Here is a 57,671-nt window from a genome sequence, read left to right as displayed (position 1 = left end):
CCCCCAGAATTATGACAAGCTTCAATCGCTTGCATTAGTGGAGCTGATGCATCGGCACCGCTAATGGCACCATAATCAAGAATATTAAAATCTTGGTTTTTAAACTGCGGTTCGTTGAGGCGCGCTAGCCAGCTGGAGCAATAGTCCCAAGCTTGCTGCTCAGCCGATAATGGCTGAAGGCTAACAGGAGTCGTCGTGCAAGCCTGAACACCCAGCCCTGCAGCAGTGACAATAAAAGTTCGACGCTTAATATGAGAAGCCACACGCATTCCTATCTAATTACTTCACGGGCAACCACATTACCAAATTGGACTTACCAATACAAAAATATAATGCTAATTTGGTGACCGAGTCGCGCAGAGGTCTATACCGCCCATGAATTCATAAGAACGTATAGTGGTTATAAACCAGCATAGTGGTTACAACTAGCATAGATGAGAAATGAAAGGCTAGAAGCCGACGCAGAACGCGCCAGCCTAGGAATATGACAATTGAGTACTAGCGAACCATTGCGAAGCGTTCACGCTCCCGGCTAACGCTTTTTTTGGCTTCTTCAATCGCTTGCGCTTCAGTGGACTCAAGTAGTTGGTCCGCGACACGAGACAAATGCTCTCGCATGGCAGCGCGCGCAGCATCTGGATCTCTAGCAACCAAGGCATCTAATATAACGCGATGCTCTTCTATCCGAGGCCTTGAACCGGCTTGCCGGACCTTATCCAAAATAGAAGCGGACACGTTCGATTGATTTCGCATTGCCCAAAGATGCTTACACACCGATATCATGGCTTCGTTGTGGGTCCCCTTGGCAATAATGTGATGAAATATTTCATCTGCGTTTTCAGAGACTTCTTCCTGCGTATTCTCAAGTTCCATAGAATGCAGCGCCACTTTTAGATCTTCGAGCTCTTCATCGGTAATAGCTTTCGCAGCAACGGCGGCAATTTCGCTCTCGAAAACCAATCTCGCCTCCAGGATCTCGAAAGCGCCTACATCTAATACGGCGCCTGCTAAGGCTTCTGAGCTGCCTGAAGATGTTACATAAACACCCGAGCCACTCTTCACCTCAACACAGCCTACAAGCTCTAATGCAATGATAGCCTCTCGAATAGTCGGGCGACTGACATTAAAACGCTCAGCCAGTTTACGCTCAGCTGGCAGCCTTGTGCCTATAGGGTAGTCGCCTTGAGAAATTCGCTCAGCCAATTCATGAGCCACTTTTTGGTACAGCCGGCCAGAAGCAACATCCTCCAAAACCGACTGCACGGCGCCCCCACCAGAAAGGCCGTTATCACCATCTTTACTTATGTAATTCATTACTTGCTACACCCTTAACTTTATATTTCGCAGTAATGCTATTTAAACAACAGCATTCCCGTGAGGCGCTCGATTTTCAGTCCATTTTACCGACTTTGTCTTTAGGAGCTAGCCGTAAAACACTCAGTAAACACTCATTCATCACATATAGCCACAACCAGAGTAAAAGGACAAGCCAATAGAATTTATCAATATTACCAAAAGTGAAATTGCGGCCTTACCAATAAGATGGTAGATTAAACTCCTTTAGCGAGCAATTTTAAAAAATTAACGGACAAGCCACCGAAGGGCATGAGTAAACAGATGACCCAGTTTAAACAAAATGAGCAACGCGCACTGCTGCAACTTCACAGCAATGACAACGCTGCCGTAGCCCTCCGGTCAATTATGGCGGGCACCGCTGTAGAGCTGAACGACCAAACCATCACCATTAAAAGTGATGTTGAGATCATGCATAAGGTGGCGACTACAACCATCGAAATTGGTCAGCCTGTTATTAAGTACGGCCAACCTATTGGTATTTCAACGGCTTTAATTCAGACCGGCGACCTCATTCATGACCACAATTGCAGTATGAGCGACCACGCCAAAGACTACGCATTTTGCAGCAATGTGAAAATGCCCGAAATAATAAAAGAGGACGAGCAAGAACGCTTTATGGGCTACCAGCGCAGCAATGGGGGCATTGGCACTCGTAATTTTATCGGCATAATCACAACCGTTAATTGCTCTGCAACAGTCGCTACACAAATTGCCGCAACGTTCAACTACCCTGGCGCTTTAGACAATTACCCGAATGTTGATGGTGTTGTAGCGCTGACTCATGAAGGTGGCTGTGGAATGAAATCGAGCGGTGAAGGCTACGAACTTTTAGAGCGTGTGCTTACTGGTTATTCGAAACACCCAAATTTCGGTGGCATTATCATTATCGGGCTTGGCTGCGAAGCCATGCAAATTCAACGCTTAGTGGATGAGAATGGATTACACCAAAGCGCACGCTGCCAAACACTCAATATTCAAGATGCCGGCGGCACCCGTCGCAGTATTGAAACTGGCACCGATATCGTAAAGTCCCTGCTGGCAGAGGCGAATACCGATACCCGAACCCCAGTACCAGCACACCATTTAACGGTAGCTTTGCAGTGCGGCGGTTCCGATGCATTTTCTGGCGTAACGGCTAATCCAGCGCTGGGCGCCGCTGCCGATTTACTAGTAGCCCAGGGCGCCACCGTAATTTATTCAGAAACCCCCGAAATTTATGGCGCAGAGCACCTGTTAACACAACGCGCTGTTTCGCCTGCCGTAGCTAATGATGTTCTGGATAGAATTAAATGGTGGGAAGACTACACACAAAGTAACGGCTTTGAGCTAAACAACAACCCCTCCCCGGGAAACAAATTAGGCGGCCTAACCACTATCGCCGAAAAGTCTCTGGGGGCACAATCTAAAAGCGGTACAACGGCACTGCAAGCCGTGTATTTATATGGCGAACCTGCCGTAGCCAAAGGCTTGGTTTTTATGGATAGCCCTGGCTTTGATCCAGTCTCTGTCACAGGCCAAGTTGCATCAGGCGCCAATATAATTTGCTTCACCACTGGGCGTGGCTCGGCCTTTGGGTTTAAGCCTGTACCGTGCATCAAACTCGGAAGCAATAATGCGCTGTATGAACAAATGGGTGAGGATATCGACATCAATTGCGGCGAGATTATTAGCGGCCAACAAAGCGTAGCCGAATGCGGACTTCATATCTTTAATGAAATACTTGCCGTAGCTTCAGGCAAGGCACCTAAAAGCGAAAATCTAGGCTACGGCATTAACGAATTTAACCCGTGGCGTATTGGCGCTACCGTGTAAACACAATTCATAGTGCGCAATAAAAGATGCCCTATAGCAGGGCTTTCTTTTATTGACCACTCCTAGCAAAAGATTATTCTCTAAACTATTACCTAAAGCATGCCCTAAACTAGACCTTAAACTAAGCCCCTAAGCGATTAACAAAATCTGAAATGCTTGCCTGACCAGTACCCTTTGCATTACTTATTTGATCGGCAAGTTCAGTCACTAAACTTAGCTGCTGCCCCATTTGTTCTGCCAATAAATTCGCCTTTTCAAGCTCTTGCAAAAAATGACCCACATGCACTAGATTCTTGCTGGGTTCTGCAGGGCCTTGCTCGCCCTCGGGCCTATAAGCGGTATCCGCTCCGTATGTACTTTGCACTTGGGTAAAGCTTGTTTGCGTTAGCTTTAGAGAAAAGCTTTGAATCTCTTCACTATTGAATCCCATATTTAAAGCCTGATCAAAAGCCTGCTCAACATTACCGCCAAAAAAGCTTTCACTTACAGCATTCACTTGATTCAATAAATCATTAATAGCTTTTAGCTCGTCACTGTCTAGCTCGCCTTCCACGGTAAATTCAAATTGATTTTTCTGTGCTATTTGACCCGATGCGTCCTTATCGTCCACTTGAAGCTGAGCTGCCTTGAGGGAATCCACTAGAATTTGAATTTTATCCCCATCAGCCGTTTCTAGCTCAAACGTGAAAGTATTTTGACTCGCGCTAAAGGCATTAAATGACTCGAGTTGCGCTCCACCGGTACTCAACACCTGCGTTTCGGGTTGTTCCGGGCGGGCTCCCTGTTCTGATAGCTGCGTATCGAGTTCTTTTTGTGCTTGGACTATGGCGCTGGGGTCTAAGCCGAGCTGCTCGGCACTCTCGGCCAAGCCTGCAAGCACTTGACTTTTTGTATCAAGGACATCGGCCCGAATATCACCCGAAAACTCTGATAATGCAGACAGTTGCTCAAATGCCTCATTGAAACCGCTCAAAAAACCGCTTAAGCCAGCCTCTAAACGAGACTGCAATTCCTCTTGATTGGCACCATCAGCGACATCCACAGCAAGCTGGCCATTAATAGCATTGAGTATATTGTTGGCGAAAGGATTGTTTGCGGGCTTTTCAGTTTGAGTAGGTGATATCGCATTTGTTTCGCTAACGCGAGAAGCCTCAATTGAAGCTTGGCTAAGCGATACACGAATAGAGGAATGCTGGACATCCGTTGATTGCGCAGGCTTCGCTGCAGCCGCATCATCATCCTTGCTCTTTGGGGAGTTAGAAACATTAACGCCAAGTTGGCGAGAAACTAAGGATTGATGATTTGGTGTGATATTCATGACGGCCTCCTAAAGCAGGTTATGCCTAGTTAACGGCCGTCATTCAATAAATTTTAATAATTAGTGGCTATACACCAAAGGATTTACAGACCAAATAATACTTTATGTCAATAAAAACCACGCTAGCCATGCGACAACGCCAATCACGGTGCCCGCACCCAGTAATAGTTTAACTGTATCGCCGATCGAAGAATCATCATGAGAGCTAGAGCGGGCGTTGCTCAGCCTAGGTCGCACAGGGGGAGACTTGCGATTGGCGCCCGATTTTTTTTGTCGCTCAATATGCTGAGGAGTTACGGCTTGCCGGATCTGGGTTTCATCCAGCGCAGCCCTCAGTGTTGTTACATCTTCAACATTGCTTGCAGCCTCTACGCGAAAACGCAACGTATCGAAGCTCACCTCATCGCCATGATGCAATGATATCCGCTCTATTCTAGCGCCATTGATAAAAGTACCATTTGAAGAGCCTAAATCTTCTACGGTCAAGCCTCCAGCGTCTGACACAATAAACTTGGCATGCTTGCGAGATAAGTGCGAAGCGGGAATACAAATATCGCACTCTTTTGAACGACCCAATAACATAGCCCCAAACAGATCAAAGCCTTCGCTATTGGCTAGCGTGGTATTGAGAGGCCGTAGGTGCCAAAGCGCTTCACTCTGCCCTTCGGGCGTACTTTTTAAATTCAAAGCTACGCGCAGGTTCGTCTTATCTGAAAAGCCCTTTTTGGGACCTTCTTTTTTGGGATCAGCAATTGCTAGCTCTGCGTCCCCCATAAGAATTGAGTCTCCGGGTTTCAAAATTTGGCTTGCGGCCACAGTATGACCGTTAACCTGAATGACAGCGCTGCTGTCAATGCGAACCAAAGAGACCGCCTCGCCTTCAACAATAATATCGGCATGATGAGGAACAACCCCCGCCTGGGCAAGCACACAATCGCAATCATGTTGGGCACCAAAGCTATATTTCGGTGCGACCAGCCACATGGCTGGCTTTGCTGAATTCGTAAAACGCAACTGAAGCATAATCTTATTATTTCCTAACCCAGTCTTTTTGCTGTGTAGTCGACTTTATACCAAACACCTGTAAATACCACCAGCAAGATCACATTCTTTTATTTTTCGACTGACAAGTCCACTTTTTTGGTTTAGGCTCCGTCTAATAAGATAACAACTGGACTTAAGCGCTTCTCTGTCGCAACCTCAACGCATGCCGCTACCCTATTACAATGCCAAAACCGATGTTGGTTTAGTCCGAAATAATAATGAGGACGCCCTACTTGCAAGCCCTTCGCTTAAACTTTGGGCTGTGGCAGATGGTATGGGAGGTCACGCTTCCGGTGAAGTTGCCAGTGCCGTCGCCAATAATACGATCGAAGAGTCCATAGAAGCTGGCGCAAGCTTAAGTGAGGCCATTCAGCGCGCCCACAAAGCTGTGCTAGATGAGGCCACTGAACAACCTCAGTACCGCGGCATGGGCTCCACCATCGTTGCAGTACAATCCAGCGGAACACAATATCAAGTTGCCTGGGTTGGCGATAGTCGCGCTTACCTATGGACACACAGCCAACTTGGTCGTCAACTGGAACAGCTCACGACTGACCATTCTTACGTCCAGATGCTTTATCAGGCTGGCGCGATTACAGCAAAAGAACTAAATACTCACCCCGAACGCAACGTAATCACGCAATGCTTAGGCTCACTAGAGCTCGCCAGTGTTAATGTTGAAACCGTTGACAGGGAATGGCGCAAGGGTGACTGGCTCCTTCTGTGCAGCGATGGCTTGACAGACGCCGTCGGAGATCAAGCCATTTGCGACATTTTAAGTGCACACACTGAAATCCCATCTGCCGTTGAATCTTTAGTGCAAGCCGCGCTAGATAATGGCGGACGTGATAATGTCTCCGTTCTTATTGTTAGTCGCCCCCCTACAGGCTTTAACCGAATTCTCCGCGCACTTGGCGTATAAAATACGCCCCCGCTCTATCCTTTACACTCATTAAGACTGCAAGTTGACCTCAGCACAATCAAGCCTTCACTAAAATAGTGCAACCTAATGACGCTACGATTTTAATTTCTGCACCCAAAAAATAAAAAAAGATTCCAATTTGGGGCAAAATATTTTCCACGAAAGCTCATAAAAATAGATATTAGCCCGCAAACACACCTTAGAACCCAAAAAGCGCCCTCAAATAATACGCCAGATGCTATTTTTTGTTTTAAGTAGTGGAGATAAGGCGGGAAACTCTATTTTTGGCACATTTAATGCTTTGTCAGATGTAGCGATGAACGGCTTGTTACTGCCGGCAATACATCACTCTACATCAATACAAACACAGGCATTTTATGAGCTCATCAAACTTAAATCTTCTTGACGTTAGCAAGGCGAATGTTCGCCTACTACACCTCTCGTGGTTTGCATTTTTCCTAACGTTTATGGTGTGGTTTAGCCACGCTCCATTAAAGCCTCTGATTATGGAAGCTTTTAATTTAACCGGCGCGCAATGGAAAGCTCTTTTAATTTTGAATGTTGCACTCACGATTCCAGCACGAATTGTTGTCGGCATATTAGTGGACAAATTCGGCCCTCGAATTGTCTACAGCATACTTTTATTCAGCTCTGGCATTATGTGTATCGCATTTGCTTGCGCCCAAACTTATGAGCAACTGGCATTAACGCGCTTCCTGCTAGGCTTTGTAGGTGCTGGCTTTGTTATTGGCATCCGCCTTGTCGGAGAATGGTTTCCAGCTCGCCAAGTCGGTTTGGCTGAAGGCGTTTATGGAGGCTGGGGAAACTTTGGCTCTGCTGCGGCAGCATTTACGCTACCAACAATTGCCATTGCCGTTTATGGCGGTGAAGACGGCTGGAGATACGCCATAGGTTCAACTGGTGTTGTCGCTATGATTTACTCGTTTGTTTTTTACTGGCGCGCACGAAATACCCCCAAAGGCTCAACCTACTTTAAACCAAAAAAATCAGGCGGATTAGAAGTCAGCAACCGAAAAGACTTTTACTTTTACTTGGCTATGAACATCCCCATGTACGTCATCCTTGCGGTATTAGCCTGGAAGCTATCTCCATCAGGGGTTGGGTTATTAGCACAAAATACTACATACATACTTTATGCCGTATTGGTTGCGCTATTTGTTTTTCAGTTTTCACAGATATATAAAGTTAACAAAGAAATGCTTCAAACCGGCAAAGTAGCACCGCACCAACGCTATAAATTTAAGCAGGTCGCCATTCTAGATTTGGCTTACTTTGTGACTTTCGGTTCCGAACTGGCTGTTGTTTCGATGCTGCCTGCATTCTTCATGGAAACCTTTGAAGGCATGTCCATTGCTGTTGCTGCTGCACTTGGCGCTGCATTTGCTTTTATGAACTTAATTGCTCGCCCTGGCGGCGGCTATTTAAGCGATAAATTTGGACGCCGTAAATCAATGAGCATTTTCATTATTGGTTTAGCGGTTGGGTATTTTGTTCTTTCTCAAGTAACCGGTTCATGGCCCATTCCCCTAGTTATAATTGCAGTAATGTGCTGCTCCTTTTTTGTACAGGCTGGTGAAGGCGCTGTTTTTGCTATCGTACCGCTTGTAAAACGCCGCATGACGGGTCAAATAGCAGGTATGGCCGGCGCTTACGGAAATGTCGGCGCAGTTACATTTTTAACGATTTACAGCTTTGTCGATGCATCTACGTTCTTCATGATTATAGGCGCCTGTGCCCTGATTATTTTTGGTGTAGTCCAATTCCTAGAAGAGCCAGACGGCCATATGGCTGAAGTTCATGAGGACGGCACTGTAGAGAAAATTGAACTGACCTAATACTCTGCCGGGTTTCATCAAATTTAGTAGTGTAATAAAAACGGCGTTACTTCCACAGTGCGCCGTTTTCTTTATCCGGATGCAGACCTTTGCGATTACAGTAAAAAACTAGCAAAATAGCAACACCTCACAACTCCTGGTAAACAATGTACCTGCTTTCTGCCGCCGTTCCGATTCTTTCGGTCTTTACGCTGTTAGTCTTATTACGACTCCCAGCAACCAAAGCAATGCCAATTAGTTTAGCGCTAACGTTCATGGGTTGCTTCTGGGTATGGGATATTCCACTGCTACAACTATCTGCCGCTATCACTGAAGGCTTGGTCATTGCCTTCAGCATACTCTGGATAGTCTTTGGTGCCATTGCACTATTAAACGTACTGAAGAAAACAGGCGCTATTGAAATTATTCAGCAGGGCTTCACGCAATTAAGTCCCGATCGACGCGTTCAAGCTATTGTTATTGCATGGCTGTTTGGCGCTTTCCTAGAGGGTGCATCTGGATTTGGCTCGCCTGCAGCTATAGCGGCCCCTCTATTATGCTCATTAGGCTTTCCACCCATAGCCGCTGTAGTGTCAGCACTAATTGGCGATTCTGCGCCAGTGACTTTTGGGGCAGTAGGAACCCCAATACTTATAGGCTTAACAGAAGGCGCCCCAACCCTATCTAGCGAAACTATTCGCGTAATATCAAACCGAGCAGCGCTACTTGATATTGCCATTGCCTCGTTTATCCCCCTTGCAATATCGGCAATACTTACTCGATACTGGGGTGAAAATAAATCGTGGTTTGAAGGCTTAAGTATTTGGCCATTTGCCCTATTTTGCGGGGCTACATTTACAGTCACCGCTTGGGCTGTCTGCAAACTACTAGGCCCCGAATTCCCCTCGATTATTGGAGGATTAACAGGATTATGCGTCGCGATATTAGCGATCAAAAATAATTGGCTAATGCCAAAAATAATATGGCGCTTTGAGAATGATGCCGCTGTAGTGCCGACAAAAAACCTATCACGTACTCACTTAGGATTAGCCTGGCTGCCCTATATTGGCGTAGCATGCTTATTAATAATTACTCGGCTAGATGCCCTACCGATCAAAAGCTTACTAAAGGATGTCAGGTTCAATACAGGTCCACTCTTTGGCTCAAATATACAAGCGAGTTTTGAACCGCTTTACTCACCAGCCATGATATTTGTTGCCGTTGCGATAACGACGCAATTAATATCAAGCCTCACTGGACACCCATCAAAAAATCAGCAAAAAAATGTCGAGATTCAAACACCCTGGGCAAGTGCACTTAAAACGCTTCTCCCTACCGTTATCGCGCTATCTGCTTCGGTACCCATGGTGCGCATGTTTATTCACTCCGATGTTAATGGCATAAACTTAGATGCAATGCCCCTTGTACTTGCTGAGCAGGCAGCCATGCAATTTAGTAACGCCTGGCCTATTTTCGCCCCTTTTGTCGGTGCATTAGGTTCTTTTGTTGCTGGGTCGGCAACATTTTCCAACATGATGTTTTCTAACTTACAACTCGCCGTTGCAGAACAGCTCAACCTTTCGGCCACCACCTTGTTAGCGCTGCAGCTACTTGGGGCGAACGCCGGGAATATGATATGCGTGTCCAATGTTGTTGCCGCAGCGTCAGTGGTGAAAATTTCGGGCTCAGAAGGCCAAATAATACGTTACACACTGCTCCCAATGTTACTTTACGTGCTTGCTAGTGGCGCTATTGGCCTATTACTCGTTTAGCCCCCTTTAAATATTACAAGAAGAACACTATGGACCACTTACAATCATCTCTTCGCATCAACTTTGCACAACAATCACAATCCGGTTTAAAACCTGAAAATCAAGATACTATTGGCGCTCGTATACCTGAAGGTAACGTGCTTGCGAGCAAGGGTATTGCCATAGCCATTGCGGACGGCGTCAGCTCATCACAAGCCGCCAGGCAAGCCAGCCAAAGCGCAATCACTGGATTTTTAAGCGACTATTACGCAACACCCGACACCTGGCGAACTGAACAAAGCGCCACACGAGTTATCCATTCATTGAATCGGTACCTTTGGGGCTTAGGGTTAAATAGCCCAAGGCAAGAAGGCTTACTCACCACCTTTTCAGCCGTGATCCTTAAAGGAGACAAAGCTTTTTGCTTTCATGTTGGTGACAGTCGAATTTATCGAATAAGAAATACACAGCTGCAGCAATTAACTCGAGACCATGCACAGCGTATTGATAAAAAAACAACTTATTTAAGTCGGGCACTTGGGGCTGATTCAGTCTTAGAAATAGATATTCAAAAAGTTGAAGTCGAAGTTGGTGATACTTTTATTCTCACCACCGATGGCATCCACGACAGCATTTCACACAAACAATTAGAGGGCCTACTCAACGCTTACAGCGACGACCTAGATAGCGCCTGTCAACGGCTATCACAACAGGCACTTGATAACGACAGCCAAGATAACTTAAGCATACAAATATGCCGAGTCGAAAGCGTGGGCGCTGCTTCACAAAGTGATGCCGTCGCAGTATTGTCCCAACTTCCGTTCCCCCCCCTTCTAAATATAGGAAACACGATAGACGGCCTAACCGTTAAAGAAATTTTACAAGAGTCCGAGAGGAGTCAAGTTTATCGCGTTGAAACAGAGGACGGACGCGGCGCGATAATGAAAACGCCATCTATTAATTATAATGATGACATTGCCTACATAGAGCGCTTTGTGATGGAGAGCTGGATAGGCACTCGCGTACAAGACTCACATGTTGTACGTATTATTGAGCCCCCACAAGAACGCTCATGCCTCTATTATTTAACGGAACATTTAGAGGGGCCAACACTTTCACAATTAATAAAAGAACGTGCGCCAATTAACATCCCAGATGCCGTTGAACTGGCAGAGGAAATTTGTAAAGGCGTTCGAGCTTTTCACCGCAAAGACACGCTTCACCAGGACATTAAACCCGACAACATTATTGTTACAGCGAAAGGCCCCGTGATTATCGATTTTGGCTCGAGTTGGGTTGCCGGTGTGAGTGAGATGAGCACCTCCTTCGAGCGCGACTTTATTTTAGGCACTCTCGACTACTCTGCGCCGGAGTATCGTTATGGGGGAAGAGCCAGTAATCGCTCAGATCAATTTAGCGTAGCAGTGCTACTTTACGAGATGCTGACAGGAAAAAGGCCTTACGGAGAGGCTTATGGAAAGGCAATGAACCTAAAATCATTCCAGAAGTTAAAGTACCGATCCGCAACCGCGTTCAACCCTCTGGTTCCTTTTTGGCTAGATAAAGCAATGGCAAAAGCCCTGCAAATACATCCAGAGCAACGCTACTCCTCCTTTTCTGAATTCATACAAGACTTAAAGCGCCCTAACCCCATTTGGCAAAACCCTGAAACCCAACCTTTATTACAGCGTAATCCATTACGCTTTTGGCAAACGCTTGCAGCCCTAGGCTGGCTTACTGCATTTATATTGCTACTAAATACGATTAATTAATTTTCGGACTCATCAGGCTGCTGTGCTTTGGCTGCGTCTTGCTCGGCTTTTTGTCGTGCAGCGACGCGCTTACGAACCTCTTTAGGATCAGAAATTAATCCTCGGTATATTTCTACGCGCTCACCCGCATGTAATTCATAACTTTCCGGCGGAGACAATCCCTTAACCCCTAAAGTCTGACCAAAAATCCCCATTGAAGCTTCCATTAAGTTGAGTTCAGGGAAAAAAGCAGCAATGCCTGATTGTTCTGCGGCCTGTAAAGCCGTCGTTCCGGGCTTGACTAAAAGTTCGATAAGTTTTTGTTTGTGTGGTAAAGCGTAAGCCACTTCAACTGAAATTGGTTCTATATCTGACACTGTATTACCCATAGATTGTTTTCGCACGCCCGCAGATAACACCAACCTGCTCACCCGCTAGGTCCTCCATCCACTGGCCCGCCGTAATATTGAGCAGCATACTGGAAAAGGAAAAAGTTAATTCAAAGCTCACTTCGCTACCGCCACCAGGCAGCGCGGAAAACAGCCAAACACCATCAAATTGCTTAAAAGGGCCCGTAACTAGTTTAAGCTCCATCTTCAGCGGGCGCTGAAGAGTATTTCTTGTGCAGAAACTATGCTCAAAACCACCCTTTGACAAGGTCAGCTCTGCCTCGACTAAGTCAGATTGTGAAGATTGTATTTTTGCCCCCACACAATACGGTAAAAATTGTGGGTACGATTCGATATCATTGACCAAATCAAACATTTGTTCGCAGCTATATGTCACGATTGCCGTACGGCGAATATTACGAGCCAACTCTACACTCCAACACTAAAAAAAGTTTCGTACAATTTAAATGTCATAACCAATGCGACCAGTAAAGGTGAAACATAACGCAAGGTAAAAAATAACAGTGCGCGCATATTCGCGGACACCGTATTAAGCTCCGCATCAAATACCCGCCTAGGCAAAACCCACGCAACAAAAAACGCAATAAGCACCCCGCCCAAGGGTAGTAAAATTTGCGCCGTCAAAAAATCAAAAAAATCAAATGGTGTGAAATTCAATAGCCATATAGGTTTAAAATCAGCCAGCAAATTAAATGAGAAAACCGATAGGATACCGATTGCCCAAGCAATAGCCGTCACAAACGCACTCGCAGTAACACGGCGCCACTGCTTGCTTTCAATAAGCCAAGCAACACCGGGCTCAATTAACGATACGGAAGAACTCCACGCTGCAACGGAAACCAAAGCAAAAAATAATGTGCCGAACAAGCCGCCTAAAGCCATATTACCAAAAGCAACAGGCAGGCTCACGAACAAGAGCCCCGGCCCCGAACTGGGCTCAATGCCAGGGCTTGCAAAAACAATAGGGAAAATTGCTAAACCAGCGATCAAGGCAATAACGGTATCGAGTACGCCTACTGTAAGTACAGTGCGGCCCAGGCAGGCATTACCTGGCATGTAAGCGCCATAAGCCATAATCGCGCCCATACCAAGGCTCAGCGTAAAAAAAGCATGCCCCAAAGCGATCAAAACACTATCGACAGATATTGCCGAAAAATTAAAGCCGAAAAGGAAACGTAGGCTCGCTAAAAACTCACCTGCAACAATTCCATACCCCAAAAGGATAACAAGGCTAACCAGTAAAAATGGCATCATTACCCGTGCAACAGAGCCCAAACCTTTACTAACACCAGCGGCAACGATGGCAAATGTCATAAAACTAAACACGCTGTGCCAAGTCAGTAAGGTCTTGGGGCTAGCCAACAACTCGCTAAATGCACTGCCTGCCTGCGCACCGGTAATCCCGGAATAATCGCCAAGCGCTGTCGTTAAAAAATAATGTAATGCCCAGCCTGCAACCACGCTGTAAAAGGACATAATCAAAATACCGGCCAAAACCCCCATACCGCCAATATACCGCCAAGAAGTAGAAGCACCACTTTCAACTGCAACTCTCTCTACAGCATTAATTGGGTTGCGGCGCCCTCTTTTACCGAGCAGCACCTCGGCAATCATAATAGGGATTCCGATGAGCACAATGCATAGCAAATAGATGATAACAAAAGCCCCGCCACCATTCTCACCAGTGATATAAGGGAATTTCCAAATATTGCCAAGCCCAACAGCAGATCCTGTCGCGGCAAGGATAAAGGTCCAACGGTTTGACCACAAACCTTGTACGCTTTTAGTCTTCACTATCGTCCTCCAAAAAGTATTTTTTTAGATTGAGGGGTTTGTCGTGATACCCATTGATTAACGATAAGCCACTTTGGGCTCAGGATAACCCTTTTCGACAAAGTGCTTTTGCAGGTGAACTAAATCCCAATTATCGTTCAATGGACCCAGCAATACACGATAAACACCCCGATCTGGAACGGGCTCTAAGTTAATAGGGTAAGTTGTTAACCCTGCTGCAGACTGGCGAAACCGCTGCGCTCTTTCAAGGTCGCCAAAGGCACCAAGCTGCAAAAAAGTCCCTTTCGGGATTTCATAGCCCCCTGAGTTTCTGGGCTTGGGGGCAACGCCGACAGCATCATCAGCTGAAGAAGGCGGCGGGTCAGAGAAACCTTCATAGAAGCTATCGCTCTCTGGCTTTATTACACGCAATTTAACCCTACCGGTTCCATTATTAGCAAACCCTAGTTTACGCGCTGCAGTATAGGTTAAATCAATAATGCGGTCGCCATGGAAAGGCCCGCGATCATTAATACGAACAATCGCTTTTTTCCCATTATCCGTATTGGTTAACTCGACAAAAGTGGGGATTGGTAATGTTTTATGCGCGGCCGTCATTCCATACATATCGTAAATTTCACCGTTTGACGTTTTCTTGCCGTGAAATTTCTTGCCGTACCAAGAAGCATAGCCTTCTTGCTCAAATCCTACAGACGATTTAACCAATCGGTATGTTTTTCCATTCACTGTATACGGTGATTTATTGCCCGCTTTAGTTCTAGGCTCATTTACCGGGACAGCATCGGGGATGTGGTCCACGGCCAGCGTCGTTGAAGGCCCGCTGTCTTTAATTTCAATATCAACGGGGGCGTCATAGCTCACAGTATAACTTTGGCAGGCAAATACGAAAACTGCGACAACAATAACGGCAGAGCATTTAAATAATTTAAGCAACAATGTATTTCACCTTAACGACTTTCCGCGCTAGCTTTTTTATAGCCCGCAGCGATTTCCTGACTTAACTGATATACGGCCAACGCATACAACTGACTTCGATTGTAACGCGTAATAACGTAAAAATTATTGTACCCAAGCCAATATTCATCCCCTTTCTGGGCAACATATTTCAACGCTACGGCAGGCTTCGCAGATACCTTTTTACGCGAAACAGGTGAAAAACCAAGTTTGCTTAACTCAGCTGCAGATGTCTTAGGTCTCGATTTATTATTGATCATTTTATCTGGGAAATTGGCTGCCCGCGAAGCACGCTCCGCAATAGGCGCGCCAGTCTGCCAGCCATGTGCTTTAAAATAATTAGCAACACTTGCGATGGCATCCTTTTTGTTCGTCCAGATATCCGCAAAGCCATCACCATCATAATCAATAGCGAAGCTACGGTAACTACTAGGAATAAACTGCCCAAAGCCCATCGCGCCCGCATAAGAACCCTTAAAGATAAGCGGATCTTGATTTTGCTCTCGCGTTAAAAGGAAAAACTCCTCCAGTTGCTTAGTAAAAAACACTCCACGTCTTGGATAATCGAAACCCAAGGTAGCCAGAGCATCTACAACTCGGTAATTACCCATATAAGTACCGTAGCGGGTTTCAACACCAATAATTGACACAATAATTTCAGCAGGCACACCGTACTCTTTTTCTACGCCGGATAAAATTTCAGCATGATCCTGCCAAAATTTAACGCCTCCTTCTATGCGAGTAGGCGTTAGGAATATTGCTTTGTATTCGTGCCAAGGTTTAGTTTTTTCGGCGGGTCTAGCGATGGACTCAAGGATAGCCGGTTTTTTTTCGGCTTGGGCCAAAACCTCTTCTATATAGGCCTTATCGAACTTATGCTCTTTCACCATACGCTCGACAAAGGCTTTAGCTTCTGGCCGATCACTGTAATCAGAAGCCATCACGGCAATAGGCATTACAGTTAAGGCCCAAAATAAAATAATTTTTCCCATTTGCACTCCTAAGCTTGTGCAGAATTAAGCTGAGTCTATCAATGGATAAATCAATACCCATTGATTATTACGTTTGTGTTTTCTTTGGCTCTGTCGAAATAGCCATGAGTAAACCGAAGCCTGCCATAAGTGTCACTAACGACGTGCCCCCCAAGCTTACGAGTGGTAGCGGCACGCCCACGACAGGTAAAATCCCAGAGACCATGCCAACATTCACAAAAACATAAACAAAAAAAGTGAGGGTAATACTGCCTGCCAATAAGCGCCCAAAATGGGTTTGAGCCTTCCAGGCAATTACCAACCCTCGCATAACTATTACACCATAAAGGCTTAACAGGAGCAGAACGCCCTTAAGCCCAAATTCTTCGGCTAGCACAGCAATAATGAAGTCGGTATGACTTTCGGGCAGAAAGTCGAGCTGAGATTGAGTACCTTTCATCCAACCTTTTCCGGAAACACCACCTGAGCCAATCGCCGTTTTAGACTGAATAATATTCCAACCCGAGCCCAACCGATCCGCCTCAGGGTCAAGCAAGGTCAGCACTCTCTGCTTTTGATAATCGTGCATCACAAAGTGCCACATCGGCAAGCTTGCTGCACCGAGCAACAAAATGCTGCCCATAATATAACGCCACTTCAAACCGGCTAAAAATAAAGCCAGCAGACCAGACGCTACAACGAGAATTGAGGTACCAAGATCCGGTTGTTTCAAAATCAATAATGCAGGTAACGCAACCAAGATTAAACAACCCACAATATGCTTAAATTTAGGAGGCATAGACCGCCGCCCTAAATACGCTGCAATACAAAGAGGCATAGCTAATTTAAGAATTTCAGAAGGTTGGAATCGAATAAATCCCAGGCTTAGCCAGCGCTGTGCACCTTTTGCTCCGACCCCCATGAGAAGCACTAACACTAACAATATAATGCCTACAATATAAAGCCACTTCCCGCCTCGTTCTAACAAACCCACAGGAACTTGCGCAATACCAATCATCCCCACATACGCAATCGAAAAGAAAATCACTTGCCGCCGAATCATGAAATCGCTTGTACCGCTAGCGCTATACAAAATAGTTAAACCGGCAGCCGTAAGAACCATGAGTAACAATAAAAGCCACGGATCTATATGAATGATCCGCCAGAAAGCCTCACCTTTTTTAAAGGCCGCTGTTGAACCCGGCATATGTCGAACAAAATCTCTGCCCCCATGCATATTCATGGTGTAATTTCCGTAGCGATAATCTCACTCATCTCTTGGGCTTTACGAGCCGTTTCAATTTTAAACCAGCTATCAAAAACTGTACGCGCAATCGGTGCAGCAGCACTAGAACCGTGCTCACCGTTTTCAATTACCACAGCCAAAGCAATTTCTGGAGCATGCGCTGGCGCAAAGGATACAAACAGCGCGTGATCCCAATTGCGCTGGGCAATTTTATCACGGTCATATTCTTCATCTTGAGCAATACCAATCACTTGCGCGGTACCTGTTTTACCGGCTATGCGGTAGGTTAATCCTTTATTAATTCCCTTTGCAGTGCCACGACGACCATGTACAACAGACTCCATAGCGCTATTAACGTAGTCCCAGTTTTCCGCCTTAGCCTGAACGGCATCAGCAGGCTTTACCTTTATTAAATCATCACCGAGCTGGCTTACTAAATGCGGCTCGTAGCGCACGCCCCTATTTGCAAATGTTGCTGTCATTACCGCCAATTGAAGTGGTGTCGTCAGAACATCCCCTTGCCCAATACTGACATTAAGGCTGTCCCCGGGATACCAAGGCAAACGACGATAGCGCTTCTTCCATTCTCTTGAAGGCCATAAACCACTGCGCTCATTCGGGACATCGATGCCTGTTTTTACCCCCAAACCAAAATGAGCGCCTATCGGGTGCATTCGATCAATACCTAAGCGCACAGCAAGCTCGTAAAAAAAAGTATCGCAAGATTCTGTAATCGCTTGATTTAAATCCACATTGGTACCATGGCCCCATTTTTTCCAATCTCGATACAAGCGTTCGCCTTCAGAAAGCTGATAAAAACCAGGATCATGTATCTGTGTTTTAGGACTGATTAATTCGCTTTCAAGGCCGCCAAGCCCCAATATTGGCTTCAGTGTGGAGCCCGGAGGGTATTGTGCTTGAATTGTACGATTGTAAAGAGGTAAATCTTTTGAACGATTTAATTCATTGTAATCTTGGTAACTAATACCCGTGACAAAAAGGTTAGGGTCAAAACTTGGGGTACTAACCATTGCAACGACACCACCCGTTCTGACATCAATCGCAACAACCGCACCGCGCCATCCTTCAAGAGCATCGAAAGCGGCCTTCTGTAAATGTAAATCAAGATACAGGCGAATATCTTTACCGGGTGAAGGATCCTGCCGCTTGATAACCCGCAGGGATCGGCCATGGGCATTGGTTTCCATAAACTGGCTGCCGACTTTGCCCAGCAACTGCCTTTCGTATTGTTTTTCTATGCCTATTTTTCCAATGCTATAAGTAGCGCTGTAGTCCTTACGAGCCTCCTCATCAAATGAAGTGAGTTCCCTTTCGTTAATTCGCCCCACATAACCCAGCGTGTGTGCGAGTAATGCACCATGGGGGTAATAGCGTACTAGCTCAGCTTCAACTTCAACGCCATCTAAACGATATTCATTAACACTAATTTTGGCGATTTCATCTTCACTAAGATCAAGCCTTAGTGGAATCGGTTGATAAGGAGAGCGGGCGCGACGCCGGGTCTTTTTAAAACGATCAATATCTGACTGGCTCAGTTCGACCAGCTCACTGAGCGATGCAAAAAGCGCGTCTAAATCATCGACTCGCTCCACGATAATGCTCAACCGATAACTTGGGCGATTATCCGCAAGTAGAATTCCATTTCTATCGTAAATCAGACCTCGTGTAGGCGCTACAGGCTGAACCTGTATCCGATTGCGATCCGATTGCGTTACAAAGTCCTCATGCTGCGTTACTTGTAAACTGTAAAAGCGATATAGCAAAATGCCCAGCATAATAAGCATGCCAATTAATGCGACAACAATGCGGCGCTGTATAACGCGCCGCTCATGGCCCTGGTTAGCCATTCGCATATCATTTTCACTACCTAACGATGGCATCAAGCAAGCCCTAGGTGGTAATTGGGATCAACAAGCAATTGAACTCTCATTATTTATGGTAAGGGTGTCCATTTAAAACAGTCCAAGCGCGATACAGTTGCTCAATAAAAACAACCCGCACTAAGGGGTGCGGCAATGTTAAATTGGATAACGACCATTTAGCATTTGCCCGCCGCAAAATATCATCAGCTAAGCCATCAGGCCCACCGATAACAAAACTAATATTGCGCCCGTCCATACGCCAGCCTTCCAAGTTACTCGCTAAAACTTCGGTGCTCCAAGGTTTCCCTTGAACATCTAAAGCCACAACCCAATCACTAGAAGGTATAACATTTAATATAGCCTGCCCTTCGCTTGCAATCGCAGCTTGTAGCGAGGCATTTTTGGCGCGATGTCCTGGATTAAGCTCAATTAAAGACGGAGCCAAATCTTTGGGCAAGCGTTTTTCATACTCGGCATAGCCTTTTTGAATCCAATCCGGCATTTTGGTGCCGACAGCAATTAACTGTACTTTCATGGTTAACCGTCATTTACATTTTTGGCGTGATTTCATCATGATCAGGAATTTGATTGGCAGGAACTTTGGACCATAATTTTTCAAGTTCATAAAAATCACGCGCATTCGGAAGCATCACGTGTACAACAACAGAACCAAAATCCACAAGAACCCATTCGCCAGAATCCATGCCTTCTACGCCAATGGGGCGGAAACCCGCTTTTTTTGCATCATCTAAAACATTGTTGGCTAATGATTTCACTTGGCGGTTTGACGCACCGGAACAAATCACCAATGTGTCGGCGACATCAGAAATACCTATAACATCGATCTCTACAATCTTTTCGCCTTTAATATCTTCAAGTGCTTTTTTTACAATTTCGTTTAATGGTTTGGTCATAGTTATTCGGTATCACTGGTTAAATAAAGTTTATGTTGATTAATATAGTCAGCAACGGCCGTAGGCACGAGCTGTGCTATTTGTGTTCTTGTCGCTTCACACTTTTGTTTTTGCTGTAACAAAAGGCGTATCTCAGTAGAAGATATTTCTTTTTCAGTTGTATCAAGGAGAATACATTTCCCGCTAGGCAACCCAGAAGCCTCCGAAATAGAAGCGCTGAATCGCGCCCACCACTCACCAAGCACTCCGGTACTCGGCAAGGTATAACCCGGCCGTTTCACAACCACTATGTGGGCAAAAGCCAAAAGCTCCTGCCATCCATGCCAACGATCTATAGCTGCCAAGCTGTCCATCCCAACCAGCCAAAACAATGGTGAATCGGGCCCGTGTTGATGCCGTAAATATTTCAGCGTACTTAATGTAAATGAGGGGCGGTTATGCCTAAGCTCATAATCTTCTACATGCACATTCAAATTTTTAAGCGTGCAACATGCCGATGCTATAACGCACTCAAGCATTGCAAGCCTATGCGCACTGCTTGTGCTGGGCTGGTCTTTATGTGGCGTAATGTGACACGGCACAAAACTCACACTTTTAATATTTAATACGCCCGCAGCAGATAACACCGACTGCACATGACCATTGTGAACAGGGTCAAAAGTGCCGCCAAAGTATAACCACGCAGCACTGTTGCTCTGGTGTGTAATAGCCCCGCACTCCACTCTGTTTCGTGACTACCGAATATGCCCGTCACCAAAAACAATCCATTTTTGCGACGTTAAACCTTCTAATCCAACTGGGCCACGGGCATGTATTTTATCGGTAGATATGCCAATTTCAGCACCTAAGCCGTACTCAAAACCATCGGCAAAACGCGTTGATGCGTTGACCATAACCGAACTAGAATCGACCTCTTTTAAGAATTTTCGAGCAGTCGTATAGTTTTCGGTCACAATTGACTCGGTATGCTGAGAGCTGTATTGCGTGATGTGCGCAATCGCTTCATCGGCATCGGCAACCACTTTAATCGATAACACAGGCGCCAAGTACTCTGTGCCCCAGTCCTCTTCTGTAGCCGGCATACAGCCAGTAATAATTTCACACGTTTGTGGGCACCCACGCAGCTCTACGCCTTTTTTGGCATAATCCGCCGCCAAAGGAACAAGCGCTGCTTGAGCAACTGACTGTGCAACCAAAAGCGTTTCCATTGCATTACAGACGCCATAGCGATGCGTTTTAGAGTTAAGCGCTACGCGATGCGCTTTATCTAAGTCCGCATCCTCATCAATATACACATGGCAAATACCATCAAGGTGCTTGATGACTGGAACAGAGGCTTCGCGACTAATACGTTCGATCAAGCCTTTACCACCGCGCGGCACAATGACATCGACATATTCACTACTAGTGATCAATGCGCCCACAGCAGCACGATCTGTCGTTTCAACAACCTGAACACAAGTTTCAGGCAAACCACTTTCACGCAGGCCGGCTTTAACGGCCAATGCAATGGCTTTATTCGAATGTATCGCCTCACTGCCCCCGCGCAAAATCGCTGCATTACCCGATTTCAAGCATAAGCTAGCTGCGTCAATGGTCACATTAGGGCGCGACTCATAAATGATACCCACAACACCCAATGGCACACGCATTTTGCCTAGTTGAATACCGCTTGGGCGGTAGTTCATATCAGTAATTTCACCACAGGGGTCGGCCAAAGCCGCCACCTGATTCAGCCCCTCGATCATGCCGTCTATGCGCTCTTCGGTTAGCTCAAGGCGATCGAGTAACGCCGCATCTAGCCCACTTAATCGGCCAGCTTGCATATCTAAAGCGTTCTGCTCCAGCAATGTGGCTCGCGACGCATCAAGCTGTTTAGCTATTGCGGCTAATGCGGCGTTTTTATCTTGAGTGGTTGCTTTAGCAATGGCTCTAGACGCTAAACGGGCATTGCGGCCGACTTCGGCCATGTAGTCTGAGATATTCATGAGGGGTCAACTGGCTAAATAAAACCGAGATTATATCAGAGCCTAGAAGCCAGGTCGCTCAGACTATAACGCGAAGGAACAATAAACGTAGCGAACTGGTGTAAACGATCTATAGTTATTCAGGTAATGATTTAAAACTGAGATTCAATACAGCAACTATTTGATTAAGGCCAATCAAGCGCCAATACTGGAGGCACCAACCATGTTCTTTGCTCGAGGAAAACAAGAAGCGCTAGACGAACTAGAGAGAGAAAATCGACAGCTGAAAGAAAGGTTAACCGACCTTCAGCATGAACTCTCCAGCGCACAAGAATCGGCACGAAATGCGCCACCGCCCGAGGACAACAGCCACCGCGACGAGCTTAACCAGCTTTGGTTGCAATCGAGTGGCGCTATTAATGCCATCCAGCAAGATCTCGCGCACTCAGCGGTAAACCTTACAGATAGCCGTAATGAGTTTGAACAATCCCAGGCCATGTTTGATCAAATAATGGGGCTTTTAAGTACAACAACAAACACAACAAGCACCATTAGCAAAGATACCACCGAAGTTGCTGCTGCCGTCAACAATCTAAAAAGTGTTACCGAAGGCATTAACGGCTTTGTTTCGATGATCCAAGGAATTTCAGAGCAAACCAACTTACTAGCGTTGAACGCAGCTATTGAAGCCGCACGCGCGGGAGAACAAGGCCGAGGGTTTGCGGTTGTTGCTGATGAAGTCCGAAGCTTGGCTCAGCGCTCTGCCGAAGCGACGAATGAAATTGCCGCCCTGATTAACAAAGTGAATACTGAAATGGATAACGTTGTCGGCGGCATTGATCGCGTTGGCGAGAAATCTCACACCGTTAGCAATAACACACAAGGTATCGAGGAGACTACCGGCAACCTCGTACAGCTTGCTAAAAGAATGTTCGGGGTTATTGATGCATCGACTGATGATGCTTTTGTGCAAACCATAAAAATGGACCACATGGCATGGAAGCTCGAAGTCTATAAAGTTCTTCTCGGGCAGTCGAACTCACAATCCCATGATTTTTCTGATGCCGACCAATGCCGCTTAGGGCAGTGGTACAGCAACGGGGAAGGCTCGAAAAAGCATGCCAATCAAAGTGCGTTTAAGGCACTCGAAAGCCCACACCGCGATGTTCACCAGCAAGGTAAAAAAGCGGTGGACGCCTACCACAGAAATGAATTTTCAGGCGCCGTAGCTTGCGTAAGGCAAATGGAAAACGCCAGCCAACAAGTTACATCGCAGCTCGACCGCCTAGCCGAGAGCATGCGTTAACTGCAAGTTACAAAAAAGGCTCCAGTTAGGAGCCTTTTTTGTAACTTGCAGTAGCCTATAAGCTATAACCTAAGACCTATCACTTAGTGACTACAACCTTCACCGTGTACATGGCCATGCTCAAGCTCGTCTTCGGTTGCAGCGCGCACCTCAACAACTTCAACATCAAACGTTAATACTTTACCGGCCAATACGTGGTTGCCATCAACAGTAATTGTCTCGTCAGAAACCTCAGTCACTTCAACAAACTGCTCGCCCTGCGGTCCTTCAACCTGAAACTCCATACCCACTTCAATATTTTCTACACCGGAAAACATTTCACGAGGTACAGCCTGCACCAAACTTTCATCATGCTCGCCATAACCGTCTACAGGTTGAACAACAACCACTTTTTTATCGCCTACAACACAACCTTCAAGCTCATTCTCCAAGCCAGGTATGATATTGGAATGGCCTTGCAGATACGTTAGGGGCTCACTATCCGCCGAGGAATCAATAGTCTCACCGCTTTCATCAGTCAGTGTGTAATGGATGGCGACGGCTAAATCATTAGCAATTTTCACAGGGTAACTCCGGCTGCCGAGCAGCAAATAATAAATTAAGCGCGCACCCTAAACTAACGATCCGCCAGTGTCTAGTTTGGCTGACGGTTTGCAATAAGGCTATCTACTACACTAGGGTCCGCCAGCGTTGAGGTATCACCCAAGGTCTCAACGTCACCCTCCGCAATTTTGCGCAAAATTCGCCGCATAATTTTTCCTGAACGCGTCTTGGGTAAGCCCGGCGCCCACTGAATAATGTCAGGTTTAGCAATAGGACCAATCTCTTGTACACATAAGGCAATCAAAGCCTTCTTATCGACTTGATCAGCATCCACACCTTGCATCAAGGTGACATACGCATAAATACCCTGCCCCTTAATGGGATGAGGGTAGCCAACAACAGCAGCTTCCGCTACACAGGGATGCGCCACCAAGGCGCTTTCAATCTCAGCCGTGCCCAATCGGTGACCACTTACATTTAGCACATCATCCACTCGCCCGGTAATCCAATAGTAGCCATCCTCATCACGGCGGGCACCATCGCTGGTAAAGTAGTAGCCTTTATAAGTACTAAAATAGGTGTCTATTAAGCGCTGGTGATCACCATAAATAGTGCGAATTTGGCTGGGCCAAGAACCCTTAATGGCTAAATTACCCTGGCACGCGCCGGACAACTCAACACCATTCGCATCGAGAATAACGGGCTCAACACCAAAAAATGGCAGCGCGGCGGAGCCCGGCTTTAACGCCATAGCGCCAGGCAACGGTGCCAACATGTGCGCGCCCGTTTCAGTTTGCCACCAAGTATCAACAATGGGGCACCGCGCATCACCAACTACATGGTGGTACCACTGCCAGGCCTCAGGGTTAATAGGTTCACCCACTGTGCCGAGCACACGTAAACTTTTGCGTGACGTGCACGTTACAAAATCATCACCCTGCCCCATCAAAGCCCTCAAAGCGGTTGGCGCCGTGTAAAAAATAGCTACATTGTGCTCGTCAACAACCTCCCAGCAACGCGAAGCCGAAGGGTAAGTCGGGACTCCTTCAAATAATAAGCTCGTCGCACCAACCGCCAAGGGGCCATAAACACAATAACTGTGTCCAGTAATCCAACCCACATCGGCAGTGCACCAATAGACCTCACCCGCTTTGTAATCAAAGACATATTTGAATGTCATTGCGGCCTGCAGCAAATAACCGCCAGTGGTGTGAAGCACTCCTTTTGGTTTCCCCGTCGACCCACTTGTATACAGAATAAACAAGGGGTCTTCTGCCGACATAGGCTCTGGGGGGCAGTCAGCACTTGCAGCAGACATAGCCTCGTGATACCAAACATCTCGATCTTGCTGGGGTATTTTCGAACCGATATGCTTTAAAACCAGAACGTTTTGGACGCAGTCACAGCCCTCAACGGCCTTATCAACATTAGCCTTAAGTGGAACTATTCGACCACCACGAACACCCTCATCAGCCGTAATGACTAGACGACAATCACTGTCTATAATTCTATCTTTCAACGCTTCTGGCGAGAAACCACCGAAAACTACAGAATGAACGGCACCTATCCGCGCGCAAGCGAGCATTGCGTATGCCGCTTCAGTAATCATTGGCATATAAATACAAACACGATCGCCTTTGTTAACGCCTAACGCTTTAAGCGCATTCGCTAACTTACACACCTGCACGTGAAGCTCTCGATAACTCACCTCAAAACTATTGCCAGGTTCGTCACGCTCCATAATGAAAGCTGGCGCATCCGCTTTATCGGCAAGGTGACGGTCAATGCAGTTATAGGAGACATTTAATTCGCCATCAGAGAACCACTGCGCGTGACCGGCAGAAAAATCAAACTCTCGAACTTTTGAAAAAGGCTTTGACCACGTTAAAAAATGCGTTGCTTGCTCCGCCCAAAAGACATCCGGCTGCTCAATAGATTGACGATACAGCTGCTTATAACGTTCACTATTAATGTGTGAATCTTCTTCAAATTTTGCAGCAACGGGGTAAAGAGAGGATGTCATTGAAGCTCCGGGTAAAAGGCGATTATTATAGGCATAAACTGCATGATTTTCGGTTAACCCGATATCACACGCGTTAAGCAGACTCAAGTTGAAGCACTATAACGCTTTACCGTTTAGGTGTTAAGTTGTTATAAACGGAAAGCTAGAGCCAACCTTTGCGCCTAAATAGTAGGATTTGTAGCGTGACCGTACCTACCAAGGCCGCCACCAAAGCAAAGGCACCATAAGAATAGTCTGTGAGAGGTATTCCGCCAATTTGAAGATCGAAGATACTCAGAATAAATCCAAGAGGAAGGAAAAGTGCCGCCACCATCGACAATATATACATGCGCGTATTTAATTGATCCGCCACGCGACTGGCCAATTCTTCCTGTACAACCGCCGCCCTATCTTTAATCACATCCAGTGATTCAACATAACGGACTAATTGATCGGCAATATTACGTTGTTGCATTCGCTGCTTTTCACTAAGCCAAGTAAACGATTCAACATACAGTCGCGCCAAGGCTTCTCGCTGAGGTGCCAAATAACGCCGCAACAGAATACATTTTCGACGCAGCTCCATCACATGAAAACGACGCTGCTTACTGGCATCATCCAAGATGACCTCCTCAACCGCATCCATTTTATCTTCGAGCGTTTCAATAGCACCTAACAATTGCTGCGTTAGCTGGCCCGTTAATTCTGCGAGCATAGCCGCAGCCGATGAAGGCCCATTACCTGCCTGCATTGAAGATGCCAGCTCCCTAAGAGATTTTAACGATCGGCGACGCGCTGTAATAACTCTGTACTCGTCGGCATAAATACGAACAGCCACCATATCTTCTGGATCTGAATTTGGATTAAGGTTAACACCCCTTAACGCCATAACAACGGTGTCGTTTTCCCGCCAAACATGGGGCCGGGTTTCCTCACAAAGCAATGTCTGTATTGCAATATCACTCAACCCGCTTTCGCCGGATAACCAATTACGAGCAGCTGATTCACGAATATCGAAATGTAGCCACAAGAAACCCTGCTCTGGCTTCCATTGAGCCACCGCACTTAAATCAATGGGCGTAGAGCCGCCCTGGCCATTGATCACATAACCGCATACCAATCCAGACTCTCTCACGCCAACCCCATAAATTGTTAGTTAACTTACCGCCGGCAGAGCCGGAGGCTTATTAGATGACGCCCTCGAAGGGCTAAAGTAAGCGCCCAAGGCGCAAAAGACTATACGTTTAGATTTAATTGATCTCGATGAACATCATTCTTTTCCTGATTACGAATATATTCTTTAATCATATCCTCATCCAAACCTACCGTAGATACATAATAGCCCCTAGCCCAAAAGGCTTCGCCATTAAAATTTCGTTGTCGCCCCTTAAATTCTCGCGCTATTGAAATAGCACTTTTACCCTTAAGGAAACCCACAACATTGGATACCGAAAATTTGGGCGGTATACTCAAGCACATATGGACGTGATCCCGCATCAAATGGCCCTCCTCTATAACCACGCCCTTTTGCCTCGCTAAATCATGAAAAATATCGCCCAAATGCTTACGAATTGAGCCAAATATTAATTTACGTCTTTTCTTTGGAATATACACGACGTGGTACTTACAATCCCATCGAGTATGGGACAAACTTTTAGGGTCTCGCATAGGTGTCTCTCTTATCTTTTGGTCGAAATATGAGAGTACCTATACCGCGGTATAGGTAAAACCTATGCGAGTCACCCCAGCAGAGCTGGGGGTTTACCTATTTTTAATTAAAGAGGTTACTGTACAACGCAATAGGTCAGCGATCTAGCTAGCAAAGGGCAACATAAAACTAAAGGTGGTGCCCCTATCAACTTGACTCGTCACAGAAATTTCACTTTGGTGAAGATCAATAATTTTCTTTGTTATCGCCAGACCAATTCCACCGTGGGCACTATTGCCCCTCACGCTATTACCCGCTTTAAAATGCGCATCAAAGATATGTGGGATATCCTCTTGTGGAATACCAATTCCAGTATCTTCGACATCGATAGCCACAAGGCGACCATTTTGTGAAAGGCGCACAGTAATACTCCCTCCAGCCGGAGTATGGCGTAATGCATTCTCAACAAGGTTAGAAAAAACACGTTCGAGCTTTTCAATGTCACCCTTTACAAGTATCGAGGTATCTTTCGGCTCAACGGCTAAGGTGATATTATTTTTTTGCGCCTCAATCGTAAACTTTTGCAGCACATCCTGCACCAGCTCGGCAGCTGAAAAGGTTTCGCGATTAACCTGAACATTACCCGAGTCCAAGTGCGCCAACTCAAATAACTGCTCAATCAAATTCGCAATTTTTTTTGCATTTCTTGTGGCAATATTTATATATTGCTCGCTTTTCTCGGTGGTAATTTCTTTATGGTTTAGGGTCCATGTTTCGAGGTAGCCTAATAATGAGGCTAGCGGTGTTCGCAAATCATGAGAGATATGTGTTAACAGCTCTTTTCGCAGATCATCTATCGTAATAACCTGCTGATACTGTTCCTCCAACCGTTCGAGTAAGGCTTTAAAACTACTCCCTAGCACGTGAATTTCATTACGACTATGCTGATCCCAGCCTTGCAGAGCCAAACTCGCGTTACGCCCACCTTCCTTCGTAAAGCCCTCATCTCTAGCCTGCTGGATTGATTTAGACAGCTTCCGCAAGGGGCGAGTAATTAGGAATATCACAACCAAACTTGCCAGCAAACCAAAACAAAGACTCGAAATAACTAACCAAAAACCGGTTCGCAGCATCTTACTTTGAGAAAGGGAATCATAAAAAGCATCGAAAATATCACTCCCTAATATTACATACAGGTAACCAATCGTTTGCTGATCTTTAATAATTGGTGACGCGGAGAATATTTTCTTTTGCCCTAAAGCACGGGGGTTATCCCCAAGAATGGGCGAATCTATTTTTTTTGTCGCCAGAAATCGCTTAATCGGCGATAGCTCAACTTTCTTTCGCTTAATTACCGCTGGGTCAGCAGAGTAAGCAAGCACATCGCCCTCGGGGTTCAATATATAAAACTCAAAATTTGGACCGAGCACCATCAGCTTCATGAAAATCATTTGGGCCGCATCTAAATCCAAGCCCCCAGAATTAAATAATTCGTACTCTTTATTTACGAGCTTTGCCAAATCACAGTGTAGATGCTGCGTAACTAGACGCTGATGGGAATTTGATGCACTAAACAACATGTTTGCACTAAAAAAACCGACTATCAAAAAGATAACGGTAAGACAAAGTGCTAATTTCGCATACAAGGTGTTCGTAAATTTACCCATTGAATTTATACCCCACACCCCATACCGTTAAGACGTAAATAGGATTTGCGGGGTCTGCCTCTAGTTTTGACCGCAAGCGGTTAATATGTGAGTTTACGGTGTGCTCATACCCGCTATGCTTATAACCCCAAACCGCATCCAACAAATCGCTACGACTATAAACCCGGCCTGGCGAGCACGCCAAATACAGTAACAAATCAAATTCTTTTGCCGTCAAATGGACTTCTTCGCCCTTTAGCGATACACGCCGCTTATTTCGATCCACGGTCAATTCACCAAAAGCATCCACAGTGCTTGTGGCAGGCTCTTGCTGAGAATTAAACTGAACACGCCGTAGCATCGCCTTAACGCGCGCCTGCAGTTCAAGAATACTGAAAGGCTTGGACAAATAATCATCCGCCCCAACCTCCAAGCCGATTACTCGATCCGCTTCCGTATTTCTGGCCGTGAGCATCAGTATTGGCGTAAAATTCCTATCTTGCCTTAAACGCTTACAAAGTGTTAAGCCATCCATCTCAGGCAGCATCACATCAAGAATAATCAAATCAAATCCCCCGGCTAACGCCAAAGCAAGGCCTTCCCTGCCGTTATCACAACTAGTGACATTAAAGTCTAACGCGTCTAAATTTAAACAAATTAGCTGATTGATATCTTTATCGTCTTCAACCAAGAGTAACCGAGGCTGTGAAGGCATACTGAACTGGGACATAAGGAATTATCGTTTGGTGATAAGAAATAGGCGCCTAAGATACCTCACCTCATTCAAAGTCTAAATAGCTGAATTAATCAACCTTCGTATTACCGCGGTAAAAGATATCGCCAACATAGTACTTACCTATACCCAAGACGGACTCCCCCTACATGGTCAGCACATCATCATGGGATTAAAGAAACAGCCTCTTTGAACATTGATGCCTGAAAACCCTACCCGTCACGTCAACCGGAAACCATAATGGATGAGGAAACAGAACCCTTCAGCCAGCGGAATAATCAGTTATTACTTCATCCCCAATTAAACCTCAGATCGTATCTACGAGTAGCGCCTCCATCAATAGCATAAAAAACATTACGACGCCCTACAATATATCGCTTAACCTGAAAGCGAAAACCCATTATAAAGACCCCAGATCACATAACATTCACAAACCCATCACGTTTCTATCACAATAATTCAAAACAAGTTTCACTACACTTCCACTAAATAACAGGCAAAAAAAAGGGCTCTAATGAGCCCTTTAAGTAAAATCATTGAAAACTATTTTTTCAGTAACTGACTTAGATCTTTAGCATCCCAATGCGGGAAATGCTTACGAACCAACGCATTCAACTCAACCTCAAATGCACTAAAATCAGTTTTAACAACGCCCTTGCCTTCCAACTTTTGAGTCACCATCCCGGCGCCCACGGTAACATTGCTTAGCTTGTCGATGACAATAAATCCGCCTGTTGCACGATTTTTTATGTAGGGGTCGACCACAACACTTTGATCTAGCTGAAGATCAACTAAGCCAATGTCGTTAAGCACCAAGGTATCCACTTTGCTGAGTTCTTGAGTGTTAACATCAATTCGATGGCTAATTTTACTCACCATGCCATTAGTGACCTTGCCCGCAAACTTAAATTGATATTCGCGACCAGCCACAAGCGATTGCTCGGCCATCCAGACGATATGCGCCTCTAAATGATCGGCAACGGCAACATCGTCTTCCACTTTAACAATCATGTCGCCGCGGCTAATATCAATTTCATCTTTTAGCGTTAACGTAACAGCCTGACCAACAAAAGCACGATCTAAATCGCCGTCATGAGTGACGATGCGATCAACAACACTGGCTTTACCTGACGGCAATACCTTAATAGCATCACCTGGCTTTACTTCGCCAGAGGCGATAGTCCCGCAGAAACCACGAAAATTTAGATTCGGGCGATTTACAAACTGTACTGGATAGCGAAAATCCGTAATGTTTTTATCGCCCGCAATTTGTACAGACTCTAATATTTCCATTAAAGTTTGGCCGCTATACCAAGCGCATCGCTCACTACGGCTTACAACGTTGTCGCCATCAAGTGCAGACATAGGCACAAAAAAGAATTCGTCGACATTCAAATTTTTAGCAAACTCTTGGTAATCTGCTTTAATTTTGTCAAAGGCTTGCTCGTCGAAATCTAATAAGTCCATTTTATTCACCGCAACCACAACATGCTTAATGCCCAATAAAGAGGCAATATAAGAATGTCGACGCGTTTGCGTTACAACGCCATACCGCGCATCGATTAAGATAATCGCCATGTCGCAAGTTGATGCGCCGGTGGCCATATTGCGGGTATATTGCTCATGCCCTGGGGTATCGGCAATAATAAATTTTCGCTTGGCGGTTGAAAAATAACGGTAAGCAACATCAATGGTTATGCCCTGCTCTCGCTCAGCCTGCAACCCATCAACAAGCAAAGCCAAATCGATTTTTTCGCCGGTGGTGCCGTGTTTAACCGAATCAGATTTAATAGCATCTAACTGGTCTTCATAAATCATCTTTGAATCGTACAGCAAACGCCCAATTAAAGTGGATTTACCATCATCAACAGAACCGCAGGTTAAAAAACGCAACAGCTCTTTGCGCTCATGCTGAGCGAGGTATTCATTAATATCGGTAGAAATTAATTCGGATTGGTGACTCATAATTGCCTCTAACTCAACCTTAGAAATAGCCTTCTTGTTTTTTCTTTTCCATAGAACCAGAACTATCGTGATCGATAACTCGGCCTTGGCGCTCTGAGGTTGTGGTTAACAACATTTCTTGAATAATCTCTGGCAACGTCGTTGCGTGAGACTCAACAGCACCCGTTAAGGGATAACACCCCAAAGTGCGAAAACGGACCATTTTCTCTTCAACCTTTTCACCTTCAGCAAGAGGCATGCGATCATCATCAACCATAATCAAGGTGCCATCACGCTCTACGACTGGGCGCTTAGCGGCAAGATATAAAGGCACCAAAGGAATATCCTCTAGATGAATGTACTGCCAAATATCAAGCTCGGTCCAGTTAGAGATTGGGAATACACGAATACTTTCGCCAGGATCTACTTTACTGTTATAAACATTCCAAAGTTCTGGGCGCTGATTTTTCGGATCCCAGCGGTGATTTTTATCACGGAATGAATAGACGCGCTCTTTCGCGCGGGATTTTTCTTCGTCACGACGAGCACCACCAAAGGCGGCATCAAACTTGTATTTGTTTAGTGCCTGCTTTAAAGCCTGAGTTTTCATGATGTCGGTATGCTTAGCACTACCGTGGGTGAATGGGCCTACGCCCATATCGACACCCTCTTGATTGGTGTGCACAATCAAATCCCAGCCCAAGTCCTTTACCATCTGATCGCGAAAAGCGATCATCTCTTTAAACTTCCACGTGGTGTCCACATGCATTAAAGGGAATGGAGGCTTACCCGGCGCAAACGCCTTTTTGGCAAGATGAAGCATCACCGCAGAATCTTTACCGACGGAATACATCATGACGGGATTATCAAATTCGGCCGCCACTTCACGAATAATATGTATGCTCTCCGCCTCAAGCTGCTTAAGGTGTGTGAGCGTGTAATCGCTTAAGTTATTACTAGGCATCGTATTGTTCAGTCCTAAAATCGCTTACAAACAAAAATGTGTTGATGGCATTATACGGTGCTAAGCACTAACCATTAACAAATAAAAAACTCTAAACTTATAACCATTTATTTCAAAAAACGGCCTATATCGCTATGATTTGGGTAAATCATTCGACTTTCGCTGATCCATGATGTGCGTGAACTGATCCCGAGCCTCTTTGGCTCGACCAAAAGTTTCGGTTAACTCATTAGAGTTGCCCTGCGCGATGGTTTTTCTTAATACGGCCAGATTACTGGAAAACAGGTCAATAGCCTCAAGTACAGCATCGCGATTGGCCAGCATAATATCGCGCCACATCACTACATCACTGGAAGCTATGCGGGTGAAATCTCTGAACCCGCCCGCAGCATAACGAAAGATATCTTCGTTATGACTATCGTGAGCCAAGGTATCGACTAACGAAAAAGCAATAACATGTGGCAGATGGCTTGTTGCACCCAAGATGGCATCATGATTGGCTATATCTAGCTCTAGCACTTCCGCGCCAACAGCCTGCCACATAGCAGTTACTCGCGCCTTGTGTAGTACCGAGGTCTCAATTGTGGGGGTCAAAATAATACGGTGGTTGGCATAAAGTCCAACTTTAGCCGCTTCGACTCCACTTTGCTCCGAGCCTGCTATAGGATGCCCCAGCACAATGTGAGCAGGAACCTCACCGTAAACCGCTTTTACATCTTCTAGCACACTACCTTTAACACTAGCGCCATCAGTGATGGTTACGCTCGCAGGCACACAGGCTTTCACATCCGAAAGAACACCGCGAATAGCCAGTGTCGGCACAGCAATGAAAACCACATCACCGTCACCCAGTTGTGCGGCCACATCTTTAATTGCGCCAAAAGCCTCATCCACAATGCCACGCTCGATGGCGCGCCGCTGAATCTCTGGGTCAGGCGCTATGCCAATAACACGATTACAGGCATTAGCAGACTTCAGGCTAAGCGCCAAACTGCCGCCAATCAACCCCAAACCAATGACAACCAGCGTATTGACTGAATTGAGCGGCGCCACAGAATCGGAGCACATGATTAGAGAACGCCCTTAGGGTATGAGCCCAAAATTTTCACATCCGCTGCACGCTCAGAAACTTCTTCTAGCGCCGTTTGGACCTTTGGCGTATCTGTATGCCCATCAAAGTCGATGAAGAATACATAATTCCAATTTCCCGTGCGCGATGGCCGACTTTCTACACGCGTTAAATCCACGCCCAAACGATGAAACGGCTCCAAAATATCGTGCAGCGCACCCGGCTCGTTTTTAACGGCAATCACTATAGACGTTTTATCATGCCCGCTAGGGCCAACATCTTGCTGCCCAACAATTAGGAAGCGCGTTGAGTTGTCTGGCATATCTTCAATTTTGTCGGCCAATACCGTCAAGCCGTAAAGCCTTGCAGCAGCTTCACCTGCGATAGCCGCAGCATTCCACTCGCTTCGCATACGCTTTGCCGCCTCTGCATTGCTCGGCACCGCGATACGCTCGGCATTGGGGTAATGCGCATCCAGCCATTTGCGACACTGCGCCAAAGACTGCGCGTGAGAATACACACGCGTAATGCTATCTGTTTTTGTAACATCAGAAACCATCAGATTATGATGAATTCGCAGTACAACCTCACCACAGATATTAAGATTGGAGCTCATAAAAGAGTCCAACGTATGCGTCACCACACCTTCGGTAGAATTTTCAACCGGCACAACACCAAACTGGCAAGCGCCAGACTCTACTTCACGAAATACTTCGTCAATGGCTGTCATGGGCGCCACTTTGGCACTAGCGCCAAAGTGCTTCAACGCAGCTTCGTGAGTAAACGTCCCTTCAGGCCCTAAAAAGGCTACTTTGATCGGGTTTTCTAGCGCCAAACACGCCGACATTATTTCTCGAAATAGCCGAGCATATTCTTCATCGGACAAAGGCCCCTGATTACGGGCCATCGCTTTGCGTAAGACTTGCGCCTCCCGCTCTGGACGATAAAAAATAGGCTCAGAGCCATCGCTGTAACGGCTTTTAACTTCGGCAACGGATTGCGCGCAATTGGCGCGCTGGCTAATCAGCGCGCCAATTTTCTCATCAATAGCATCGATATCATCGCGTAGCTTACCAAGCTCTTTGGCTTCTTGGGATGGCATATCAGTCACAGGCTACTCCCCTTCAGCTTCTTCCGGGGCTTCGACGTCATCCTGCTCTTCGATACGACCCAAGCTCACGATGTGCTCGCCCGTTTTAGTCTTAATCAAGCGTACGCCCTGAGTATTTCGACTTAGAATAGAAACCTCGTCAGCACGGGTACGAACCAGAGTTCCCTGATCAGAGATAATCATAATCTCATCGCCTTCAAAAACCTGCACCGCGCCGCACAACAAGCCATTACGCTCAGATGTCGCCATCGCAATAACGCCTTGACCACCACGCCCTTTAGTTGGGAAGTCGACTTGCTCAGTACGCTTACCGTAGCCGTTTTCACTAATAGTCAGTACTTTGCCGCCTTCTTGCGGGATAATCATCGAGATCAAACGTTGAGTATCGTCAAAGCGCATACCGCGAACACCACGCGAGGTACGGCCCATTGCTCTAACATCGGTTTCTTTAAAGCGCGTAGCCTTGCCGTTTGAAGCCATCAAAAGAACATCGCAGCTGCCATCGGTAATGGCCGTACCCACCAAACTATCGCCTTCAACAAGATCAAGCGCAATTAAGCCGCTAGTACGTGGGCGTGCAAACTGTGAAAGTACAGTTTTCTTAACTGTTCCGTTCGCGGTTGCCATGAAAATAAAGTGCTCGTCATCAAACTCTTTAACCGGCAAGATCGATGTAATGCGCTCTTCGGCTTCCAAGGGCAGTAAATTAACCACTGGACGTCCGCGGCTGGTTCGGCCGGCAATGGGAATATGAAATGTCTTCATCCAATAAACTTTACCGCGGTTGGTAAAGCACAAGATATAGTCATGCGTATTGGCAATTAATAAGTGCTCAACAAAATCTTCGTCTTTAACCGACGTTGCACTTTTACCCATACCGCCACGGCGCTGGGCTTGATATGCGTCCAACGGCTGACTCTTCGCATAACCACCATGCGAAATGGTGACCACGCGATCTTCTTCGTTAATTAAATCTTCGTTTGTTAAATCTGAGCGTGACGCTTGAATCTCAGTACGACGCGGATCGCCATAAGACTGCTCAATGACTTCAAGCTCTTCACGAATCACTTCCATCAAGCGTGAAGGGTTGCCAAGAATTTCTAAGTACTCAGAAATTTGCTCAAGCTTCTCTTTGTATTCAACCAGGAGCTTGTCATGCTCCATCCCGGTTAAACGGTGCAAGCGTAATTCTAGAATCGCTTGAACCTGCGCAGGCGATAGATGGTAAACACCATCATGCAAGCCAAAATTAACTTCTAACCCATCGGGTCTGCACGCATCTGCGCCGGCACGCTCAAGGAATTGGCTTACCGTTCCAATCGGCCAGCCCTTACTTAACAAGGCATCTTTTGCATCTTGCGGGGTTGCCGAGTTTTTGATGGTGGTAATAATTTCATCAATGTTAGCAATCGCAACAGCCAAGCCTTCCAGCACATGACCGCGCTCGCGGGCTTTACGCAGCAAGTAAATAGTACGGCGTGTGACCACTTCACGGCGATGCTTAATAAAGTACTGCAGTAATTCCAGCAGATTTAACAGCCTGGGCTGGTTATCGACCAAGGCAACGGTATTGATACCAAATACGCTTTCCATTTGGGTTTGCGCGTAGAGGTTGTTAAGCACAACATCGCCCATGTCTCCGCGTTTAATTTCGATAACTAAGCGCACATCTTTGGTAGACTCGTCGCGAATTTCAGAAATGCCCTCAAGCTTTTTATCTTTAACTAACTCTGCAATTTTTTCGATTAACCGAGCCTTATTCGTCTGGTAAGGCACTTCGGAGACAATGATAGTCTCGCGTTTAGTCTTTTCGTTAACCTCAACTCTGGCTTTAGCGCGTACATAAATTCGACCTCGACCTGTGCGGTATGCCGCTAATATACCGGCACGGCCATTAATAATGCCGCCCGTTGGGAAGTCTGGCCCGGGGATATATTCCATTAGATCATCAATGGATAAATCAGGGTTGTCGATTAACGCCAAACACGCTTTAACCACTTCACTGAGGTTATGCGGAGGAATATTCGTCGCCATACCGACTGCAATACCACTCGAACCGTTGACCAACAAGTTCGGGACTCGGGTCGGCATCACTTCGGGAATCATTTCTTGGCCGTCATAGTTCGGCACAAAATTAACGGTCTCTTTGTCTAAGTCCGCCAATAGATCGTGGGCAATTTTACGCATGCGGATTTCGGTATATCGCATCGCAGCAGCACTATCGCCATCGATAGAACCAAAGTTACCTTGCCCGTCAACCAACATATAACGAAGCGAGAATGGCTGAGCCATTCGAACAATAGTCTCATAGACGGCAGAATCACCATGCGGGTGATATTTACCAATCACATCACCAACAACACGTGCCGATTTTTTATAAGGTTTATTCCAGTCTAAATTAAGCTCATTCATCGCAAACAATACGCGACGGTGAACAGGCTTTAAGCCATCACGAACATCCGGTAGCGCACGCCCAACAATGACACTCATCGCGTAATCGAGATAAGACTGCTTTAATTCAGTCTCAATATTGACGGGTACAACTTCTTTAGCGATATCAACCATAAGATGGCATATTCCTTAGTATTGGTTTGGCTCGTTATTGTATTGCTGCCTAATTAAACGCACGTTACGCGCAATCGCGTTTAGAATGCGTTTTAAGGGGGCGCATACTAACACAAGCAAGGCGGGGGCACACTTAAAAACCCCCAGAAGGGCCTCAGGCGCCCGACAAGCCTTTTCCAACAAAATTCTAACATTTCGAAAAAATGTCAATGATTTGAGTGAATCAGATTTCGACCTGCGGCGCAGCGAGAATGTCTTTAGGCTGGTACAATTGCATCCATTTCAAGCTGATCGTCCACACTGTAGAGTTACAGCGGGTCAATAGGCCCCAAAAACCGACCAAATATTAAATGCTTTAGCCAAGCCCCCTTACTTATGAACAACCACTCACAAACGACTCAAAACTCTCACGGCACAGGGGTGCAAACACTCCCGGAGATACCCCTAACACTTTCGCCATCACTGGCGGTAAAGCTGGGCGTAGAAGAGGCTCTGATGGTGACTGTGCTACAACAATTATCGCTGCGGCTTGTCGGTAATGCTCAGCAAGGCTTTACCTGGTTTACCGCAACGCAAGCACAGCTATCTATAGCCGCACCATTCTGGGCAGCTAAAGATGTACAGCGCCTATGCACAAATTTACGCGAAGCCAACCTCATTGTTATTGCATCGGCGCCCTTTAATCAAAGCCAAATACTGAAGTTTGCCTTCAAACTTAGCGATAACAACGCAACCACTCAAGCCCATGGCCTAACACAAGTTGCCGCAACAGATACACAACCACAAGCCTTGAGCCCCAATATCATCGCCCCTCATTGGCAGCCCGAGCGAGACACGCTAAATCAACTTGCGCAGCACAACATCCCGGACACCTTTGCGCTAAACCAAGTCGGCGAGTTCATCACCTACTGGCGAGAACGCAACGAGCCTGCACGCTCATGGGAATCCAAATTTTTTAACCATATCATCCATAAATGGCGTGATTTTCAGTCTCAAAAACACCAGCGCCCACAAACAACGCTCATGCACCAAGACTGGCGCCCCAGTGAAGACGCAATGGATGTACTGACACGGCACGCTAGTATTCGCCGAGAATTTATTGAAGACGCTGTACCTGAGTTTGTTCTTTATTGGCGAGAACAAGGCGGTAGCTGTGATAACTGGAATCGACGGTTTCGCGATCACGTTAACCGCCAGTGGGCACGCTTTAGCTCTACCCTAGAACACGACACCACGCCAAAACGCATTCCCGGCGGCTGGCAGCCATCGCGAGATGTGTACGATGTTTTGCGACTGGCGAATATTGATTTACAATTTGCTCATCAGCTGATTCCTGAATTTGTCATTTACTGGCGCGACAGCAATCAAGCTCATAGCTCGTGGAATACACGCTTTTTGCAGTACGTGAAACGCCGCTGGGCACAAAATTCTGCTGAAGCAACAGCGACTAACCAATCATCAACACGAGATATGTCACTTGAAGCACTCGTTACCGACCGAAGCTGGGCAGACTAAACAAGAAGCCCCTTCACGCGAACAGTTTATCGATGCCATCAACCAGGTGTTTGCACTTTTTCGCCTGAATTACCACGCGCAATTCTTTAAAGCCTTTAGTACCGAAGCCGAACTTACACAGATTAAAAAGCTGTGGTTTGGCGAACTTTCCCGCTTCAACCCTGCAACACTCTTGCGCGCCGCTAAAGCGATACTTGAAACCAGTGATTTTTTGCCTACGCTACACACCATGATTCGCCATTGTGAAGCTCAAAGCGATACCGCGAAACTACCGGATGTACACAGCGCCTACATAGAAGCCTGTCGCGCCCCATCACCCAAGGCGCGCTACCGCTGGAGCCACCCCGTGGTTTATCACACGGGCAAAGCCTGTGATTGGTATTTTCTGCAAACAAGCACCGAGAATATTGCCTACCCCATCTTCAAACGAAAATACCAAGACTTCTGCGAGCGCGTTCGCGCGGGTGAAGAGCTCACCCTAGAACCAGAACACGTAATAACGCACAAACCTGAGCCCTCCCCTGATAAAGCTGATAGCTTAAAAAAGCTAAAGGCCTTACGCGAAGCGCTTGACCTTTAGAGGCAAAGACGCGCTCCCCGCCAACACTGGCGCAATAGCCTCCACACGCTGAGACCATAGAGGGATATGGCAGCGAGCACGCTGGGCGCCTACTTGGCCGCCAGCCTAGTGAGCATTATAGAGATTAGCCGGTGAAAATTCGTCAGTGAAAATTCTCGCGCTACCATCCCAATCCTTTTGATCGGTAATACTGCGATGAATATTTTTCACATTCTGAATGTAAGGGCTAAGCGTAGAGAAATTTTTCTCGACTCCAGCACTTAATTTCTTTGCGTCGCATTTGGCGCCATTAAATGCAACGACAGTGCGTGCACTCGCTGACTTAAAAGCGCAAAAATCAGGGAATACAGCCTCGTAAGTCACGGACTCTGAATTGTAAAAGTCTCGAAATGAAAACGTGTTCGAAAGTAGTAACCCATTAGGTTTGAGAATTTTCTTTACCTCTTCAAGAAACTCTCTAGTCGTTAGGTGCTCCGGTATATATTCGCCATTAAAAGCATCAAGCAAAACCACATCATACTGGACCTTGGCATATCCCTGCTTACGAATGAAATAGCGCGCATCCTGTATGACAACCCTATTTGCTGCTGATGTCTTAAACTGCATAAACTCCTCTGCAGCTTCGAACATTTTGGAATCGATCTCCACAGTTGTAATGTCAGCCTTTTTAAAATAACTTTCTATAACCCTTGGCATGGTTCCACCACCCAACCCAACGCTGAGAATTTTTATGCCATCGTTCTGAGTGCTCAAGGCAGCCATCATTGCCTGCGAGTAAAAGAAAAGTAACTCATGGGGGCGAGATAAATTTAGACAGCTCTGGGAATTAAACGGATTTTTTTTATTTTTAAGTCGAACGCAACGAGTGTGTGCGGTCTCGATAACTGTGACGTTTCTATAGAGAGACTTATACTCCTTTAAGATTTTTGACTGAGCCAACCCTTTCTCGACTGAAACTGCCATAATAAAAATCAAGCCCCACAAGGCCCAAAATCCATAAGTCGCTAAAGTTCTTTTCGAAATCATTGCGCATCCCCTTTGTTATTTTTCAATAAGCACAAACCGGCAGCCAAGATAAGTGCTGCAGCATTGGCATACATAATTGTTTTCACCTCAAATAAAGCAACCAACCAAAAAGCTGTAATGAGAGTACCTACGGCAGAACCTAATGTTGAAACCAAATAAAGGTTACCTGCACTACTGCCTACCTTATGTAGCTCGCTAGAGATTGTTCTAATCGCCACGGGAGACAATGCCCCTAACGTTGCGGTCGGCAATAAGTAGAGAGCCAAGGCCGCTAACAAAGAACCCGAGCGAGGATCACTTGTTTGACTAAAAGTGAAAACGAGCACCCCATCAGAAAAGAGCTCAATCATCAACACCTGCACGGCAGACATGCATAACAAAAGCCCCAATACTTTTATGCCAAAAAAGCGCATCGACAAGCGCCCACCAACCCCATAACCCAAAGAGAGCCCAACCATAAATGTAAAAATTAAACTCCCCCACACATAGACGCTTCCGCCAAAATATGGGGCTAATATCCTCCCTCCGAGCATCTCAACGCTCATGACTGAAAAACCAGAAATGAAGACCATACAAAGAACCAATATATTAGATCGGATAAATACCATATTAAGTCAGCTTGCCTCAGTGTAAAAAATGCAGCCATTAACCAGTCAAGCCATAATATGGCGTTAATATCTTTAGCAATGAATTGCAAAGACTAGGCGACTAGTAAATAACACTCTCCCCCAAAAAAAACGAAACAGCCGAAACATATACCAAGATGATGATCGATATCTCGGTAACGACTTGAGATTATTTGAGGGCAACCAAATACACCATCATACTTTAAACTCAAAGCGGACGCATACCAGTAAGGAAGGAATCTATGTCACACAATGAGTGAGGGGAGACTATTTAATCAGCAGCACTTGATTCGACATGCAATCCTCATCACTCAAAGCTCCGCATGCCTCTGCAGCCACTCCTCGACATTATGTTCCCGCAACGACCAATGATGACTGGCGCCATTTAACCCTGAAGGCCTCTGCGCCAACATGAAATGCCCGAACGCCCGACTCGCCGCCACTAAACTCCCACCCGCGCAACAGCCGTCAAATAGAGGTTGCAGTGAATTAGACTGCAGGGGGAGGCATTCACATCAACAGCAAGTATGGGGCAGGACAATAATAGCTTGCCCAATTAGACGAGGGCGCCTGCTTTCTCAATAAGGCGCTCGAAGGCGCGCATACCAAGGCCTACACGGAAGTCGATCAGCAAGTAACGCATCGAGAAAGAAGCCTCTTATTAGGCATTGCACCGCCACACGGAAGTGGCAAATTAGGTTGACGCAGAAAATAAACAGTAATAGAGGAGCATAAGGGTTGACCACTACAAGGCAATAATAGCTTGGCCAATTAGATGAATAGTTCGACTTTCTTATCGAGGCGCTTAAAGGGTCGCATGCCGGGGCATGTAACTCATTGAGCAACGATGGTAAGTGGCGACATAGCATTAGCGGATGAAGTATTGCCCCCTCAAACCTAGCCCTTAGACTCTAAAGCTTATGTCGCACACACTAAATATCAGTAATGTCTTATGGGGCCATGTAATAGAATCGAGAGCGCGACCCGTCGTGTAACATATTCATAGTATCAGTATTACTATTTGTCGGAACTGAGTCTAAATCGATAATGCTAGGCGAATCGAAACCAAACTCATACGAACTGCCATTCCATGCAAACGGGTAAATCTTATCTGAAACACCTTGCTTGGCAAAATATAAGCGATAGTTTTGACCATCATGAAGCATTGCCCAGCGAGACTTATCAGCATCAGAAGGTGTGCCGGCAATAGGAATTGCAGGGATTGACCGATGCCCATACTGGTAGGTAGAGCCATTCCAACCGAATTGATAGACTGTAGTTTGGTCATAACTCAGCATATATAAACGATATACAGAACCATCATGTAGCATCGAAAAATCTTCCGGGTTAGCATCTACGGGCTTGTTCGTGATACGTAATTGCGCAATCGAATTATGCCCATATTGATAGGTGCTGCCATTAAAGCCAAATTGATAGATGGTATCCTGACTACCTTCTTTAAAGAAATATAAGCGATAAGTAGACCCATCATGGAGCATTGCACTGCGATTATAGTCAGTATCAGCAGGTGCATTACTAACCCGAATATTCGGGATAGAGGCGAAACCAAATTGAAAGGTATCACCGCTAGGAAGGAGAGCAGCTTGGTTTAGGCTTTCAGCAAACGATGCTGATCCAGCCAACATTAGCGCAGCACTTAAGCCACAAGCTTTGAGGGTTCGGAAGTTCATAAAATTGTCCTTTAATGTGTCATTAGTGAACACGTTACGTGCTCACTAATGACAATAACCCGGCCCTCCACCCCAATCAATGGATGCGTTGATTGGGGTGACAAATTCTTGACTTAAAGTCATTATCTTGAGCTGCGTCACAAAAAATAATTTATTTTCTTGTGGGAGCGAATTCTCACCGAAACGAATAATGGCTCCCTCGCTAATTCAAGAGCACCTAGGGGAAAGAATCCCAAAAAGCAGTATTTATTGATATGGATACATCTTACGCAACCACAAAAATTAACCTCTAATCCAAGACCGCTACCCTAGGCCGTCGAAATATTGACTTTACCTAAGATGAGTAATTTCTAGCATTTGGATGCTGTTATTGTCGAAATTTCAATTTTCGCTTTTCATCATGACTAAATCGCCAGAAAATGAGCTTGAAATATGGCTGCGGGGTTATTTTTTTGGCATTGAAGCGCCGGGAGCGCTTGTATAGCACCCAGCCCTAGTATCAGGGCTATCGCTCTATGTATTTCCTGCCGTTATTACTAGTTAAGGTGCTCTCCATAAGGGCTGCAAAGCATTGAGTTCAAAAAGTATTCAATTCCTGTTATTCGGCCCCTTTTCGTTTAGCCCCTTTGTTTTATAGGCGATTTTCACAACGTCGGCGATAAAGCCAATAAAACACTAGAACTTGCTGCGATCATAGAGCGATAGCCCTGGCCCTAGTATGGATGCGTAGGGATAGACTTTGGCAGGAGCACAAAGTCGTAGATGGCTTGAGCGGCCCATAAAATGGCCACACAGTCATTTTCGGGATACTGATTTGGCCCAAAAGAGATTGTTTCGACAGCCTACTGCTACCCCTAATAGGCTACACCTTTGGTGCAATCATCCCGAACCAAACGGTATTTAGACTGTTATTGCGCAAAGTTTTCAATCACACCTTTTGTCTACTTACTAAGCCTTGTAAAATGCGTGGCAAATGGATTCCAAGTTCAGATAAGAGATAGCGATGAAAGCACACTGCAATACCGGTTCACCAGTCAACTGCGGAGAATGTCGTTTAGGGGATCTTTGCTTACCTATTAGCCTTCTACGCAATGACATCAATCAACTTGATGACATTGTTCAACGTGGCCGCCCCCTTCACAAGTCCGACAAGCTCTATTTTGCTGGCGATGCTTTTAAGTCTGTTTTTGCTGTACGCTCCGGTTCATTTAAAACCGTTACTGTCTCTACCGATGGAGAAGAGCAAGTCACCGGTTTTTATTTACCTGGCGAAATATTAGGCATGGACGGTATCGCAACAAGCACTCACAGCAATATGGCTATCGCACTAGAAACAAGCTCGGTTTGCGAAATACCTTTTCATCAATTAGAAGATTTGAGCGTTAAAATCCCTAACTTACAACGTCGTTTTTTCCAAATAATGGGGAAGGAAATTGCTAGTGACCAAGAACTTATTGGCTTATTAAGTAAAAATAGTGCAGATGAAAAACTGGCGTTCTTACTTTTAAGCATTTCACAACGTAACAGCCAACGGGGGTTATCCGCAGTTGAATTTTATTTGCCCATGGCGCGCTCCGACATCGGCAACTATCTTGGCCTCACGATTGAAACCGTAAGCCGTGTCTTGGGGCGCTTTCACAAAAGCGGACTAATCGCACTCGATAAAAAGCATGTCATTATTTTAGATATCGATGAATTAAAGCGAAAAGTAGGTGGCAACAAAAACAAGGAGTGACACGAAAAGCCAAGGCGGCATTTATTAATGCCGCCTTGGTGTTATCACAAGTACCGGGTCCACAAAACCTCAGCTCCCTCTGACGGTGGCATACAAGCGCTTGAGCATGAGCCACCATCAAAGTCTGGCACCTCATCCGGCCGATATGTGGCCGGCAAATTATCAAGGTCAATCGTTGTTTTCCCCGCCAAGTTATTTGCACCAACTCCAATTGCATTCGCGGCCGCAGACACATATCCATGCACAATTGTATCACCACCAGTCACAAGATTATTACCTGCCAACACTGTGCCGAACAATTCATTAGCAGCAGCCAACGTAATATTGCCACCCTTGTATACTCCTCCAGCAAATGGATCATTCCCGCCGGCCATCAGTACAATGTTTGTTAATGGAGAATAACGCATAACACTTAAATCTTGATCGCACAATTGCTCTGGATAAAGGTTCGCAAAATCAGTTGAAGGGGAAAGTGGATACGCCAGAGCACAGGTCGCGTTGTAGCCAATAAAATTGGGGGCATAATTTTTCATCGCACCCGATGTCACGATATTTCCTGTAGCAGCAAAAGTATTGTAGTACTCACCATTTGATAAATTTAAATTACCATCAAACCACACAACACCTGGCACTATATTTTTCCCCTCAATCGTCCATGTTTTCGAAGGCTGATCATAGCTAAAACAACTATTCGATGTTGAATACCCCTGGCATATCGTTTTAGTTCTAGCGGTAGGCGAAGTGCATTGTCCAGCACCATTAATCGCATCACACAAATAATCTCGGTGATCACGCAAGCCATCATGAGGATAAGAACCAACATAGTAAGTGCCGTCAGCTATTGTGTTTATATTTTTGACCGTGACACGAATATTTCCACTGATGTATTCGAAGACATAATTGGCTTCAGACTTCACCGTCCAAACGTCAATCTGGGGCTTAACGCGAGTAAAGGGCTCCAACTCCTCCATCAAGGGAACATTAACCTCCCCCCCCTCCACCACTTCGGCTGATAGCCCAGGACAATTGATTAATGCCACTTTAGCCACCAGTGAATCATGTAAATTCCAGCTAGTATCTGGGCAGGTTAGTGTTTTCTCCGTTTTAATATCTCTAGCATCGGCCCACACACGTAAAATAACATCTCCCCGGGTTTGGACTTTGTCTACGGGAGCAGAAACATCAACATCCCCTTGCGCGAGGATTGAGCCATAGAATGCCCATTGGATTAAATCCGCAGAACCTAGCGTATTGGCGACGCCAACCCTGCCGCCAGCTAAGGATAAATCGCTATTGGCATACACAAGCTCAGCTGTTCCCGCATTTTTTAATGTAACCGTTCCCAGCGCCGAAGCTTTGTTGACATTAGCCGCGCCATCTAGCAACAAATTACCGTTAGTGAAAACCTCCTCCAAAGGCACCGCGCTCCCTAGCGTGACATCCCCAGTCGCATTCAGATAAGTCACACCAATTAACGCAATATTAAGTGCACTAACATCACCTTCAACATTAACCGTTGCTGGAGTTCCTATCGGTGCTTTTATCTCAATATCACCACCCAATGAAGTATCGTCAAAAAGATCAATATTCGCCTGAAGCAACTGACATAAGTCGCACACAGCATTAACCACTCGGTAAATCACTTGTATCGATGAACTCGCTTTTGCCGCACTATCGTAAGCTTTAATGTTTGCGGTAACACGAATACCATCGCTATCTTTTAACGTATTGTCCACGGCAACAATCACGGCAGAAAATATTTGCGGTGCCCCAGCTAAAGATATAGGAATAACCGTATTGGCCGGTATCTGTGCAACGTCGTCGTAATCTAGCACCTTTAAATATTCTTTAAAAATATGCACAGCAGACCAAGCCGCCGACTGCGCATGGGTTGCCGCATGTACCGCGACCTGTTTGTGCTGCGTACTTTTGACTGAGCGAGCCAAACCCATCGCAATCGCCGTCATCGAGACACCGACAAGTAATACAATGAGTACCGTTGCTAAACCCCTTTGATTATTAATTGTTTGTCTATTTTTCACGCCGATACCTCAGGGTTATTTATGCGCTGCGAATATTGGGAAGGCAAAGTTTTAGCTCTGTATTTTCAAGAGGGTTACCATTTGTAATAACGCCCTCGATATTAGCGGCAGTTCTTCCGGACAACGTTAATACAAAATAATCACCAGAATCATCCATGCCATAAGGTGAGCAAGATTGCTGAGATAAAGAAAAATCAACAATATCCGTTACATTCTTAGAGAATACCGAAAGGGTCGATACCGACATCCAAGTCATGCTATTGAGTGCAACATCATCAGCACAGGAGTCTTCAGTCGCCGTCATATAATCAAGCGCAAAACCTTGCGCCCCATTGACTGTTCGCGGATATCGCCTTAAGCCTTCGCAAGTCGTTACGCCATCCACTTTGTATCGCCAAAATAGATTTTTATCACTATCGAAAGAGGTAATATTAATATTTACCGTGTTGGAATCTAAACCGAACCCTGCATTTTGAACCCGTAACTGTATCGCCAATAAGGTAGTTGCTAATTGACCATCATGCATTGCATCAACCTTGGCTCCTGTGGCAACAGAAACTAAGGTTTTATATAGACTTAAACTCGCTAAAATTCCAACGACAGAAACTAACAGCCCTATCATCAAACCAATTAATGTTGTGCCCACTTGGCGCTTCAATAGGGTCCGCATAACACTTACCCCTCTTCCGCAATTAAAGCACCGCCAACCCGAATAGTCCCCATACTCGGGGAATCAACCCACAACGTAATAGGCGTTTGAATACTACTGATTTCAACTCCACCCACATTCGCAACGGCATTTGCACCACAACCAAAAACGTTAACACGCAAAACTTCATTATTAGGTATGTATAACCAAGCGGCTTGTTGAAATTCGCAAATATTCTCCCCTGCACCATTGGCCAATAACATTCCCCTTAACTCACCGATAACAATTTCTTGCATCGCCATATTTTGCTGACTCACTGAAACCCTTGAGGTCACAAAAGTGACTCCGGCTCCCACAATCCCCATAAGCAATACGCCAATCATTGCCTCAATCAGAAAGTCTCCGCCAATACGGGCCGGCAATACTGCTTTAATAAATTTCAACCGAGTCACTGATACCTCCAGACGTTAAAGCGAACGTAGTATTCGTTGAGCACGCATTACAGCCGCCGCTTTGCGTAAACTGCGCTTTGGCATCAATACACAAACAGGCGAATTGGTTATTTTGAATGACCACATCAACATTACCCGCTAGGGTTAATGTCCAAATTTGAGTTGAACCGCCGACACATTGCGCCGGGGATGAGCTATCAGCGGCCTCAACAACGCGAAGACCGCCATTGCTATAACACACAGCCGTTACTGCGCCTCCACTAATCACCCCTTGAGAGTTTCTTAGTGCCTTCGCTTTAGCAAAACCAATTGCCTCAACCAATGCCGACTCAGTTTCCGTTACCCGCGCACTGTTAACCCAATCCATGGTGAAAGGAATTCCCTTTACTAACGCCAAGCCCATAATCGCAATAACAATCAATAGCTCAACAATGCTAAATCCTTTGCTATTGCGATACTGGTGGGGATTATGTTTCATCGGAGAAGCTCGCCTTGTTATTACAAATTAAAGATATAAGAGCCGCGAGCATTCGGCGAACTTATAAAGACAACTGGCCAGAATTAAAGATGGACGCAGATAGCGTGAAAATCACACCATTAGTGGCGTCAAAAAAAACACTCGCGCGCATTTGGGCTAAATTAAAAAAGATAACGTCATTATTGTGCCGCATTAGAGCGAGGCATTAATAGTTTATCCGATTAAGCATAAAAGACTGCAAGGAAGCCCGTTTTTAGATATGACAGCTATATAGGGAGTCGCTATAAATAAGGTCAATGGATTGAAGAGCAAGCATAGCTTCGGCGAATAATCACCAAAGTATTTAACGCTTTGGCAAAGAAGAAAGAGTTTCGAAATCAAGATTTAGCCGATAAAACATTACTCACATCACAGCTCAACATCGTGTTTTTTATCAATATCCTGACCTTATGGCTTAAGAGAGCTAAACTTAGTATTTAGAGCATCCCTAAAATGCACTTTTTCGCGATAGCAGCGTTAGCTCCGTCTTTGAATCCTCATTGACCTCACGTGAATCGGGGTTATCCGGGCGGAAAATCATTGTAATAACGAAAAAATGACTATTTTTTAGAGGTGTCCTTAAGTTGTCAGAAAACTACTTTAACGATGTTTAAAATTAATTTTCTGTCCGTTATTGTCACTAAATTTGAGCATGCCCCATGTCTGTTGGCAGTTTATTTAGAAAGCTACTCAATAAAAATACAGGTAAGACTGAAGCTTTATTCACTAAATACGAAGTGATTGAAGCCGGCGAGTTCACGCTTGCGCGCTGTAAACAGATTTATTACCAGTATCTATTTGAAGGCAGTAACGATGCCGAACTCAACATTCCACAAAAGCTGGTTATTGAAGTTGTCATTAGCACTTTAAGGAAAAAAGAGCAGCGGGCGCATGCAATTCCGCGCCTGCCCTCGGTAATCCCTAAGTTACTACGAAGCCTAAGAGACCCCACAAGCTCCGCGAAGGACTATGTGGCCATTATCATCAAAGACCCCGTCATGAGTGCTGCTGTCCTCAAGCTGGCCAACAGCGTCTATTTCAACCCGGTAGGCGCGCACATTGATGAAATTGACCGCGCGGTCGTCAAACTGGGAATACAGGGGCTGCGCTCTGTTTTATCGGCAGCCGTCATGCAGCCCATTATTCAGCGGGAATCGCCCTACTTTAGCCAAACGGGGCAACGCCTATGGGTACACTCACTCAACTGTGCCGTTGCGTGCGAGGTCATTGGCAAAAGTAGAAATCTGGATAGATACAAAGTTTATCTCATGGGGCTAGTGCACGATATTGGCAAAATCACATTATTCAGCGAGCTGTGTAAACAGTTCAAACTTAATGAAACCGCCGAATCGCCAGGACATAGTGCATTTGCGCCGACGATGAAAAAGATATCCGCTCACTTAAGTTACATTATTGCTTGTGATTGGGATTTACCAGAAGATATTTGCCTTGCGTTAAAACAGCAAATTGGATTAAACGAAAAATCTGAACTGAGTGCATATGGCCACCTGCTATACCAGGCTAACCTTGCAAGCGAAATGTATGCGACCACACCAAAATCGCACAGGAATAAATTAGCGCCCATATTAAATGAACTTAACCTGCCTAAAGACTTATGGGAAACACTAGACGCTGTAGACACTCAGATATAATACCTGCATACATCAAGCCAACTCACGCGGGTTCCGGGATATCCCCCTGAACCACACGATCAAACTGCCTAAGACTCACTCCCTCCTTGTTCATTCAAAACAAAGACAGTAACCGCTTCAGACAAATTTACGAGCTGGCGTAAACTCACATGAAAGAGTGATATGTCCTCTTGATCTTTCTCGTGTGCTAAATCAGAGAGCCAAGCCCACCATTTTTCAACGGCTAGCGCCGGTAGCATAGCTTCCAGCTGCGGCATAATATTATTCTCACTATCGATATTGTGGACCAGCGCCTCGGTCATTGAGCGCAACTGAATTTCTATATCTTCTAATAACGTTTCTCTAGACATTGCCTGCCACGGTGAGTGAACGGCCATTTCAGACACCGCACCTGCAATACTTCGAATACGTAGATGACTGTGCAAACCATAAAATACACGAGAACACAATGCCGACTCATACCCCGTATTTTGCTGGACACTCGCAACACCCAGCCCTGCAAACAAGTTATCTGGCATGGCTAAAATTGTTGACCAGTGATGGTTAACCCCAAGCTTTATATAATCGTCAAACCTTTGTGTCCAAGAAGCCTTTAGCTCTCCAACCAAAGCAACTTCAATGGAGCTCGCAATCTCACCGAGTAACGGCTTTAATCTATCTAATTGTTCTTGCGTAGTTCCGCTTTTATCACTATTACGTAAAAACCAACGCACGCCTCGGCGTACACGGCGAATCATTTTGGATTTTAAGGTATACAGGATTTCCTCGGGTACTTGATTACACAAGCTTTGCAAGTATTCATTAAACGCTTGTAAATCGAAAACTTCCCTTGCCACAACATACGCCGTAAAAACATCATCTAAACTCACATTACCTGAAGAAAGGAATCGATATGCCGCCGTAATCCCCAAGTTATTGATAAAATCATTCGCAAGCTGAGTACTCACAACCTCTTTAAGCAAGCGATGCTCTTTAACTTCAACACTAAAGCGTTCCCCCGCCAACTTAGGAAAAGCCATAAATGCAGTATCACGTAACGTTGGGTCGTCAATTAGTTGCGTTTTAGTTAAGCCCTCTTTAAGCATGACCTTGGCATAACTTAACAATACCGCCAACTCGGGACGTGTGAGTGATTCACCACGCTCATACCGCTCACCCAAGGCATGATCTTCCGGTAAAAATTCTAACGCACGATTAAGGCCTCCATGTTTTTCTAAGTAACCAATAAATTTACGGTATTCACCGGCACGCTTATCAACTTGGCGCTGAGCCAGACTTAAACATTCCGTTTGAGCAAAGTTATGACTCAAGACAATTTCGGATATCTCACTGGTGTAATCTTTGAGCAATTGATTGCGTTGCTTTTCAGTTAGCTCGCCATTATCAATAACGCGCTGTAACAGTATTTTTAAATTCACCTCATGGTCAGAGCAATCGACACCAGCAGCATTGTCAATAAAATCGGTATTGCAAGCGCCTCCGTTTAAGCAAAACTCGATACGCCCGAGCTGCGTCATTCCTAGGTTACCGCCTTCACCAAACACTTTACAATGTAATTCATTACCGTTCACACGCAGAGCATCATTGGCCTTATCACCCACTTCAGCATGGCTCTCTTTCATGCTTTTGACATAAGTACCAATACCGCCATTCCAAATAAGGTCGACTTCAGATTTAAGCAACGCGCACATAAATTGATTCGGCGTTAATGATTTTTCATCAATGGAAAATCGTTTTCGAATAGCGTCATTCAAAACAATAGACTTCGCATGCCGAGAAAAAATAGCCCCTCCGTCAGAAAGCAGTGTTTTATCGTAATTCTCCCACGAGCAACCTGGGGTTTTAAATAAGCGCTCGCGCTCTTTAAAACTACTGGCAGCATCAGGGTTCGGATCAATAAAAATATGCATGTGATTAAAGGCTGCAACTAACTGAATATGCTCCGATAACAACATACCATTACCAAACACATCACCGGCCATATCGCCTACACCTACGACGGATATATCCTGCGTTTGAATATCAATATTCTTTTCACGGAAATGCCGCTGAACAGAAACCCAAGCGCCTTTTGCCGTAATGCCCATCGCTTTGTGATCGTAACCCTGGCTGCCGCCAGACGCAAAACCATCCCCTAACCAGTGTCCGTATTCCGTGGAAATCTCATTGGCAGTATCAGAGAATGTGGCCGTGCCTTTATCCGCAGCAACTACGAGATAAGGGTCGGAGCCGTCAATAGCAACAACGCCCTCAGGACAGACAGCCTTGCCATCAATAAGATTATCGGTGACAGACAAAAGTCCTCGAATAAATAACTTGTAGCATGCAACGCCTTCTGTTTGCATAGCCGAGCGACCAGTAAACTGATGCAAGTTTTTAGCAACAAAGCCGCCCTTTGCACCACTAGGCACAATAATGGCATTTTTTACCGCTTGAGCTTTCACTAGCCCCAGCACTTCAGTACGATAATCGTTCAATCTATCGGACCAACGCAAACCTCCCCGCGCAACCATGCTGGTACGTAGATGCACGCCCTCTACCCGCGTTGAATAAACAAAAATTTCATATTTGGGTTTAGGTGCAGGAACTTCAGCCATTTTGGCAGGGGAAAATTTTAATACCAGAGTATCCACACAAACGCGCGGCCCAGTATTTTGGAAAAAATTCGTTCGCAACGTTGCTTTAAAGGCATCTAGAAATCGCTGAAAAACACGATCATCATCCAAACTACTTACCGAATCGAGTGAATCGCTAATCTCTTTAACGAGAGTATTACAGCGCAAATCGTTAGCTTTAATATCATTTTGTTGATTTTCATTTTGCAATTGCTGAGCAGGATCAAAACGCAAATAGAACCATCGAATTAACTGTTGTGTGATATTGCCGTGCCGCAGTAATGCACCGGACATTACATCCATATCTAACGGAAATAATGTTTGTTTAAAATAGGCGGCATAGGCGCGCAATACCACAATATCTCGCCACGCTATTTGAGCCCCGAGGACTAAACGATTGAACGCATCATTGTCAATTTTTTCGTGCCAAGCGGCATAAAATGCTTCGCTGAAACGTGTTTTGAAATTTTGATTGAGCTCGATATCCGTCTGTAATAGTTGAAGCGTAAAATCGTGTAGCCAAATGTTATCGGCTTCATCTTTGGCTCGGATACAATATGGATTTTCCCCTAACACGCGCACACCCAAATTTTCTAATATAGGGATAACATCCGACAGCGCTAAAGGCTCACCTTTATTAACTACTTTAAAGCGAAGTTGATTTTTAGCGTTACCTTGGGGTTTGAAAACATGCATGGCGATATCGCCAGAGGCAAATGTTTTTTCAAACAAATCAATATCCCCTACGGCCGCACGCGCATCGTAAGCATCTTGGTAGGCCAAAGACAGCAGCGGACTATAGCGACGGCACAATGGCAGACCATATTTATCACCTTTGGCTTCAATCAAAGCCGTTTCTAACCGCTCCAGCCAACCTGTGGCTATCGTACTAATTTCATTTTGTAGTGCAGCTACATCAATATCTTTCTGCACATTGATATGAGTACCCTCCGGTAATTTGAACACACAGTAGGCACGCGCAAGAACCGACTCCGAGAAAAATGTTGTCGACTCAACAGCCTCGCTGCCCAATGCCTTCGATAATATTTCCTCAATTTTAATTCTAACGCGCGTGCTATAGACATCGCGTGGCACATAGACCAAAGCTGTGACAAATCGGCCATAGGGGTTAACCCTCAAAAATAAACGCACATGCTTGCGCTCGTTAATACGGCACACGCCCAGTAACGTATGCGTGAGCTCTTCTGATGAGGCTTGGAAAAGTTCATCGCGGGGAAAGCCTTCAACAACTCGTCGCAGCGTGCGGAAGCCATAGGTGTTTTTAGGCAGTCCACTGGCCTTAGTGACAACTTTCAGCTTTTGGCGAATCCAAGGAATTGTCGACGGCGTAGCCTGCCCTACCGCATAAGTGAAAAATCCAACAAGGTGCCCCTCACCGACGAGTACTTTTTCGTCATTAAATAACTTAATAACAATACAATCGGGATAAACAGCACGGTGAACTCTCGAAATACGTGGGGACTTTGTGAATATCAAGGCATCCTTACAAATATCACCCGAGCAAAAAGCAGGTACGGGTGTGTCGCACGCAGGAGAGCTACCCGAACCCTCTGTATTTCGGCATAAACCTAATCGCGTTCGCGCCCTCTCTTTAACGCTATCAAGACTGCCGGAGGCATAGCTAAACTCGCGATAACCTAAAAAGGTAAAATGTGAAGATTCCAACCACTTGAGTAATGCAGCGGCTTCTTGGCTACCGGCACTACCCTCAGCATTTAACTGCTCTTGAAGTGCCTGTGTTCTTTTCACCAATTTGGGGTAATCTTCCACAACACGCGCGAGTTCAGACAAAGCACTCGAAAGCATTACTTTAAAATCGTTACCTTCCTGATCAGTTAACAAGCCCAGCTCTGCATACACAACGGCTCGACCCCCACTTTCATCGGTAATAACGGCACTGGCCAACAAATGCAGGCTAATGCCAAGCTCGTTCAGCGTCATACGCAGGGTATCAACAAGAAATGGACTATCAGGCCAAACTAAATGCATCACGGTGCGATGACAGGCCCAGCCCTCCTCCTCCACACTCGGTATCTTCAACGACATTATCGATTCTTGTGTTTTCAAAGCCTTTTGAAAAGCAAGCCATACGCCATACAAGCAATGGCCATGATCTTCGGCACTGCGATCATGCATTTCTTCTACTGGCCAAGCCAGGCGCACTTTTTTTAAAAATGCACCTAAGGCTTCAGCACTGTCGCCAATATCATAATGATCTGAGATTATCTTTAGCGCTTTATCGTGCAAAGTATTGTCGTTAGAGGAATTGAGTTTGTCCGTCGACATGTAAACCTCCGCCCACCAAGAGCATTGAATTTGTCATTAACCGCCCTCAGATACCACAACCTATTAGATCCAATACGTTGTAATCGTGAGCGTTTGCATTCATATAAGCATAGCTAACGTAAGGGAACTCGCGCCAATATTGCGAGTCTAGTCATCCCGCAAGCCTATTGGCTTCAGGTTAAGCGCTTTATTAGTGATGCAAACAGCTCGACAAAACTTTTTTTGACCATAGGATTTTCGCACCATGTCAGAGACCCAAAATGCCATTAACGCCCTTAAAACTTGGTTAAACAGCCAAATTGTTGGTCAACCGCAGTTGGTCGATAGACTACTCATTGCGATACTGGCCGATGGACATCTATTGGTTGAAGGCGCCCCCGGTCTAGCCAAAACAAAAGCGATCAATAGCTTAGCCAATGGCATTGAAGCCGAGTTCCATCGCGTACAGTTCACGCCAGACTTACTACCCTCGGATGTAACCGGCACGGATATTTATCGCCCCGAAACGGGTGAGTTCACCTTTCAACCGGGGCCTATATTTCATAACTTGGTTCTTGCTGATGAAATCAACCGCGCCCCGGCAAAGGTGCAGTCGGCATTGCTAGAAGCCATGGCCGAGCGCCAGATCAGCGTCGGTAAAGCCACCTATAAATTGCCCGAATTATTTTTGGTGATGGCAACGCAAAACCCGATAGAACAAGAAGGTACCTATCCGCTGCCAGAAGCACAGCTAGACCGATTCCTGATGCATGTGCGTGTAGGCTACCCAGATATTGCCAGCGAGCGTGAGATTTTACGGCTCAATCGCAGCGAAGCTCGCAAAGACCCCGTACCTCAACCCGAAACCATTAGCCAAAAAACACTGTTTGATGCACGCGATGAAGCCCTTAGTTTATATATGGCCGAAAATGTCGAAGAGTATTTAGTCCAGCTAGTAGGCGCCACCCGCAACCCTGGCGCTTACGACCCCGAACTCGCCAAACATATTGAGTTTGGCGTAAGCCCCCGCGCCACCATAAGCTTGGACCGCTGTTCGCGAGCACACGCATGGTTAGAAGGTAAAGACTACGTTAGCCCAGACAATATTCAGTGCGTTATTCACGACGTGTTCCGCCACCGTATTTTATTGAGTTTTGAAGCTGAAGCGGCCGGCATAACAACCGACGCAGTGATTGATCGATTAATTGATTTAGTGCCAGTTGCGTAATAATGATGAGTGAGTCACTCTTTAACAACGCCGCAATTTATTGCCAAGCCAAAGACCTTTTTGCCCTGCGTCCACTCGGGCAAAAATTGAGTTTAGGGCAAGCCCGCGCCAGCCAATCTATTATGGCCGGCAACGTACGGACCCGTTACAAAGGGCGCGGCATGAGCTTTGCTGAAGTGCGCCCCTACCAACCAGGCGATGATATCCGTACCATCGACTGGCGCGTTACCGCTCGTGCGCAAAAACCCTACACCAAACTATTTGAAGAAGAGCGTGAACGCCCCATTTTCCTAATGGTCGATATGCGCTCGTCCATGTTTTTTGGCAGCCAGCATCAATTCAAGTGTGTGTACGCGGCCCGCATAGCCGTTGCCATGGCTTGGACGGCGTGCGCTGCAGGTGATCGCATTGGAGCAATGATTTTAAGTGACCATGGTGAGTGGGACTTACGGCCTAAGCGAGGCAAAAATGCGGTACTGGCACTAATACATGCGCTGGTAGATGCCAACAAACAGCTTTCCAACCCGGCGCAAAGCTCTGGTCGCTCACTCACACAATTCATCGAAGATGGTAAGCGCATCATTCGGCCCGGTTCGATGGTCTACCTAATTTCCGATGGCCATGACAGCCAGGGCATCAATGCTCCGCTGTGTACTTTAGCGCGCCATGCCGATGTCACTTTTATGCATGTCTATGACTCGATGGAAAGCCAATTGCCCGCCAAAGGATTGTTTACGATTAGTGATGGCGAAAACCGCACCACGATCAACAGTAAAGCGATCAACCAACGCTACGGTGCCTATTTTGAACAACAGCAAAACACCATTAAAACAGCCTGTCTGCAAGCGATGGTGACTGGCGTTAAAGCCCCCGTCACCGGCGACCTCGAGAATTGGTTGCTGGACGTACTGGGCAAGCGTTCTTGCGCAAAATACAAGCACAACATTCAAACGACCGGAGGCCAACAATGACGCCGACCGCGACCTCACAACCCCCTCAGCCATCAGGTAGTGCTCTCGACCCGCAAATGCTGGCGCAAATAAAGGCCCAAATGGTCGACATTATCGAACCTGCCGCTGTAGGCTTGTGGCCGCTCGCATGGGGTTGGTGGTCACTAATTGCTTTAGGTCTTAGCGGGATTGCTATTGCTTCGACATTGTTTGTACAACAACGCCAGCGCAACCGCTACCGTCGACACGCGCTAAGCACACTTAAAAATCAACATTTCGATAACGCTTTAACGCAAGGCCAATTTTTAATGCACCTAAGCAAACAAGTTGCTCTTGCTGCTTACCCTCAAGAACGACACCATATTGCAAGCGCCAGTGGCGAAGCTTGGCTGCAATGGCTTAACAGCAAAACACAAAAGCCACTATTTAATACCGACGGTGCACGCCAATGGCAAGCCTCGCTATACGCACCAGTAACAGAGCAAACACCCGATCAGCCGCTAACACAAACCCTGCACGACTGGATAAAAAACCATAAGCAAAAACAACGAGTAGAGGTGGCACATGTTTGAGCTCGCCTACCCTCTCGCACTCGCATGTTTACCCTTGCCCATTGTGGTCTATTTTTTATTGCCCCGCGTTGAAGTC

General features: G+C 45.9%; 47 protein-coding genes and 1 pseudogene (1 of these 48 running past the window's edge). 14 read left to right on the top strand and 34 right to left on the bottom strand.

The window, feature by feature from the left end:
• Positions 1-263, bottom strand: the start of a protein-coding gene (locus tag AC3A8L_RS00900; protein WP_487960325.1) for a glycoside hydrolase family 28 protein. 1,165 nt of this gene lie to the left of the window's left edge; 263 of the gene's 1,428 nt are visible here — the first part of the coding sequence; the start codon lies at positions 261-263; its stop codon lies beyond the left edge, outside the window.
• Between the two features lie 235 nt (positions 264-498).
• Positions 499-1,314, bottom strand: coding sequence for a FadR/GntR family transcriptional regulator (locus tag AC3A8L_RS00895; RefSeq protein WP_487960324.1), 816 nt, complete (start codon positions 1,312-1,314; stop codon positions 499-501).
• 303 nt (positions 1,315-1,617) lie between these two features.
• Here AC3A8L_RS00895 and AC3A8L_RS00890 point away from each other — a divergent pair, with 303 nt between their 5' ends.
• Positions 1,618-3,168, top strand: a complete 1,551-nt coding sequence (locus AC3A8L_RS00890) for a UxaA family hydrolase (RefSeq protein WP_487960323.1) — start codon at positions 1,618-1,620, stop codon at positions 3,166-3,168.
• A gap of 121 nt (positions 3,169-3,289) precedes the next feature.
• On the opposite strand, the gene AC3A8L_RS00885 is transcribed toward AC3A8L_RS00890, so the two are convergent.
• Both AC3A8L_RS00885 and AC3A8L_RS00880 read right to left on the bottom strand, forming a co-directional pair.
• A complete protein-coding gene (locus tag AC3A8L_RS00885; protein WP_487960322.1) occupies positions 3,290-4,486 on the bottom strand; it encodes a DUF5610 domain-containing protein in 1,197 nt (398 codons plus the stop codon).
• A 102-nt stretch (positions 4,487-4,588) separates the two neighbouring features.
• Complete coding sequence (locus AC3A8L_RS00880) at positions 4,589-5,509, bottom strand: FHA domain-containing protein (RefSeq protein ID WP_487960321.1); 921 nt, start codon at positions 5,507-5,509, stop codon at positions 4,589-4,591.
• A gap of 184 nt (positions 5,510-5,693) precedes the next feature.
• Between AC3A8L_RS00880 and AC3A8L_RS00875 the strand changes: the two genes are divergently transcribed.
• From AC3A8L_RS00875 to AC3A8L_RS00860, 4 genes are all read left to right on the top strand, one after another.
• Positions 5,694-6,452 carry a Stp1/IreP family PP2C-type Ser/Thr phosphatase gene (locus tag AC3A8L_RS00875; RefSeq protein ID WP_487960320.1) on the top strand — a complete coding sequence of 253 codons (759 nt, stop codon included), beginning with the start codon at positions 5,694-5,696 and terminating at the stop codon, positions 6,450-6,452.
• Between the two features lie 377 nt (positions 6,453-6,829).
• On the top strand, positions 6,830-8,308 hold the full coding sequence (locus AC3A8L_RS00870; protein WP_487960319.1) for a NarK family nitrate/nitrite MFS transporter: 1,479 nt from the start codon (positions 6,830-6,832) through the stop codon (positions 8,306-8,308).
• A gap of 146 nt (positions 8,309-8,454) precedes the next feature.
• On the top strand, positions 8,455-10,059 hold the full coding sequence (locus AC3A8L_RS00865; RefSeq protein ID WP_487960318.1) for an L-lactate permease: 1,605 nt from the start codon (positions 8,455-8,457) through the stop codon (positions 10,057-10,059).
• Between the two features lie 29 nt (positions 10,060-10,088).
• Positions 10,089-11,810, top strand: coding sequence for a bifunctional protein-serine/threonine kinase/phosphatase (locus AC3A8L_RS00860; protein WP_487960317.1), 1,722 nt, complete (start codon positions 10,089-10,091; stop codon positions 11,808-11,810).
• On the opposite strand, the gene AC3A8L_RS00855 is transcribed toward AC3A8L_RS00860, so the two are convergent.
• The 11 genes from AC3A8L_RS00855 to AC3A8L_RS00805 all read right to left on the bottom strand — a co-directional run bounded on the left by AC3A8L_RS00855 (position 11,807) and on the right by AC3A8L_RS00805 (position 21,949).
• A complete protein-coding gene (locus AC3A8L_RS00855; protein WP_487960316.1) occupies positions 11,807-12,166 on the bottom strand; it encodes an RnfH family protein in 360 nt (119 codons plus the stop codon). The two genes, AC3A8L_RS00860 and AC3A8L_RS00855, sit on opposite strands and share 4 nt — an antisense overlap.
• Positions 12,167-12,170: 4 nt before the next feature.
• A complete protein-coding gene (locus AC3A8L_RS00850) occupies positions 12,171-12,605 on the bottom strand; it encodes a type II toxin-antitoxin system RatA family toxin (RefSeq protein ID WP_487960315.1) in 435 nt (144 codons plus the stop codon).
• A 2-nt stretch (positions 12,606-12,607) separates the two neighbouring features.
• Positions 12,608-13,993 (bottom strand): sodium-dependent transporter, encoded by a 1,386-nt coding sequence (locus AC3A8L_RS00845; protein WP_487960314.1) that lies wholly within the window; start codon positions 13,991-13,993, stop codon positions 12,608-12,610.
• A 57-nt stretch (positions 13,994-14,050) separates the two neighbouring features.
• Entirely contained in the window at positions 14,051-14,929 is an 879-nt protein-coding gene (locus tag AC3A8L_RS00840; RefSeq protein WP_487960313.1) for a septal ring lytic transglycosylase RlpA family protein, read from the bottom strand.
• An 11-nt stretch (positions 14,930-14,940) separates the two neighbouring features.
• Positions 14,941-15,939 (bottom strand): lytic murein transglycosylase B, encoded by a 999-nt coding sequence (gene mltB, locus AC3A8L_RS00835; protein WP_487960312.1) that lies wholly within the window; start codon positions 15,937-15,939, stop codon positions 14,941-14,943.
• A gap of 67 nt (positions 15,940-16,006) precedes the next feature.
• Positions 16,007-17,161, bottom strand: a complete 1,155-nt coding sequence (gene rodA / locus AC3A8L_RS00830) for a rod shape-determining protein RodA (protein WP_487960311.1) — start codon at positions 17,159-17,161, stop codon at positions 16,007-16,009.
• Positions 17,158-19,065 carry a penicillin-binding protein 2 gene (gene mrdA, locus AC3A8L_RS00825; RefSeq protein ID WP_487960310.1) on the bottom strand — a complete coding sequence of 636 codons (1,908 nt, stop codon included), beginning with the start codon at positions 19,063-19,065 and terminating at the stop codon, positions 17,158-17,160. Before mrdA ends, rodA begins: the two co-directional genes overlap by 4 nt.
• Positions 19,066-19,114: 49 nt before the next feature.
• Positions 19,115-19,582 (bottom strand): 23S rRNA (pseudouridine(1915)-N(3))-methyltransferase RlmH, encoded by a 468-nt coding sequence (gene rlmH, locus AC3A8L_RS00820; RefSeq protein ID WP_487960309.1) that lies wholly within the window; start codon positions 19,580-19,582, stop codon positions 19,115-19,117.
• 13 nt (positions 19,583-19,595) lie between these two features.
• On the bottom strand, positions 19,596-19,961 hold the full coding sequence (gene rsfS, locus AC3A8L_RS00815; RefSeq protein ID WP_487960308.1) for a ribosome silencing factor: 366 nt from the start codon (positions 19,959-19,961) through the stop codon (positions 19,596-19,598).
• Positions 19,962-19,963: 2 nt separating this feature from the next.
• Positions 19,964-20,683, bottom strand: coding sequence for a nicotinate-nucleotide adenylyltransferase (nadD, locus tag AC3A8L_RS00810; protein WP_487960307.1), 720 nt, complete (start codon positions 20,681-20,683; stop codon positions 19,964-19,966).
• A gap of 12 nt (positions 20,684-20,695) precedes the next feature.
• Positions 20,696-21,949: a glutamate-5-semialdehyde dehydrogenase gene (locus AC3A8L_RS00805; protein ID WP_487960306.1), complete on the bottom strand. Its 1,254-nt coding sequence runs from the start codon at positions 21,947-21,949 to the stop codon at positions 20,696-20,698.
• A gap of 613 nt (positions 21,950-22,562) precedes the next feature.
• On the opposite strand from AC3A8L_RS00805, the pseudogene AC3A8L_RS00800 reads away from it, so the two are divergent.
• Positions 22,563-22,799 (top strand): annotated as a pseudogene (locus tag AC3A8L_RS00800) (methyl-accepting chemotaxis protein); the annotation flags it as partial.
• A gap of 57 nt (positions 22,800-22,856) precedes the next feature.
• Entirely contained in the window at positions 22,857-23,234 is a 378-nt protein-coding gene (locus tag AC3A8L_RS00795) for a CZB domain-containing protein (RefSeq protein WP_487960331.1), read from the top strand.
• Between the two features lie 83 nt (positions 23,235-23,317).
• Here AC3A8L_RS00795 and AC3A8L_RS00790 read toward each other — a convergent pair whose 3' ends face one another.
• The 11 genes from AC3A8L_RS00790 to gyrA all read right to left on the bottom strand — a co-directional run bounded on the left by AC3A8L_RS00790 (position 23,318) and on the right by gyrA (position 37,459).
• On the bottom strand, positions 23,318-23,797 hold the full coding sequence (locus AC3A8L_RS00790) for an FKBP-type peptidyl-prolyl cis-trans isomerase (RefSeq protein WP_487960305.1): 480 nt from the start codon (positions 23,795-23,797) through the stop codon (positions 23,318-23,320).
• Between the two features lie 71 nt (positions 23,798-23,868).
• Entirely contained in the window at positions 23,869-25,800 is a 1,932-nt protein-coding gene (gene acs, locus AC3A8L_RS00785; protein ID WP_487960304.1) for an acetate--CoA ligase, read from the bottom strand.
• A 142-nt stretch (positions 25,801-25,942) separates the two neighbouring features.
• Complete coding sequence (locus AC3A8L_RS00780) at positions 25,943-26,914, bottom strand: zinc transporter ZntB (protein WP_487960303.1); 972 nt, start codon at positions 26,912-26,914, stop codon at positions 25,943-25,945.
• Between the two features lie 101 nt (positions 26,915-27,015).
• On the bottom strand, positions 27,016-27,447 hold the full coding sequence (gene tnpA / locus AC3A8L_RS00775) for an IS200/IS605 family transposase (RefSeq protein ID WP_487960302.1): 432 nt from the start codon (positions 27,445-27,447) through the stop codon (positions 27,016-27,018).
• A 144-nt stretch (positions 27,448-27,591) separates the two neighbouring features.
• Entirely contained in the window at positions 27,592-29,094 is a 1,503-nt protein-coding gene (locus AC3A8L_RS00770; RefSeq protein ID WP_487960301.1) for a sensor histidine kinase, read from the bottom strand.
• Positions 29,087-29,803, bottom strand: coding sequence for a response regulator transcription factor (locus tag AC3A8L_RS00765; RefSeq protein WP_487960300.1), 717 nt, complete (start codon positions 29,801-29,803; stop codon positions 29,087-29,089). Before AC3A8L_RS00765 ends, AC3A8L_RS00770 begins: the two co-directional genes overlap by 8 nt.
• A 546-nt stretch (positions 29,804-30,349) precedes the next feature.
• The gene (cysN, locus tag AC3A8L_RS00760) at positions 30,350-31,771 is read right to left on the bottom strand and encodes a sulfate adenylyltransferase subunit CysN (RefSeq protein WP_487960299.1); all 1,422 of its coding nucleotides are present in this window, start codon (positions 31,769-31,771) and stop codon (positions 30,350-30,352) included.
• 19 nt (positions 31,772-31,790) lie between these two features.
• The gene (gene cysD, locus AC3A8L_RS00755) at positions 31,791-32,714 is read right to left on the bottom strand and encodes a sulfate adenylyltransferase subunit CysD (protein ID WP_487960298.1); all 924 of its coding nucleotides are present in this window, start codon (positions 32,712-32,714) and stop codon (positions 31,791-31,793) included.
• Between the two features lie 132 nt (positions 32,715-32,846).
• The gene (locus AC3A8L_RS00750) at positions 32,847-33,782 is read right to left on the bottom strand and encodes a prephenate dehydrogenase/arogenate dehydrogenase family protein (RefSeq protein ID WP_487960297.1); all 936 of its coding nucleotides are present in this window, start codon (positions 33,780-33,782) and stop codon (positions 32,847-32,849) included.
• 2 nt (positions 33,783-33,784) lie between these two features.
• Positions 33,785-34,885 carry a prephenate dehydratase gene (gene pheA / locus AC3A8L_RS00745; RefSeq protein WP_487960330.1) on the bottom strand — a complete coding sequence of 367 codons (1,101 nt, stop codon included), beginning with the start codon at positions 34,883-34,885 and terminating at the stop codon, positions 33,785-33,787.
• A 12-nt stretch (positions 34,886-34,897) separates the two neighbouring features.
• A complete protein-coding gene (gyrA, locus tag AC3A8L_RS00740) occupies positions 34,898-37,459 on the bottom strand; it encodes a DNA gyrase subunit A (RefSeq protein ID WP_487960296.1) in 2,562 nt (853 codons plus the stop codon).
• Between the two features lie 375 nt (positions 37,460-37,834).
• On the opposite strand from gyrA, the gene AC3A8L_RS00735 reads away from it, so the two are divergent.
• Both AC3A8L_RS00735 and AC3A8L_RS00730 read left to right on the top strand, forming a co-directional pair.
• Positions 37,835-38,974: a DnaT-like ssDNA-binding domain-containing protein gene (locus AC3A8L_RS00735; protein ID WP_487960295.1), complete on the top strand. Its 1,140-nt coding sequence runs from the start codon at positions 37,835-37,837 to the stop codon at positions 38,972-38,974.
• Positions 38,937-39,554, top strand: a complete 618-nt coding sequence (locus tag AC3A8L_RS00730) for a replication protein P (RefSeq protein WP_487960294.1) — start codon at positions 38,937-38,939, stop codon at positions 39,552-39,554. Before AC3A8L_RS00735 ends, AC3A8L_RS00730 begins: the two co-directional genes overlap by 38 nt.
• Positions 39,555-39,659: 105 nt before the next feature.
• Here AC3A8L_RS00730 and AC3A8L_RS00725 read toward each other — a convergent pair whose 3' ends face one another.
• From AC3A8L_RS00725 to AC3A8L_RS00715, 3 genes are all read right to left on the bottom strand, one after another.
• The gene (locus AC3A8L_RS00725; RefSeq protein WP_487960293.1) at positions 39,660-40,580 is read right to left on the bottom strand and encodes a spermidine synthase; all 921 of its coding nucleotides are present in this window, start codon (positions 40,578-40,580) and stop codon (positions 39,660-39,662) included.
• Entirely contained in the window at positions 40,577-41,152 is a 576-nt protein-coding gene (locus AC3A8L_RS00720) for a fused MFS/spermidine synthase (RefSeq protein WP_487960292.1), read from the bottom strand. Before AC3A8L_RS00720 ends, AC3A8L_RS00725 begins: the two co-directional genes overlap by 4 nt.
• 1,004 nt (positions 41,153-42,156) lie before the next feature.
• Complete coding sequence (locus AC3A8L_RS00715; RefSeq protein ID WP_487960291.1) at positions 42,157-42,897, bottom strand: hypothetical protein; 741 nt, start codon at positions 42,895-42,897, stop codon at positions 42,157-42,159.
• 1,003 nt (positions 42,898-43,900) lie between these two features.
• On the opposite strand from AC3A8L_RS00715, the gene fnr reads away from it, so the two are divergent.
• Positions 43,901-44,632, top strand: a complete 732-nt coding sequence (fnr, locus tag AC3A8L_RS00710) for a fumarate/nitrate reduction transcriptional regulator Fnr (protein ID WP_487960290.1) — start codon at positions 43,901-43,903, stop codon at positions 44,630-44,632.
• 44 nt (positions 44,633-44,676) lie between these two features.
• Here fnr and AC3A8L_RS00705 read toward each other — a convergent pair whose 3' ends face one another.
• From AC3A8L_RS00705 to AC3A8L_RS00690, 4 genes are read right to left on the bottom strand one after another with little or no spacing between them, the layout of a single operon-like run.
• Positions 44,677-46,674, bottom strand: coding sequence for a hypothetical protein (locus AC3A8L_RS00705; RefSeq protein WP_487960289.1), 1,998 nt, complete (start codon positions 46,672-46,674; stop codon positions 44,677-44,679).
• Between the two features lie 19 nt (positions 46,675-46,693).
• Positions 46,694-47,344 carry a PilW family protein gene (locus AC3A8L_RS00700; protein ID WP_487960288.1) on the bottom strand — a complete coding sequence of 217 codons (651 nt, stop codon included), beginning with the start codon at positions 47,342-47,344 and terminating at the stop codon, positions 46,694-46,696.
• 5 nt (positions 47,345-47,349) lie between these two features.
• Positions 47,350-47,775, bottom strand: a complete 426-nt coding sequence (locus tag AC3A8L_RS00695; RefSeq protein WP_487960287.1) for a hypothetical protein — start codon at positions 47,773-47,775, stop codon at positions 47,350-47,352.
• A complete protein-coding gene (locus AC3A8L_RS00690; RefSeq protein WP_487960286.1) occupies positions 47,753-48,253 on the bottom strand; it encodes a pilus assembly FimT family protein in 501 nt (166 codons plus the stop codon). Before AC3A8L_RS00690 ends, AC3A8L_RS00695 begins: the two co-directional genes overlap by 23 nt.
• A gap of 698 nt (positions 48,254-48,951) precedes the next feature.
• Here AC3A8L_RS00690 and AC3A8L_RS00685 point away from each other — a divergent pair.
• Positions 48,952-49,944 (top strand): HDOD domain-containing protein, encoded by a 993-nt coding sequence (locus AC3A8L_RS00685; protein ID WP_487960285.1) that lies wholly within the window; start codon positions 48,952-48,954, stop codon positions 49,942-49,944.
• A 68-nt stretch (positions 49,945-50,012) separates the two neighbouring features.
• Here AC3A8L_RS00685 and AC3A8L_RS00680 read toward each other — a convergent pair whose 3' ends face one another.
• Positions 50,013-54,866: an NAD-glutamate dehydrogenase gene (locus tag AC3A8L_RS00680; protein ID WP_487960284.1), complete on the bottom strand. Its 4,854-nt coding sequence runs from the start codon at positions 54,864-54,866 to the stop codon at positions 50,013-50,015.
• Positions 54,867-55,110: 244 nt separating this feature from the next.
• On the opposite strand from AC3A8L_RS00680, the gene AC3A8L_RS00675 reads away from it, so the two are divergent.
• The 3 genes from AC3A8L_RS00675 to AC3A8L_RS00665 are packed head-to-tail and all read left to right on the top strand — an operon-like array spanning position 55,111 to position 57,595.
• Positions 55,111-56,073 (top strand): AAA family ATPase, encoded by a 963-nt coding sequence (locus tag AC3A8L_RS00675; protein WP_487960283.1) that lies wholly within the window; start codon positions 55,111-55,113, stop codon positions 56,071-56,073.
• A gap of 2 nt (positions 56,074-56,075) precedes the next feature.
• Positions 56,076-57,044, top strand: a complete 969-nt coding sequence (locus AC3A8L_RS00670) for a DUF58 domain-containing protein (protein ID WP_487960282.1) — start codon at positions 56,076-56,078, stop codon at positions 57,042-57,044.
• A complete protein-coding gene (locus AC3A8L_RS00665; RefSeq protein ID WP_487960281.1) occupies positions 57,041-57,595 on the top strand; it encodes a DUF4381 domain-containing protein in 555 nt (184 codons plus the stop codon). Before AC3A8L_RS00670 ends, AC3A8L_RS00665 begins: the two co-directional genes overlap by 4 nt.
• Positions 57,596-57,671 lie beyond the last annotated feature (76 nt).

Source organism: Marinagarivorans sp., assembly GCF_982758155.1.
This window is presented reverse-complemented; position numbering and strand designations above follow the sequence as displayed.

What these genes read in the sequence shown, in the direction of transcription:
- AC3A8L_RS00895 (WP_487960324.1), bottom strand. Translation starts at nt 1,314, where the DNA reads ATGAATTACATAAGTAAAGATGGTGATAACGGCCTTTCTGGTGGGGGC.
- AC3A8L_RS00890 (WP_487960323.1), top strand. Translation starts at nt 1,618, where the DNA reads ATGACCCAGTTTAAACAAAATGAGCAACGCGCACTGCTGCAACTTCAC.
- AC3A8L_RS00885 (WP_487960322.1), bottom strand. Translation starts at nt 4,486, where the DNA reads ATGAATATCACACCAAATCATCAATCCTTAGTTTCTCGCCAACTTGGC.
- AC3A8L_RS00880 (WP_487960321.1), bottom strand. Translation starts at nt 5,509, where the DNA reads ATGCTTCAGTTGCGTTTTACGAATTCAGCAAAGCCAGCCATGTGGCTG.
- AC3A8L_RS00875 (WP_487960320.1), top strand. Translation starts at nt 5,694, where the DNA reads ATGCCGCTACCCTATTACAATGCCAAAACCGATGTTGGTTTAGTCCGA.
- AC3A8L_RS00870 (WP_487960319.1), top strand. Translation starts at nt 6,830, where the DNA reads ATGAGCTCATCAAACTTAAATCTTCTTGACGTTAGCAAGGCGAATGTT.
- AC3A8L_RS00865 (WP_487960318.1), top strand. Translation starts at nt 8,455, where the DNA reads ATGTACCTGCTTTCTGCCGCCGTTCCGATTCTTTCGGTCTTTACGCTG.
- AC3A8L_RS00860 (WP_487960317.1), top strand. Translation starts at nt 10,089, where the DNA reads ATGGACCACTTACAATCATCTCTTCGCATCAACTTTGCACAACAATCA.
- mltB (WP_487960312.1), bottom strand. Translation starts at nt 15,939, where the DNA reads ATGGGAAAAATTATTTTATTTTGGGCCTTAACTGTAATGCCTATTGCC.
- rodA (WP_487960311.1), bottom strand. Translation starts at nt 17,161, where the DNA reads ATGAATATGCATGGGGGCAGAGATTTTGTTCGACATATGCCGGGTTCA.
- mrdA (WP_487960310.1), bottom strand. Translation starts at nt 19,065, where the DNA reads ATGCCATCGTTAGGTAGTGAAAATGATATGCGAATGGCTAACCAGGGC.
- rlmH (WP_487960309.1), bottom strand. Translation starts at nt 19,582, where the DNA reads ATGAAAGTACAGTTAATTGCTGTCGGCACCAAAATGCCGGATTGGATT.
- rsfS (WP_487960308.1), bottom strand. Translation starts at nt 19,961, where the DNA reads ATGACCAAACCATTAAACGAAATTGTAAAAAAAGCACTTGAAGATATT.
- AC3A8L_RS00805 (WP_487960306.1), bottom strand. Translation starts at nt 21,949, where the DNA reads ATGAATATCTCAGACTACATGGCCGAAGTCGGCCGCAATGCCCGTTTA.
- AC3A8L_RS00795 (WP_487960331.1), top strand. Translation starts at nt 22,857, where the DNA reads ATGTTCGGGGTTATTGATGCATCGACTGATGATGCTTTTGTGCAAACC.
- acs (WP_487960304.1), bottom strand. Translation starts at nt 25,800, where the DNA reads ATGACATCCTCTCTTTACCCCGTTGCTGCAAAATTTGAAGAAGATTCA.
- tnpA (WP_487960302.1), bottom strand. Translation starts at nt 27,447, where the DNA reads ATGCGAGACCCTAAAAGTTTGTCCCATACTCGATGGGATTGTAAGTAC.
- AC3A8L_RS00770 (WP_487960301.1), bottom strand. Translation starts at nt 29,094, where the DNA reads ATGGGTAAATTTACGAACACCTTGTATGCGAAATTAGCACTTTGTCTT.
- AC3A8L_RS00765 (WP_487960300.1), bottom strand. Translation starts at nt 29,803, where the DNA reads ATGTCCCAGTTCAGTATGCCTTCACAGCCTCGGTTACTCTTGGTTGAA.
- cysN (WP_487960299.1), bottom strand. Translation starts at nt 31,771, where the DNA reads ATGAGTCACCAATCCGAATTAATTTCTACCGATATTAATGAATACCTC.
- cysD (WP_487960298.1), bottom strand. Translation starts at nt 32,714, where the DNA reads ATGCCTAGTAATAACTTAAGCGATTACACGCTCACACACCTTAAGCAG.
- AC3A8L_RS00750 (WP_487960297.1), bottom strand. Translation starts at nt 33,782, where the DNA reads ATGTGCTCCGATTCTGTGGCGCCGCTCAATTCAGTCAATACGCTGGTT.
- pheA (WP_487960330.1), bottom strand. Translation starts at nt 34,885, where the DNA reads ATGCCATCCCAAGAAGCCAAAGAGCTTGGTAAGCTACGCGATGATATC.
- gyrA (WP_487960296.1), bottom strand. Translation starts at nt 37,459, where the DNA reads ATGGTTGATATCGCTAAAGAAGTTGTACCCGTCAATATTGAGACTGAA.
- AC3A8L_RS00735 (WP_487960295.1), top strand. Translation starts at nt 37,835, where the DNA reads ATGAACAACCACTCACAAACGACTCAAAACTCTCACGGCACAGGGGTG.
- AC3A8L_RS00725 (WP_487960293.1), bottom strand. Translation starts at nt 40,580, where the DNA reads ATGATTTCGAAAAGAACTTTAGCGACTTATGGATTTTGGGCCTTGTGG.
- AC3A8L_RS00720 (WP_487960292.1), bottom strand. Translation starts at nt 41,152, where the DNA reads ATGGTCTTCATTTCTGGTTTTTCAGTCATGAGCGTTGAGATGCTCGGA.
- AC3A8L_RS00715 (WP_487960291.1), bottom strand. Translation starts at nt 42,897, where the DNA reads ATGAACTTCCGAACCCTCAAAGCTTGTGGCTTAAGTGCTGCGCTAATG.
- fnr (WP_487960290.1), top strand. Translation starts at nt 43,901, where the DNA reads ATGAAAGCACACTGCAATACCGGTTCACCAGTCAACTGCGGAGAATGT.
- AC3A8L_RS00700 (WP_487960288.1), bottom strand. Translation starts at nt 47,344, where the DNA reads ATGCGGACCCTATTGAAGCGCCAAGTGGGCACAACATTAATTGGTTTG.
- AC3A8L_RS00690 (WP_487960286.1), bottom strand. Translation starts at nt 48,253, where the DNA reads ATGAAACATAATCCCCACCAGTATCGCAATAGCAAAGGATTTAGCATT.
- AC3A8L_RS00685 (WP_487960285.1), top strand. Translation starts at nt 48,952, where the DNA reads ATGTCTGTTGGCAGTTTATTTAGAAAGCTACTCAATAAAAATACAGGT.
- AC3A8L_RS00680 (WP_487960284.1), bottom strand. Translation starts at nt 54,866, where the DNA reads ATGTCGACGGACAAACTCAATTCCTCTAACGACAATACTTTGCACGAT.
- AC3A8L_RS00675 (WP_487960283.1), top strand. Translation starts at nt 55,111, where the DNA reads ATGTCAGAGACCCAAAATGCCATTAACGCCCTTAAAACTTGGTTAAAC.
- AC3A8L_RS00670 (WP_487960282.1), top strand. Translation starts at nt 56,076, where the DNA reads ATGATGAGTGAGTCACTCTTTAACAACGCCGCAATTTATTGCCAAGCC.
- AC3A8L_RS00665 (WP_487960281.1), top strand. Translation starts at nt 57,041, where the DNA reads ATGACGCCGACCGCGACCTCACAACCCCCTCAGCCATCAGGTAGTGCT.